Genomic DNA, 57671 nt, shown 5'->3' with positions numbered 1-57671 from the left:
TGTTCCTGATGGCCTCCGGCGCCGGAATGGGCCGGGACGACGACGCCTCCGTGGCGCGGCTGTATGCGCAGGTCTCCGGGGCAAAGCTGCCGGAAGCGTAGGCTCGCGCGCCGTCATCGCGAGCGTCAGCGAAGCGACCCAGGGTAGCGGGCCGCTTTAGACCCTGGCGCTGCCCTGGATTGCTTCGCTCCGCTCGCACTGACGGAGGCGGTTGAAAGAGAAGGTCCCACACCCATGCCCCGCTTCGCCGCCAACCTGACCATGATGTTCAACGAGGTGCCGTTCCTCGACCGGTTCGAGGCCGCCGCGCGGGCGGGCTTCGAGGCGGTGGAGTTCCTGTTCCCCTACGAGCATCCGCCGGAGGCCATCGCCGAGCGCCTGCGTGCGAACGGCCTGACCCAGGCGCTGTTCAACATGCCGCCGGGCGACTTCGCGGGGGGCGAGCGAGGGCTCGCCGCCCTCCCCGACCGGTTCGAGGAGGTGAAGGCGGGCGTCGACACGGCGCTGCGCTACGCCGAGGCGACGGGCGTGAAGCGCCTGCACCTGATGGCCGGGCTCGCCGACCCGACCGATTCCAGGGCGAAGGAGGCCTATCGCCGGGCCGTGACCTACGCCGCCGAAAAGCTGGCCCCGGCCGGGCTCGACCTGGTGCTGGAGCCGATCAACGGCCGCAACATGCCGGGCTATTTCCTCAACGATTTCGGGGCGGCGGCCGAGCTGATCCGGGAGCTGTCGCTCCCGAACCTGAAGCTCCAGTTCGACCTCTACCATTGCCAGATCATGCATGGCGACGTCGCGATGCGGCTGCGCGCGCTGATGCCGATGGTCGGCCATGTCCAGACCGCGAGCGTGCCCGACCGGCACGAGCCCGGCACCGGCGAGATGAACGACGCGTTTCTCTTCGCCGAGCTCGACCGGCTCGGCTACGACGGCTTCGTCGGCTGCGAATACATCCCGGCGGGGAACACCGAGGCGGGCCTCGGCTGGTTCGCCCCCTACAGGAAGGGCTGATCCCGATGACGACCGCCAAGCCGCTCGCACTCGGCTGCGTCGCCGACGACTATACCGGCGCCTCGGATCTCGCCAACACGCTGACCAAGGCCGGCCTGCGCACGATCCAGACCATCGGCGTGCCCGCCTCCGATCTCTCCCTGCCGGAGGTGGACGCGGTGGTTGTGGCCCTGAAGAGCCGCTCGATCCCCGCCGACGAAGCCGTCGCCCGCTCGCGGGAGGCGGACACTTGGCTGCGTGAGCGCGGCGCGTCGCATGTGATGTTCAAGGTCTGTTCGACCTTCGATTCGACGGATGCGGGCAATATCGGCCCCGTCGCCGACGCCCTTCGCGAGGCGGCGGGCGAGGCCATCGCGCTGGTCACCCCCGCTTTCCCGGAAACGGGCCGCAGCGTCTACCAGGGCAACCTGTTCGTCGGCGCCCTGCCCCTGAACGAGAGCCCGCTGAAGGACCATCCCCTCAACCCGATGCGGGACGCCAACCTCGTGCGGGTGCTGGCGCGCCAGAGCCGCCACGGGGTCGGGCTCGTCGACATCGCGACCGTCACGAAGGGACCGGAGGCGGTATCCGCACGGCTCGGTGCGCTGACCGCCGAGGGCAAGGGCGCGGCCATCGCCGACGCGATCTTCGACCACGACCTCGAAACGCTCGGCCGCGCCATCGTCTCGAAGACCTTCTCGGTCGGCGCGTCGGGCCTGGGCCTCGGTCTCGCCCGCGCCCTGGTGGCGGATGGGCGCGGCACCCGGGATGCGGCCGGGGCGGCGATCGGCGATCCCGTCGGTGGCCATGCCGCCTGCCTCGCGGGAAGCTGCTCGCAGGCGACCCTCGGTCAGGTCGCCGCGGCGGAAGCCTTGATGCCGGTGCTCCGGCTCGATGCCGGGCGGCTCCTGTCCGAACCGGATGCGGTGGTGGCCGAGGCGCTGGCCTTCGCCCGCGAACGGATCGGGCAAGGCCCGGTGCTGATCGCCTCCTCCGCCGAGCCCGAGGCCGTGCGCGCGCTCCAGTCCCGGCACGGCTCCGAAGCGGCGGGCCATGCCGTCGAGGCGGCCCTGTCGGCCATTGCAGAGGGACTGGTCGCGGCGGGTGTCCGGCGCCTCGTCATCGCGGGAGGCGAGACGTCCGGTGCCTGCGTCGACCGGCTTTCGCTCCGCGCCTTCCTCGTCGGGCCGGAGATTGCGGCCGGCGTGCCCGTGCTGCGCACCGCCGGGCGGCCCGAGCCGCTCTTACTGGCCCTGAAGTCGGGCAATTTCGGCGGGCCGGACTTCTTCGCCCGCGCCCTCGACATGATGCAGTGAGGTTCCGATGCACGCTTTGATTCTCGGCGCCGCCGGTATGATCGGCCGCCGCCTCGTCGATGTTCTCGTGGCCGAGGGGAAGGTAGGCGGGCAGCCGCTGACCGCGCTGACGCTTCTCGACGTCGTGGCCCCCGCAACGCCGGAAGGCGTGCCCGGACCGGTGCGCGCGGAGGCCGCCGACCTGAGCGTGCCCGGCGCCGCCGAGGCCGCGATCCGCGACCGGCCGGAGGTGATCTTCCATCTCGCGGCGGTGGTTTCCGGCGAGGCGGAGGCGAATTTCGATCTCGGCTACCGGGTGAACCTCGACGCGACGCGCTTCCTGTTCGAGGCGATCCGCGCCGTCGAGGGGTACCGGCCGAAGGTGGTGTTCACCTCGTCGCTCGCCGTGTTCGGGCCGCCCCTGCCGGACGTGATCCCGGACGATTACGCCCTTCGCCCCGCCACCTCCTACGGCACGCAGAAGGCGATGGGCGAGATGCTCCTGGCCGACTATGCCCGCCGGGGCATCTTCGACGGGATCGGCCTGCGCCTGCCGACGATCTGCGTGCGGCCGGGCAAGCCGAACAAGGCAGCCTCCGGCTTCTTCTCCGGCATCATCCGCGAGCCGCTTGCGGGACAAGAAGCCCGCCTGCCGGTGCCGGACACCGTGCGCCACTGGTTCGCGAGCCCGGCGGCGGCGGTCGGCTTCCTCACCCATGCGGCGACGCTCGACCTCGCACGGCTCGGCACCCGCCGCAGCCTGACCATGCCGGGCGTCTCCGCCACGGTGGCCGAAGAGATCGAGGCCCTGCGCCGGGCGGCCGGCGACAAGGCCGTCGCCCTCATCCGGCGCGAGCCGGACGAGGCGGTGTTGCGCATCGTTGAAACGTGGCCCGCCGCCTTCGACACCACCACCGCGACGGAACTCGGCTTTCGGGCCGACGCCTCGTTTGACGCCATCGTGGCCCAGCACATCGCCGAGTTCCACGGGGGGTGAGGCCGCTCAGAGCGCGACAGCGATGTCGGTCTGCGGGAAATCGTCGCCGATGAACAGCAGTTGCGCTCCGTGCGCCTTGGCGCAAGCATAGGCGAAGCAATCGCCAAGGTTCAGTCGGGCCGGATGGCGGCCCTTGCCGAAACGGGCATGGGCCGCGAGGGCCAGATCCGTTTCCCTTTCACCGATTGGCACGGTCCATAAACCGCTGATGCGGATAAACTCGGCGACCTCCGCCTGAGCCTCGGCGACCGTCATGGTCTTCTTGCGCGCCACGGCGGTGACGGTCTCGAAGATGGCAAGACCGGAAGTCAGGGGAAGCCTGGCAGCGGCAATGCGTCCGAGGAGAGCGGATCGCTGCGGCTCACCAGTCAGGATTGCCACGAGGGCCGAGGCATCGACGAACGTCATTCGTCATTCAGGCTGTCATAGAAGGCCTTGTCTGCCTCAAGGCCAGTGCGAGGGATTGCATCGATCCGGTCGAGCAAGGGCCGCAGCCGTTCCGCCAGCGGCACAGCCTTGTCGCAGCGGTCGATCTCGTTCACCAAGGCGACCCGCACCGCCTCGGCCTTGCTCACGCCGGTCCGCGATGCCAGTTTCTCGGCTAGCTGATCGACCTCGTCGCTGGCGATGGTGAGCGGCATGGCGGCCTCCGTGGTGCCTGAAAAACGTAATGCCCGTCGCGCCTTGCCGCAAGCACACCACAAATTGAGAGAACCCCGGATGACCCGCCTCGACGAGGCACGCGCCGCGCTGAAGACCACCTTCGGCTACGAGGATTTCCGGCCCGGCCAGGATGAGGTGATCGGCGCGGTCCTCGATGGAGAGGACGTCTTCGCCGTGATGCCGACGGGCTCCGGGAAGTCGATGACCTATCGGCTGCCGGCGCTCGTCGATGCCGGGCTGACCGTGGTGGTCTCGCCGCTCATCGCGCTCATGCACGATCAGGTGCAGCAGATGCGCAGCGTCGGTATCGTGGCGGCGACCCTGAACTCCACCGTGGCGGAAGCCGAATCGCGCGAGACCTGGCGGGGCATCCGCAACGGGACGATGCGGCTCCTGTTCGTCTCACCCGAGCGGCTGCTGATGGATGGCTGCATGGAAGCCCTTCGCGGGGCCGGGGTCCGGCGGCTCGCCGTGGACGAGGCCCACTGCGTCTCCCAATGGGGGCACGATTTCCGTCCCGAATACCGGGAGATCGCCCGTGCCCGCGAAGCGCTCGGCAACGTCCAGACCGTGGCACTCACCGCCACCGCCGACGCCGCGACCCGTGCCGAGATCGCCGAGCGGCTGTTTCCCGAGGGCCGGCACCCGAGGATCTTCGTCCATTCCTTCGACAGGCCGAACATCCGTCTGGTGTTCCAGCCGAAGGACAACCCGGCCCGGCAGATCGAACGCTTCCTGAAGCACCGCCGCTCGGAGAGCGGGATCATCTACTGCTCGTCGCGCAAGCGCACGGAGCAACTGGCCGAGACCCTGAGCAAGGACGGGTTCAACGCCCTGCCCTACCATGCCGGCCTCGATCAGGGGACGCGCGCCCGCAACCAGGACCGGTTCCTGCAGGAGGACGGGGTGGTGATGACCGCCACCGTCGCCTTCGGCATGGGCATCAACAAGCCGGACGTGCGCTTCGTCATCCACGCCGATATGCCAACCAACGTCGAAGGGTATTACCAGGAGATCGGCCGCGCCGGGCGCGACGGACTGCCCGCCGACACCCTCACCCTCTATGGCCTCGACGACATGGCTTTGCGCCGCCGCCAGATCGACGAGAAGGAGATTTCCGACGAGCGCCGCCGGGTCGAGCGGCGCAAGCTGGAGGCGATGATTTCCCTGTGCGAGGGCGCCTCTTGCCGCCGCCAGTCGCTGCTCGCCTATTTCGGCGAGGCCAGCGGGCGCTGCGGACGCTGCGACCTGTGCCGCGACGGGGTCGAGCTCGTGGACGGCACCGTGCCCGCGCAGAAGCTGCTCTCGGCCATCGTGCGCACCGGCCAGCGCTTCGGCGCGGCCTATGTCTGCGACGTCGTCCACGGCAAGGAGAGCGACCAGATCCGCCGCAACGGCCATGACGGGCTCAAGACCTTCGGGGTCGGCTCCGACAAGCCGGTCGCCGCGTGGCGGGCGATCCTGCGTCGAGCTCTTCGCCGCCGGGGCGGTCGCCGAGAATTCCGACGGCTATGGCGGCCTCGGCCTCACGGAGAAGGGCACGGAGATCCTCTACGGCCGCGAGCCCATCACCCTGCGGCCCGATCCCGAGCCGCGTCCCGAATCGCGTGAGCGGCGGCGGACGGCGCCGAGGGCGGCCGAGGAGATGGGCCTGTCCGAATCGGACGAGGCTCTGTTCCAGCATCTGCGTGGTCTTCGCGCGACGATCGCGCGGGCCGAGGGAATCGCCGCCTTCATGGTCTTCCCGGACCGCACGCTGATCGAGATGGCCCGGCAGAAACCCGTGGATCTCTGGGCGATGCGCAGTGTCCACGGTGTCGGCGAGCGCAAGCGGGAGGCCTATGGTGATCGTTTCGCGGAGGCGATCAAGGAGTTCCTGAGCCACTCGTCGGCTGCCTGATCCCCCGTTCCATTCAGGCGATCCTCACCCCAGATGTTGCATCGCAGGTCAGGAAAGCACTAATCCGTCGCGGCCAACACAGCGCCCGGTCCGGGTCCGCCACCGTAGGCCTGTTCGTCGAGACCGCCGCATGTTCCGCAACGATGTCCCGATCACGCCCGGCTCGTGGCCCAGCACGGCCTCAAACCGGACGAGTACGACCGCTTCCGGGCGCTCATCGGCCGCGACCCGACTCTGACCGAGCTCGGCATCGTCTCGGCGATGTGGAACGAGCACTGCTCGTACAAATCTTCGCGCAAGCACCTGCGCGGCCTGCCGACCTCGGGTCCGCACGTCATCCAGGGTCCTGGCGAGAACGCGGGCGTCATCGATATCGGCGACGGCCTGGCCTGCGTCTTCAAGATGGAGAGCCACAACCACCCGAGCTTCATCGAGCCCTACCAGGGCGCGGCGACCGGCGTCGGCGGCATCCTGCGCGACGTGTTCACCATGGGCGCGCGGCCCATCGCGGCGCTGAACGCGCTCCGCTTCGGCGATCCCGAGCATCCCCGCACCCGCGGCCTCGTCTCCGGCGTGGTGGCGGGCGTGGGCGGCTACGGCAATTCCTTCGGCGTGCCGACCGTGGGCGGGCAGGTCGGCTTCCACCGCCGCTACGACGGCAACATCCTCGTCAACGCCATGGCGGTCGGCCTCGCCAAGCAGGACGGCATCTTCTACGCCGCCGCCGCCGGCGTCGGGAACCCGATCGTCTATCTCGGCTCCAAGACCGGCCGCGACGGCATCCACGGCGCCACGATGGCCTCGGCCGAGTTCGATGAGGGCACCGAGGCCAAGCGCCCGACCGTGCAGGTCGGCGATCCCTTCGCCGAGAAGCTGCTCCTCGAAGCCTGCCTCGAACTGATGGCGTCCGGCGCCGTCATCGCCATCCAGGACATGGGCGCGGCGGGGCTCACCTGCTCGGCCGTCGAGATGGGTGCCAAGGGCGATCTCGGCGTGGAGCTCGACATCGAGAAGGTGCCCGCCCGCGAAGAAGGCATGACCCCCTACGAGATGATGCTCTCCGAGAGCCAGGAGCGGATGCTCATGGTCCTCAAGCCCGGCATGGAAGCCGAGGCCGAAGCGATCTTCGTGAAATGGGGCCTGGACTTCGCGGTGATCGGCAAGACCACCGACACGCTGCGCTTCGTCATCAAGTGGCACGGCGAGACGGTGGCCGACCTGCCGATCAAGGAACTCGGCGACGAGGCGCCGCTCTACGACCGGCCGCACATCGCCAACACGCACCAGCCGGTCATCGCCGCAGCCGACGTGGCCGCGCCCGCGTCCCTCGCCGACGCGCTGAAGCGCCTCGTCGCCTCGCCAGACCTGTCCTCCAAGCGCTGGGTCTACGAGCAGTATGATCACTTCATCCTCGGCAACACCGTGCAGAAGCCCGGTGGCGACGCGGCCATCGTGCGCGTCGAGGATGGGCCGAAGGGCCTCGCGATCACCTGCGACGTCACCCCCGCTATTGCGAGGCGGACCCGGTCGAGGGCGGCAAGCAGGCCGTGGCCGAGGCGTGGCGCAACATCACGGCGGTCGGCGGCAAGCCGCTCGCGATCACGGACAACCTGAACTTCGGCAACCCGGAGAAGCCCGAGGTGATGGGCCAACTCGTCGGCTGCCTTCAGGGCATCGGCGAGGCCTGTCGGGCGCTCGACTTCCCCGTCGTGTCCGGCAACGTGTCGCTCTACAACGAGACCAACGGCGTCGGCATTCTGCCCACCCCGACCATCGGCGGCGTCGGCGTGCTCGATGACGTGACCCGCCACGCCACCATCGCCCTCAAGCGCGAGGGTGACGCCCTGGTGCTGATCGGTACAGGTGAAGGCTGGCTCGGCCAGTCGGCCTATCTCGCGGTCGTCGAGGGCCGCGAGGAGGGCGCTCCGCCGCCGGTCGATCTCGGTCTGGAGCGCCGCAACGGCGACTTCGTGCGGGGGCTGATCACCTCCGGCGCCGTCGATACGGTGCACGACCTGTCCGATGGCGGCCTTGCGGTGGCGCTGGCGGAGATGGCCATGGCGGGTGGCGTCGGCGCGGCCCTGCCCGAGGTGCCGGTGGATCTGCCGGCCCATGCCTACCTGTTCGGCGAGGACCAAGGCCGTTACCTGATCGCCGTCGCCCCCGAGACGGCCTCGGACCTGCTCTATTCCGCCTCAGCCCAGGGCATCGCGGCGGCCGTCGTCGGCATCACCGGTTCCGACCGCCTCACCCTGCCGGGCGGCGAGACCATCGCCATCGCCGACCTGCGCGAGGCCCACGAGGGCTGGATGCCGACCTACATGGCGAGCCAGCCCGCCGCCCCCGCTGCCTGAACGGAGCCGAACCCATGCCGATGGATGCCCGCGAGATCGAGCGCATGATCGTCGAGGCCCTGCCCGACGCGAAGGTCGAGATCCGCGACCTCGCCGGAGACGGCGACCACTACGCCGCCACGGTGCTGAGCCACGCCTTCAAGGGGAAGACCCGGGTTGCCCAGCATCAGATGGTCTACGGCGCCCTTCAGGGCCGCATGGGCGGGGTTCTCCACGCCCTTGCGCTGACGACGGGCGTCCCGCAGGATTGACTGCAGCATTGAAATCCACGCCCGACCGTCACTAGATCACGGGTCAGGAACGAGGACGCGAAACACCATGACCGACGTCAACACGACCATTCAGAACGAGATCGCCTCCCAGGACGTGGTGGTGTTCATGAAGGGCACGCCCCAGATGCCGCAATGCGGTTTCTCCGGTCAGGTGGTGCAGATCCTCAATTACCTCGGCGTGCCGTTCAAGGGCGTCAACGTCCTGGCCGACCAGGGCATCCGCGAGGGGATCAAGTCCTTCTCGAACTGGCCGACCATCCCGCAGATCTACGTGAAGGGCGAGTTCGTCGGCGGCTGCGACATCACCCGCGAGATGTTCCAGTCGGGCGAGTTGCAAACCTTCCTCGCCGAGAAGGGCGTGCCGGTGAAGACCGCCGCCGCGTAAGGCCGCCCGACGTCCTTGCGAGCGAAGCGAAGCCATTCAGGGCGGCGCCACGGCTATCGGCGTCGCGCAACCCTGGGTCGCTTCGTCCCTCGCGATGACGGCGTGAAGAAAAGCGACTATATGAGATCCCTTCAACCGAAGGGATCCGCATCATCATGGCGACGCCGTCGCTCGACAGCGGCCGTGTGGCTGCTCTCTCCGCTATCGAGAAGACCCCCGAGTTCCGGCCCGAGGCCCTGCCCGGCCGGAAGCTCTCCCTCGTCGGCCTGACCCGCGAGGAATTGAAGGCCCAGCTCATCGGAGCCGGTGTGCCCGAGCGCGAGAGCCGGATGCGCTCCGGCCAGATCTGGCACTGGGTCAATCTGCGCGGGGCGCAGGACTTCTCCGAGATGACGAATGTCGGCAAGGCGCTGAAGGCCGACCTCGCCCAGAACTTCACCCTGGAGCGCCCCGAGGTCGTCAGCCGCCAGGTCTCCCGCGACGGGACCCGCAAGTGGCTCCTGCGCATGGCGCCGACCAACCCGCACGAGCATAATCGCGGCGCCGAGATCGAGTGCGTCTACATTCCCGGCCCGGATCGCGGCACGCTCTGCGTGTCGAGCCAAGTCGGCTGCACCCTCACCTGCTCGTTCTGCCACACCGGCACGCAGCGCCTCGTGCGCAACCTCTCCTCCGCCGAGATCGTGCAGCAGCTCGTGGTCGCCCGCGACGAGCCGGGGACTGGACCGGCCAGATGCCCAGCCGCGACGCCAATGGCGGCGAGGTCGGGCGGCTCGTCACCAACATCGTGTTCATGGGGATGGGCGAGCCCCTCTACAATTTCGACGCAGTAGTCGATGCGGTCGGCGTGATGTCCGATCAGGAAGGCCTCGGCCTGTCCCGGCGGCGGATTACCGTCTCGACCTCCGGCGTCGTGCCGCAGATTCCCCGCCTCGGGGCGGAGGCGAACGCGATGCTCGCCATCTCGCTCCATGCCGTGCGCGACGATCTGCGCAACGAGCTGGTGCCGCTGAACCGCAAGTATCCGATCCGCGACCTGCTCGCGGCCTGCCGGGCCTATCCGGGCCTGAACAACGCCCGGCGCATCACCTTCGAGTACGTGATGCTGAAGGGGGTCAACGATTCCGACGCAGATGCGCGGGAACTGGTGCGGCTGCTCAAGGGCATCCCGGCCAAGATCAACCTGATCCCGTTCAACCCCTGGCCGGGCAGCCGCTACGAATGCTCCGATTGGGAACGCATCGAGCAGTTCTCGGAGATCATCTTCAACGCGGGCTATGCCTCGCCGGTGCGCACGCCGCGCGGTCGCGACATCCTCGCCGCCTGCGGCCAGCTCAAGAGCGAGACCGAGAAGCTGCGCGCCCGTGCCCGGATGATGCTGGAGGACGGCATCGCCGAGGGGCTGTATATCGGCGACGAGGATTGAGGCGGCTCACCCCGCCTTCGGGCGGGGCACGATCCCGGCGAGGATGAGGGTCGCGCAGGCCGCGAGCCAGCCCACCGCGCCACTTCCAGCCTTCACGAGGAAGTCGTCCACGCGGCCGTGACGGGTCGCGGAGAGGTTCTGCCCGGCTTCCAACAGCCCCGCCGCCACGACGACGAAGACGAGGATCGCGAAGCGGTGGCGCGGATAGGCGAGCGCCGCCAGCATGCCAAAGGCGGCATAGGCCAACGCCCGCTCGATATTGGCCGGGCCGACTTCCGGCCGCAGCCCGATCGGCGACAGGGTCACGAAGGCCAGAAGGCCGAGCAGGGCCCAAAAGGCGAGCCGGAACAGGGTACGCATCACTTATCCTCAGGCCGGCCCAGATGCCGGAGACCTGCCCCGGCACCCCATTCAAGGGCTCAGCCCTTGGGGATCCCTGTCTCAGTCCAGGCGGACGCGCCAGATCTCGTCCGCGTATTCGCGCATCGACCGGTCCGAGGAGAACCACGCCATCCGGGCGGTGTTGTGGATCGCCTTGGCCCACCACGTCGTGGAGTCGCGCCACGCGGCGTCGATGGCCCGCTGGGTCCGCCAGTAATCGTCGAAATCGGCGGTCAGCAGGTAGGGGTCGCGGTGGCGAAGATCGTCGGTGAGCGGGCGGAAGCGGCCCGGCTCCTCCGGCGAGAATCGGCCGGAGGCGATCATGTCGAGGGCCGCCGCGAGGCGCGGAGATGCCTCGATCGCCGCCCGCGCATAGCCCGGCACCGCCTTGCGGGCGATGACGCCCGCCGCGTCGAGGCCGAAGATGAAGATGTTGTCCGCGCCGACATGATCGCGGATCTCGATATTGGCGCCATCGAGGGTGCCCACCGTCAGCGCGCCGTTCAGTGCGAACTTCATGTTGCCGGTGCCGGAAGCCTCAAGGCCCGCCGTGGAGATCTGCTCCGAGAGGTCGGCAGCCGGAATGATCGCCTCGGCGAGGCTCACCGAGTAGTTCGGCAGGAACACCACCTTGAGGCGGCCCGCCACCTCGGGATCGTCGTTCACGGCCCGGGCCACGTCGGCGGCGAGCTTGATGATCAGCTTGGCCTGGACGTAGCTCGGCGCCGCCTTGCCGCCGAAGATCTTGACCCGAGGGGTCCAGTTGCGGTGCGGCTCGGCCTTGATCGCCTGATACAGCGCCACCGTCTCGATGACGTTGAGCAATTGGCGCTTGTACTCGTGGATGCGCTTCACCTGCACATCGAAGAGTGCGTCCGGATCGAGGTCGATCCCCGTCCGGTCGGCGACGATGGCGGTCAGCGCCTCCTTGCGCTCACGCCGAACGGCCCGGTAGCGCGCCACGAAGCTCGCATCCTGCGCGAACTTATCAAGGCCCGTGAGCAGTTCGGGATTGTCGAGCACGCCCTCGCCCACCGCCTCGACGGCGAGCTTGGTCAGGCCGGGATTGGCCGTATGCAGCCAGCGGCGGAAGGTGATGCCGTTGGTCTTGTTGACGATCTTGTCGGAATCGAGCGCGTGCAGGTCCGAGAACACGGTCGAGCGCATCAGGTCCGTGTGCAGGGCTGAGACGCCGTTCACCCGGCGCGCGCCGTGGAAGGCGAGGTGGCCCATGCGCACCCGGCGCCCATGGGATTCGTCGATCAGCGAAACCGAGGCGAGATGGGCGGCGTCGCCCTTGCCCGACTTGCCCTGCTCTTCGAGGTGCATCCAGTTGATCAGGTAGATGATCTGCATGTGGCGCGGCAGCAGCCGCTCCATCAGCTCCACCGGCCAGGTCTCCAGCGCCTCCGGCAGGAGGGTGTGGTTCGTGTAATGCAGGGTGTTGGTGGTGACGTGCCACGCATCCTCCCAGGAGAGTCCGTGGTCGTCGGTGAGGATGCGCATCAGCTCCGGCACCGCGATCGCCGGGTGCGTGTCGTTGAGCTGGATCGCGGCGTGGTCGGGCAGCGAACGCAGGTCGCCGCGCTCGTTCCGGTGCCGGGCCACGAGGTCCTGCAGCGAGGCCGACGTGAAGAAGTATTCCTGGCGCAGGCGCAGCTCCTGGCCCTCGGCCGAGGCGTCGCTCGGGTAGAGAACGCGCGAGATGGCCTCGGCGCGCATCCGCTCGGACACGGCGCCGACATGGTCGCCACCGTTGAAGCGGGCGAGATCCACCGGGGCCTCGGACTCCGCCTTCCACAAACGCAGGCGGTTCACCTGTTTTCCACGCCAGCCGACCACCGGCACATCATGGGCGACGGCCAGCACCGTCTCGGCGGGTTGCCAGCGCCGGGCGATCCCGTCGCCGGAGGCGGACATGGTCACGCCGCCGCCGAAGCCGATCTTGTAGGTGGCTTCCCGGCGGGCGAATTCCCACGGGTTACCCTCGGCGAGCCACGTCTCCGGTGCCTCCTGCTGCCAGCCATCCTTGAAGGACTGGCGGAACAGGCCGTGATCGTAGCGGATGCCGTAACCGATGGCCGGGATCGACAGGCTCGCCATGCTCTCCATGAAGCAGGCGGCGAGACGGCCCAGGCCGCCATTGCCGAGGGCTGCGTCGGGCTCGGCCTCCTGCACGGCGTCGAGGTCGATGCCGAGTTCGTTGAGCGCCTCACGCACGGTCTCGGTGAGACCGAGATTGTTGAGCGCATCCGACATCAGTCGGCCGATCAGGAACTCAAGGGAGAGGTAATAGACACGCTTGTGCGGGATCTGGGTCGCCTTCGACAGGCCGGTCTCCGCGATCCGGTCACGCAGGGCGAGCGCGGTCGCCACGAACCAGTCGCGCGGACGGGCGGTCTCCGGCGTCACACCGAGCACAATCCCGAGCTTGCCGCGAATCGCCTCGCGCAGGTCGACGACAGGATCGCCGGACACGGTCAGCGACCGTTGTGCCGGTGCCCTCGCCGGGGCGACGGCCGCTTTCGCATGCACCTGTCCGCTATCGGACAGGGAGGCGGATGAAGCGGCACGCGTCTGGACTTCGGTAAGCACAGTCGATCCCCCAATAGAGCCGGATGATTATGATTTGTCTCAGATTGCTGCCGAGTGAACGGCCCTGCAGTCTGGCCCCGAGCACGACGAGTCTGTGGACGCTCTCGGGCAAAGTCGAGGCAACGCCTTGCAGCTACGTTTATTTTGCAGCAGGCAGGCGGACACTGTGTCATGATAAGCACAGCGACTTGGAGTTCAACCCCACCCCTCTGGACGGCCCTGCACAAAACCCTAGCGACCAGGAAATTGCCGCCCAACACAGGTCTTATGGGCATCGATAAAAATATACTCGCCGCGGTGCAGCAGCGGATAATCGAAACTTAAGAAAAAACATGGCCCCATTTGTGCGTCGCAGCGGAACCGTCGCGCACAAGGGAGCGTTAGGCGTGGTTGAGATCGCGGCAGGTTCGTTCGACCCGGTCTTTGCGCATCCGGGGCATCTCTCCCGGCCTGGGACCTCCAAGATGCTTCACGTGCACCGTTCCGGACTGACTGCACGGAAGTCCGAATCGAGTGCCTACAGAGCGCTTTCGGCCTCGGTCCCGATGGGGCGGCGCATTCTCTACGCGACGCCGGAGATGGCGGATTTCGTGAAGACAGGCGGCCTCGGCGAGGTCTCGGCCGCCCTCCCCCGGGCGCTGCGGGCCCATTACGATGTCCGCGTCCTCATCCCCGGCTACCCGCAGGTGCGGGCGGCCTTCCCAGACATGCCGGTCGTGGCGCGGCTCGACGGGCTCGCGGGCATTCCCGCCTGCGATCTCGGCCTTGCCGAGACAGCGGACGGCCTGCGCGTCTACGTCCTGATCGCTCCCGAACTCTACGAGCGGAGCGGCACCCCCTACGGCGATTCGTCGGGAGATTTTGCGGATAACGACGTGCGCTTCGCCCGCCTGAGCCTCGCGGCGGCGGATCTGGCGCTCGGTGTCGATTCGGCCTGGTCGGCGGACCTGCTGCATCTGCACGATTGGCAGGCGGCCCTGGCGCCGGCTTATCTCGCATGGCGGGGTGTACGCCTGCCGAGCGTGCTGACCGTGCACAACCTTGCCTATCAGGGCCTCTTCCCGCGCGACGGCATGCACCGCATCGGCGTGCCCGAATCCGCCTTCCAGGTGGATGGCTGCGAATTCTATGGGCAACTGTCCTTCCTCAAGGCGGGCCTCTACTACGCGTCGCAGGTCACGACGGTGAGCGAGACCTATGCTCGCGAGATCCAGACCCCCGAAATGGGCTGCGGCCTCGACGGGTTGCTGCGCGTGCGCGCGAGCCAGGGGCGACTGGCGGGCATCCTCAACGGCATCGATGAATCCTGGGATCCGAGCAGCGATCCCCATCTCGCCCTGTCCTTCGAGGCGGATGACTGGAAGGGCAAGCGCGCCAACGCCGATTGCGTGCGCAAGGATTTCGGCATGGCGGTCTCGCGCGGGCCGCTCTTCGCCATCGTCTCGCGGCTCGTGCACCAGAAGGGCATCGACCTGAGCCTGGAGGCGGCCCAGACCATCGTCGCCGAGGGCGGGCAGCTCGTGGTGATCGGCCAGGGCGAAGGCCGGTTCGAGGGGCGCTGCGCGGCCTCGCCAAGCGGCACCCGGATTCGGTCGGCGTCCATGTCGGGTTCGACGAGGGGCAGGCACGGCGCATCTTCGCGGGCAGCGACTTCCTGCTGATGCCCTCGCGCTTCGAGCCCTGCGGCCTCGCGCAGATGTACGCCCAGCGTTACGGCTCGCTGCCGATCGTCCGCCAGACCGGCGGCCTCGCCGACACGGTGGAGGATGGGGGGACCGGCTTCTCCTTCGCGGAGCCCTCGCCCACCGGCCTCACGGGCGCGGTTCGCCGGGCGCTGGACGTGTTCGGGCAGAAGAAGCGGCTGAATGCCATGCGCCGTAAGGCCATGGGCACGCGCTTCGGCTGGGATCTTGCGGCCGAGAGCTACGCGGACCTCTATGCCCGCGCGATCGGCAACAACGTCGCCCTGCGCTGGAACGCGGTCTAAGGAAGCCAACCCCTTCCGTCATCGCGAGTACAGCGAAGCGATCCAGGGACGCGGGCCATTTCAGGAGGCGGCGCATCCCTGGATTGCTTCGCCTTGCTCGCAATGACGATCGGGGACGCGAGCAAGGCGGGCGGTAAGCGTCCTTACCCCTCCCGGAGGAGAATCACCGTCGCAAGCGGCGGGATCGTCAGGCTGAGGGAATGCTGCTGGCCGTGGCTCGCTTGAGCCTCGGCATCGCGACCGCCGCCATTGCCGACATTCGAGCCGCCATATTGCGCGGCGTCGGAGTTGAACGCCTCCCGGTAGAAGCCGCCCGCCGGCACGCCGATGCGGTAGCCCTCACGCGGGACCGGCGTGAAGTTCGACACGACGACGGCGATCTCGCCGCCCATGCCCTTGCGTGCCCAGGCGATGACGCTGTTGTCGGAATCATCGGCCACGAGCCACTGGAAGCCCGCCGCCTCGGCGTCGCGGCTGTGGAGGGCGGGTGAGGAGACGTAGAGCCGGTTGAGGTCGCGGACCACATCCTTGACGCCCCGGTGCAGGGGATCGTCGAGCAGATGCCAGTCGAGGCTGGCATCGTGGTTCCACTCGCGCTCCTGGCCGAACTCGCCGCCCATGAACAGCAGCTTCTTGCCGGGATGCCCCCACATGAAGCCGAAATAGGCGCGCAGGTTGGCGAATTTCTGCCAGCGGTCGCCCGGCATCCGTGTCAGCAGCGAGCCCTTCCCATGCACCACCTCGTCGTGGGACAGGGGCAGGATGAAGTTTTCGGAGAAGGCGTAGAGCAGCCCGAAGGTCAGGTTGTGGTGATGGTAGCGGCGATGGATCGGGTCTTCCTGCATGTAATGCAGGGTGTCGTGCATCCAGCCCATGTTCCATTTGAAGCCGAAGCCGAGGCCGCCCGTATAGGTCGGGTGCGAGACGCCGGGCCACGAGGTCGATTCCTCGGCCACCGTGATCGTGCCGGGGGCGTGGCTGTAGGTTGCCTCGTTCGTCTTGCGCAGGAAGTCGATGGCGTCGAGGTTCTCGTTCCCGCCGTAGCGGTTCGGGATCCACTCGCCCGCCCGGCGCGAATAGTCGAGGTAGAGCATCGACGCGACGGCATCCACGCGCAGTCCGTCGAGGTGGTAATGCTCCAGCCAGAACCGGGCGTTGGCGGTGAGGAAGCTCGCGACCTCGGTCCGCCCGAAATTGTAGATGTAGGTGCCCCAATCCTGGTGGAAGCCCTGGCGCGGGTCGGCATGCTCGTAGAGATGCGTGCCGTCGAACTGGCCGAGGCCGTGGGCGTCCAGCGGGAAGTGGCCCGGCACCCAGTCCAGCATCACGCCGATGCCCGCCTCGTGGGCGGTATCGACGAAGGCCGCGAACTCTTCCGGCGTGCCGAAGCGGCTGGTCGGGGCGAACAGCGAGACCGGCTGGTAGCCCCATGACCCATCGAACGGGAACTCGGTGATCGGCAGCATCTCGATATGGGTGAAGCCCATATCCTTGACGTAGGGGATCAACCGCTCGCCCAATTCCTTGTAGGTCAGGTAGCGGTTGCCCTCCTCCGGCACCCGCATCCACGAGCCGAGATGGACCTCGTAGACCGAGATCGCGGCGTGGCGCGGATCCTTGGCGCCGCGGCTGCCCATCCAGCCGTCATCGCGCCAATCGAACGAGCCGAGCCCGTGCAGGATCGAGCCCGTGGCGGGCGGATGCTCGGCAGCGAAGGCGACCGGGTCGGCCTTGAGCGGCACGAGGGAGCCGTCCGGCCCCCTGATCTCGAACTTGTAGCGCCCGCCGGGCTCGAGGCCGGGGACGAAGAGTTCCCAGACCCCTCCATCCTGCCACAGGCGCATCGGGTGGCGGCGGCCGTCCCATTCGTTGAAGTCGCCGACGACGCTGACCTTCTTGGCGTTCGGGGCCCAGACGGCGAAGCGGAACCCGTCGATCCCGTCGAGGCGCCCGGCCTGGGCACCGAGGATGCGGTAGACGAGGTTGGTGCCGACCTCGCGCAGGCCCGCCACGTCGTATTGCTCGATGGACGAGCCGAAGCCGTAGGGGTCGAAGCGGCGGCGGGTCGAGCCGTCCCACGGCTCGGTCTCGATCTCGTAGAGCGGCCGTCCCTCGCCCTCGACGCGGGCGACGAAGAAGCCGTCGGCGTGCCGCTTCTCGAAGGGCACCGTCCGCCCGTCGAGGATCAGGTTCGCGGCCCGGGCCTCCGGCAGCACGGCGCGCACCTCCCAGGTGTTCGCGCCGACCTTGTGCGGCCCCAGCACGGAGAAGGGATCGCCGTGGCTCGCGCCCATGATCGCGGCGATCGCATCCTGATGGACCGTGGGAATCGTCGGGGACGCGGCGCGCTGGGTCTCCGCGACGGAGCCTGCGGCTCCCTCCTCGGCCCGGGGCGCGAAGGTCTCGTCGATTACCGTCATTCGGAACGCTCTCCGTCCTCATCCAGAATGGACAGAACCCCACGTGCGGGAATTTCGATCCAGTCGGGGCGGTTGTTGGCCTCGTAGTCCACCTCGTAGAGCGCCTTGGTCAGCAGACAGAGCTTCAGCAGGCGCTCGCGGGTCTCGGTGTCGGTCACGGCGGCCCGGGAGCCGTCGACGGCGCCCTGGTAGCCGGCGAGGAACGCCGCATCGATCATGCCACGCCACGCCGAGGCCGCCGCCCGTGCCCGGTCCTGCGAATCCGCGAAGCGGCTCGCGATCTCGCGGATCACCGTTTCGGCGCCATAGGCGAAGGAGCGCATCATCCCGGCGACGTCGCGCAGCGGCATCGACTTGGCGCGGCGCTCGTCCGCCGGCCGGGAGGGCTCGCCCTCGAAGTCGACGATGATCAGGTCGCTCTCGGCGACCAGCACCTGCCCGAGATGGTAGTCGCCATGGATGCGGATCTTGTGCGCGCCCTTCGGCGTCCCCCCGGCCAGACGCTCGATCAGCGCCTCGACCTCGGCCCGGCGGCCCAGCAGATCGGCGCAAGCGTCCTTGCCCGCGTCGAGGCCGCGCTCGGCGAGACCCTTCAGGCCCCGGAAGGCGCGCTCGGCCTGATGGCGGGCATCCTTCGCGAGCACCGCGAGGTCGCCCTCCTCGAAGGCTTCGGCCGCGAAGGCCGGGTCGTCGGTCTCCATGGCGAAGGCGACATGCATCTGCGCCGTGCGCTGGCCGAGCAGGTCGGCCCAGCGCATGTGGTCGCGGAACGCCTCCTCGGGGCTCAGGGCCTCGCTCTCGGGGGCGAGCACCACGGTCTCGAAGTCGCGGCGCAGGCCCTCCAGCATCAGGGTCCAGGCATCGCCCTGATTGAGGACGAACTTCTGCAGGACCGCCAGCGCCGTGCGGGTGCCGTCCTCCGCGACATGCTCCAGCGTGCCGAGCAGCGCGGGGGTATGCGGGAAGCCCGCCGTCTCGGTGAGGAAGCGCCCGACCTCGATCTCCGGGTGGGTGCCCGGCTGGAGGCGGCGCAGGAGCTTCAGCATCAGCTTCGAGCCCACCGCGATCGAGGTGTTGCTCTGCTCGGCCTTCAGGCGGCGGATATCGGCCACGTCCACCGTGACGCTCGGGTCGAAGGCCGAGGTGGTGGCGAAGACGAGCTTGCCGCCCTCGGTCGGGATCTCCCGGTGCTGGCGCATGTCCTCGATGAGGCAGGCGGCGAAGTCGTTAGAGCCCGCCGCCCCGAAGAGCAGGCCGGTGCGCGGGCCCCGGCGCACCCGCGCCACGGCGAATTCCATCAGGTCCGCGTCCTCGCGGCCCTCATCGACGCCGACCGGCACGAAGTACTGGTGGGTCTCGCCGTTGGCGAGGGTCACCGCGAGACGCGGCAGCAGGAAGCGCGGCTCGCCGCCCTCGCGGGGGCCGAAAGCGGCGCAATCCACCACCTTCACACCCTTGATCCGCGAGCCCTTGGCGCCGAACCAGCGGCGGCTCATCAGGAAGGGCGGCACCACGGTGCGCTCGAAGGCGACGCGCTCGCGCCCCGCCATCAGGCTCTCGATGCCCCCGGTGAGGACCATCGTGAACAGTTCCGGCGGCTCCTGCTGCGGGCCGACCACGCCCGACTGGGCGGCCGACAGGGAGAACCAGTAGAAGCCGTAGGCCGGCAGCGTCAGCAGATAGGGCAGATCGCCGATCGGCGGGAACTCGGTGCCGCCGGTCAATTCGATCGGCACCGCCGTGCGGAACTCAGACAGGTCGAGCTGCACCGCCTGCGGCGCTCGCGACAGGTTCGCCACGCACAGGATGCGCTCGCTCTCGTGCTCGCGGATCCAGGCCAGGACCTTGCGGTTCGACGGGTACAGGAACTGGATCGAGCCCCGCCCCAGGGCGACGCTGTTGTTGCGGATGGCGATCATCCGCCGGGTCCAGTTCAGCAGGCTGGTCTGGGCCTGCGTCTGCGCCTCGACGTTGATCGCGTCGAAGCCGTAGATCGGGTCCTGGATCGCGGGCAGGAACAGTTTCTGCGGGTTGGCGCGGGAGAAGCCGCCGTTTCGGTCCGGGCTCCACTGCATCGGCGTGCGCACGCCGTCGCGGTCGCCGAGATAGATGTTGTCGCCCATCCCGATCTCGTCGCCATAGTAGAGCACCGGCGTGCCGGGCATCGACAGGACGAGGGACTTCATCAATTCGATCTTGCGCCGGTCGTTCTCCAGAAGCGGCGCGAGGCGGCGGCGGATGCCGAGATTGATCCGGGCGCGGCGCTCGGCGGCGTAGAACGACCAGAGGTAATCACGCTCCTCGGCCGTCACCATTTCAAGCGTCAGCTCGTCGTGGTTGCGCAGGAAGATGGCCCATTGGCAGCCCTCCGGGATCTCCGGGGTCTGGCGCATGATGTCGGTGATCGGGTGCCGGTCCTCGCGGGCGATCGCCATGTACATGCGCGGCATCAGCGGGAAGTGGAACGCCATGTGGCATTCGTCGCCGTCGCCGAAATACTGCGCGGTCTCCTCCGGCCACTGGTTGGCCTCGGCCAGCAGCATCCGGTCGGGATAGCTCTCATCGAGGGCCGCCCGGATTTTTTTGATGACGTCATGCGTTTCGGACAGGTTCTCGCAATTCGTCCCGTCGCGCTCGATCAGGTACGGGATTGCGTCGAGGCGCAGGCCGTCGACGCCCATGTCGAGCCAGTAGCGCATGGTCGCGATGACCGCTTCCAGCACCTTCGGGTTGTCGAAGTTCAGGTCAGGCTGGTGGCTGTAGAAGCGGTGCCAGAAATACTGCTTGGCGACCGGATCCCAGGTCCAGTTCGAGGCCTCGGTGTCGAGGAAGATGATGCGCGTGTCCTTGTACGGCTCGTCGGTGTCCGACCAGACGTAGAACTCGCGCTCGGGCGAGCCGGGGGGCGCCTCGCGGGCGGCCTGGAACCAGGGATGCTGGTCCGAGGTGTGGTTGATGACGAGCTCGGTGATGACGCGCAAGCCGCGCTCGTGCGCCGCCTCCACGAAGGCGCGGAACTGCTCCATCGTCCCGTAGGAGGGGTTGATGCCCTCGTAATCGGCGATGTCGTAGCCGTCGTCCCGGAGCGGCGAGGGGTAAAACGGCATCAGCCAGATCGCCGTGACCCCGAGGTCGCGGACGTAATCCAGCCGCTGGGTCAGCCCCTCGAAATCGCCGATCCCGTCATTGTTCGAGTCGAAGAACGACTTGACGTGGATCTGGTAGATGATGGCGTCCCGGTACCATTGCGGATCGCTGCGATCGATCATCGCGTCGCTGCCTCATCGAGAAAGTCGAAGGAGCCGGTCGAGAACGCGACCGGCGGCCGGGCGGCCGTCATTGGACAGCCGCAGGTGCCACGGGCAGCCTCAGCCCGCAACCCGGCGTGGTGGAGTGAGACGCCAGATGACGCAGGAGCGTTCCGCCGGATCGAGCGCGATCCGGTGTCCCTTGCCCCGGAGCGAGAACGTGTAACCCTGCAACAGGTCCTCGACCTCGACCGCGCCGTCATCGGGCAGGCCGAACAGCCAGAGGGGCACCTCGTAGCTGCATTCCTGACGATTCTTGGGATCGAGGTTGACCATCACGAACACGCAATTGTCCCCCTCCGGCGACGTCTTGGCGTAGGCGATGATGTTCTCGTTCCAAGCCGGCGTGAAGGTGACGTTGCGGAAGTCCCAAAGGGCCGGGTTGTTCCGCCGGATATGGTTGAGCTTGACGATGTGCTCGCGGATGTTGCCCGGCCGGTCGTAGTCCCAGGCCTTCGAGCCCATACTTTTCGGAGTTGAGGTATTCCTCCTTGCCGGGATACGGCGCGGCCTCGCACAGTTCGAAACCGTTATAGATCCCATAGACCGAGGAGAGGGTGGCAGCGAGCGTCGCCCGCACCACGAACCCGGCCCGCCCGCTGGTCTGCAGGTAGTACGGATTAATATCGGGCGTATTCGCGAAAAAGTTCGGGCGGTAATACTCGCCCATCTCGCCGGCCAGTTCGGTGCTGTACTCGATCAGCTCCGCCTTGGTGTTGCGCCACGTGAAGTACGTGTAGCTCTGCTGATAGCCCGCCTTGGCGAGTTTCTTCATCATCTTCGGCCGGGTGAAGGCCTCCGCGAGGAAGATCGCGTCCGGGAACTGGCCGTTCACTTCGCCGATCACCCATTCCCAGAACGGGATCGGCTTGGTGTGCGGGTTGTCGACGCGGAAGATGCGCACGCCCCGCTGGCACCAGCCCAGCAGGATGTCGCGCAGCTCGATCCAGAGGGAGGGCAGGGCCCCGCCGTAGAAATGGACGTTCGAGATGTCCTCGTACTTCTTCGGCGGATTCTCGGCGAATTTCAGCGTCCCGTCCGGGCGCCACTCGAACCATTCCGGGTGGTTCTTGATCCAAGGATGGTCCGGCGAGCACTGGATCGCGAAATCGAGCGCGATCTCCATGCCGTAGGCGTGGCTGGCCGCCACCAGCCGCTCGAAATCCTCGAGCGTGCCGAGGTCCGGGTGGACGGCCTCGTGGCCGCCCTCCTCCGCGCCGACCGCGTAGACCGAGCCGACATCGCCGGGCAGAGCTTTCAGCGTGTTGTTCTTGCCCTTGCGGTTGGTGCGTCCGACCGGGTGGATCGGCGTGAAGTAGAGCACGTCGAAGCCGAGTTCGCGGATCTCCGGCAGGCGCGCGATCACGTCGTTGAACGTGCCGTGGCGGTTCACGTCCATGGATTGCGAGCGCGGGAAGATCTCGTACCAAGCCGAGTACCGGGCCGCGAGGCGGTCGGCGATGACGGGAAGCATCACCGGATAGCGCGAGCGGTTCACACGTTCGGCATGGGGCCTCACCAGGGCGACGGTATCCGGTTGCAGGATCTTTTCGAGCTGTGCGGCCGACCCACTCTGTTCGGCGGCGAGCGCCGCGACCAGGGCCGCCAAGCGGTCCTTGTCCCGGCCGGTGGCCAGCGACGCGGCGGTGCCCACGAGGGTGACACCTTCGATGGTCTCCAGGCGCACGTCGACGCCCGCATCGCGCTTCTTGATCGTGTCGCGCATCCACGAGGCGAAGGGATCGCGCCACGCCTCGATGGTGAACTCGTAGCGGGCATTGCGCTCCAGGGGGAAGCGGCCCGCCCAGCGGTCGTTGTCCACGAAGACCATCGGGTCCTCGCGCCATTCCGTCGTTCCGACGACGCGCGAGAGGATCGCGGCGGCGATGATCTCGTGTCCGTCCGAGAAGATGTCGGCCTCGACCCGCACGTCCTCGCCGACGATGCGCTTCACGGCCGAGCGGCCCCCGTCGAGTTCCGGGCTCACCGCCTCGATGACGACCCGACCTTCGCCCTTCGGCTCACCCCGGGTGGGCTGGCGGGCGACATTCGCCCGGCTCGCGGCAAGGATGCGCAACTCACCCGGCACCAGGGTGACGTGGCTTCCGGCGTGGAAGGCGATGGGCTCCACCTCGGGCGTGCGGTCCACGAAGGGACCGAGCATTCCGCCCGTGCGGGCGATCAGCGGCCCGGCCTCGACCGCGACCGGCGCCCCGCTCGGGTTGTAAAGCACCAGCACTGCGTGCCCGGCGGAGGCATGGTGACCGGTGTCGTAGCGGACGAGGGCGATGAAGCCCGCATCCGGCGCGGACAGGCGCTGCTGCGCGCCCTCGACATTGGCGGCGGGCAACTCGGCCTTGAGGGCGTTGATCGCGCGGATCGAGGCCGAGATGTCGATACCGGTGTCGCTCTCGCGGTCGCCCGGATGGGTCTCGACCACATGGAGCGCCCGGCGGTAGCCCCATTCATAGCCGATGGGCATCAGCACGCCCGCCGAGAAGAAGGACGCGAGCGCGTAGCGGGTGCGCAGATGCGCGGCGACCGCCTCCTGTCCCCCGCCGATCTCGGCGGCGAGGCGCTTCATATCGTGGTTCTCGGGGAAGGCGATGGAGGGGGCGAGCACCCGCAGGCGCTCGTACTGATCGAGCGCCCAGGGGGCCTTGAGGTCCCACCACGCGAAGGAGTTGAACAGGTAGTCGAAGCCGGCGCCTGCCGTGGCGCGGGCCTCCTCGAAGGTGCAGCCGAGGGTCTCGGCGGCGAAGAGACAGGCCGGGTCCTTCTCCTTGGCGGCGGCGATCAGCACGCGCCACACCTCGGGCGGCACCTTGTAGGCGGCATCGCAGCGGAAGCCGCCGACGCCGAGATCCTGCATCCGCGCGACATAGGCGGTGAAGATTTCCGTCAGCGCCTGCCGGGCGGCGGGGCTGTGATAGTCGAGTTCGGCGAGGTCGCCCCAGACCGTGCGGATCGACGGGTCGTCCGGGTCTACGGCGGCGGGGTGCATGATCGAGCCGTCGGGCTCGCGCATGAACAGGTCGGGGCGCTCCTGCACGAGGCGGGCATTGTCGGCGGTGTGGTTGATGACCAGGTCGGTCATCACCGCGATGCCCGCGGCGCGGGCGGCGGCGCAGAAGCGGCGGATCTGCTCGTCGTCGGGGGTGCCGTCCTCGTCGCGCAGGCGTTCGTCCAGGCGGTCGGTGTCGGCCACCGCATAGAGGCTGCGCGAGCCGCCGGTCTGGTGGAACGGGTTCAGGTAGATCCAGTCGAAGCCGAGATCGGCGATGCGCGGCAATTCCCGCGTCCAGTCGGACACGCGCCCCACGAGGAGGGGGAACAGGTTGTAGATCCGCGGCCCCTCGGCCCGGGGCGCGAGGGTGGCCGGCAGCGCGCCAGGGGTTCCGGTCGCCTGCGTCGGCGATGCGGCCTTGGTCGGTGCGTTCATACGGATCGTGTCTCCTGCCTGCTCGCTAACGCCTCAACTCGGCTGCCGTGCCGCGTTCGACGCGTACCCTGCTCTATCCCGCGACCCGTGACGGTGGTGGGTCAGTCTCTGCGCCTACCGCGGTTGCCCCCTCTCCCCGCAAGCGGGGAGAGGGCCGAGCCCCCTTGCCGGGGGCGAGGCGAGCCCGAAGGGCGATGGTGAGGGGGTAAGCCGGACATGGCTCCATCGTGGAGCCCCCTCACCTTCGGCTGCCGCCTCGTTTTGCCGACGACAAGGTCGGCAAAACCCTCTCCCCGCAAGCGGGGCGAGGGGGATGCTCACCCCGCCCGCCGCAACACCGCGTAGGGCAGGTCGCGGAACAATGTACCGCCATCGGCGCCCTCCCCGTCGATCTCCCTCCCGGTCACGATGTCCCGCCAGCGTGTTCCCGCCCCGAGGGCGAGGGTCGTGCCGGCGAAGGCCTTGCCGGACCACGTCCCCTCCCCGGTCAGCCCAGAGAACAGGCGCGGCACGGCGACGATGAGATCGCCTGCCCCGGCCGGATCGAGATCGGTGCGGCGGAAGGCGAGGATGTGCTCCGCCCGCTCGCCCGCGGCCTCCACCGCCTCGTAGCCGGCGCGGGCGAAGAATTCCGGCCGGGCGGCTCGTTCGGAGAGCATCCGGTGGAGCGTCGCCTGCTTCACCCGGCCGTCCATCCAATGGGCGAGGAGCGGCGCGACCTCTCCCTCCCCGTCGATCATCCGCGTCAAGGCGCCGTAATCGACCGGTCTCCGATTGTCAGGGTCGACAAAGGAGAAGTCCCAGATTTCCGTGCCCTGGTAGGTGTCGGGCAGGCCCGGCAGGGTCGATTTCAGCACCGTGCGGCCGAGGCCGGACAGCATGCCGAGATGGGCGAGGCGCTGCGCGAAGGGGCGCAGCTCCTGCAGGAAGGCCGAGCCCGGCGCGATGATCGCCTCGAACAGCTTGCGGACGGTGCCCTCGTAGGTCTCGTCCACGTTGACCCGCTCGACCGGCGCTTGCCCTCGCGCATCGCCTTCTCGGCATAGGCGTTGAGGCGCTCGCGGAAGGCGGTGACGGCCCCCGCTTCCTCGCCGTCGAGGAGTTCCAGGGGCCACGCCCCGAGGATGGCCTGGAAGAACATCCATTGGTCGTTGGCGTCGGGCGCGGGCTCGCCGTCGATGCGGGAGAGATGGGGGCTAGCGGTCTTCTGCCAGAGGTCCCAGGCCCCGGCCCAGCTCTCGGGCATCTCGGAAAGGGCCAGAAGCCGCGAGCGGGCATCCTCGCCGCGCTTGGTATCGTGGGTCGCGGTGGCGATCATGGCGTTCGGCCAGTCGCGGGCACGGGCGGCCTGCAGATCGTGGAAATGCTCCACGTCGATGCCGTACTCGCCCGGATCGCCGCCGACCTCGTTGAGGCCGAGCAGCGCCGCGTAGCGGTAGAACAGCGTGTCCTCCAAGCTCTTGGCCATGACCGGGCCGGTCAATTGCTGGAACCGGCGGCGGAAGCGCAGCACCACATGCGGATCGGGCCGTCCGGGGCCGGAGGTCTCGACCCGGCCGAGCAGCACGTCGCGGGCGAAATCGTGGACCGAGCGGTCGGGCAGGCTCGACCAGCGCTTGGCCTTGGCCACCGCGCCCTCGATGAGCCGCACGTCCTCCGGCTCGATCTCGCCCTCCTCCAGGTCGGCGGGCAGATAGCTGCGGTAGGTGGGAAAGCGGGCGATCACCTCGATCAGCGCCCGGCGCAGGGCATTGACGGTGAAGTCGCGGGTGCGCCGGTCGGCGTCGGCGACTTCCTTCAGATCGCTCGTCAGCACTTCGAGTTCGCTGGCGAAGCTGATCTCGAGGATCTCGGCCTTGGCGGCGCGCAGTTGTGCGCCGTAGCGCTCGTCCATGCCGCTGGCCCATTCGTAGAGGCGGCGGACCTTGGCCTGCTTGCCCTTGTCGACCAGTACGCCGTCGAGCTGGTTCAGCACGTCGTAGCCGGTGGTGCCCGCGACCGGCCAGGGCCGTAGCCGCTCGCCGGGTTCGAGGATCTTTTCGACCACCACGTAGAAGCCAGGTCCCACCGCCGCCTGCAAGGCACGGGCATAGCCCGCCGGGTCGGCCAGGCCGTCGATATGGTCGATGCGCAGCCCGTCGATCCGGCCCTCGCGGATGTGGCGGAACACGGTCTCGTGCGAGCGGTGGAAGATGTCGGACTTCTCGACCCGCAGGCCCGCCAGCGAGTTCACATCGAAGAACCGGCGGTAGTTGATGTCGCTCGACGCCACACGCCAATGGGCGAGGCGGTAGGCCTGCGCCTCGAGCAGCCGGTGCAGGGTACCGAAGCTGTCCGGTCGGCCCTTGAAGCCGTTGAGCAGCGCCAGGGTCCGCTCGGTCGCCTGCTGGATCGAGGGCGACATGGCGTAGACGGCCGCAAGGCGCCGCTTCAGATCCTCCGCCTCCTCGGGGAAGCCCCGGCGGCGGGTCTCGTCGGTGTCCAGCGACATGGCCCGCAGGCGCTCGGAGATGGCGAGCAGTTCCGCGGTTGTGTCGTCGTCCACGGCGCCGATGGCGGCGAGAACCCGGCTCAGGATCGTCGGGTAGCTGAAGGGCCGCACCGGAAACTGGTGCTCGTAATGCCAGACGCTGAAGGCGCCTTTCTCGGGGTCGAATTTCAGTTCGAGGTGGCCGTTCTCCAGCGCCTCGCCATAGCGCTCACCCAGGAACGGAATGACGAGGTTGCGGCCCGCACCGAGGCGCTGCCAATCGATGTCGAAGGCGTGGGCGAAGGGCGAGAGAGCCCCCCATTCCAGCACCGAGAGCCACCACGGATTGTCCGACCCGCCGACGCCCATGTGGTTGGGCACGATATCGAGGAGGAGCTTCAGCCCATGGCTGTGCAGGGTGTCGGCGAGGCGGATGAAATCCTCTTCCCCGCCGAGTTCCGGGTTGATCTGCCCGTGGTCCACGATGTCGTAGCCATGGGTCGAGCCGGGCCGCGCCTTCTGCAGGGGTGAGGCGTAGACGTGGCTGATGCCGAGTTTGGCGAGATACGGGATGATCCGCTCAGCGTCGGCGAAGGTGAAGTCCTTGTGGAATTGCAGCCGGTAGGTCGCCCGCGGCGGCGGCGCGGCAAGGCGGGAGGCGCTGCGCGCGCCCCGGTCCTCGGCGGAGAGGGCGGCGGCGAGCTTGGCGAGCGGCCCGCCGGGGGCGGCGATCTCGGACAGGTCGCGGTCGAGTTTCCGCCGCCAGTTCGGATAGCCCTCCGTCGAGCCCGGCACGTTGGCCTGCGCCAACTCGGACACCACGTCCTCGTATTGCACGGCCGTCAGGATCGACGGCGCGCGGGCAAGGTAGCGCGCGGCGCCCTCGAAAGGCGCGGCCTCCGGCGGCTCGGATTCGGGCAGCAACTGCTCCCCGGCCAGGGCTTCCGCGAGGCGGCGGCGCTCCACGACGCGCTCGCCGCGCTCGGCCTCGGCCCGTTCCTGATCGTAGAGGCCGAGCGACTGGCGGGTGTCGGTATCGACGCCGCGCCACCAGCCGACGAAAGTCGGCAGGTCGTGCGTGGTGATGGCGGTGAGCGCGTCGCGCGGGTAGGCGCCCGGCGCCTTGAACCGGCCGTCGCCCTCGCGCTCGAAGGCGAGGATGCGGTAGCTCAGCACCCCGGCCTTCATCAGCGCGTCGGAGAAGCCCTCCGGCGCGGTGCCGAGGTCTTCGGCAATGACGAGGCACTTGTTGCGGTGGCTTTCCAGCCGCAGCACCGCGAGCATGGGCTCGAAGGGCATGGCGACATAGGCGCCCGCATGCGCCCCCTCCCCCAGCGGGATCAGGAACAGCCGGGCGAGCTGGAAGGCATGGTCGATGCGGATCGCGCCCGCATGGCGCATGTTCGCCTGGACGAGAGCGCGGAAGGCGGCGAGGCCATCACGCTCCATTTCAAGCGGGTCGAAGGCGGGCAGACCCCAGTTCTGCCCCTTGGGGGCGAGCAGGTCCGGCGGCGCGCCGATGGACACCCGGTCGGCGAACCGCTCGGGATGGGACCAGATCTCGGACCCGCCCCGGTCGGCGCCGACCGCGAGGTCGCGATACAGGCCGAGCCGCATGCCCGCATCCTGCGCGCCCTGCGAGGCGGCCGCGAGTTGCGTATCCGCGAGATATTGCAGCCACGCGAAATAGCCGACCTCCTCCGCGTGGTCGGCCGCGAAGGCACGCACGGCCTCGGTCCCGGCGCGGCGGTACTCCTCCGGCCAGTCTCCCAGCCAATGGGCACCCTGGGCCTTGAAGTGGGCGGACAGAGCCTCGAAGATCGCGTGCGAGGCCAAGTCCTCACCGCCCTCGATACGGAAGCGGTCGAAGGCCTCGTCGGTGCCGGACTTGGCCGGGGATTCCGCCCAGAGCGCCCGCAGAACCGGGTCGAGCACGGCAGCGACGCCGGCATGATCGACGAGCGCCGCCTCCCGCAAGGACGCGATGGCAGGAGCCGCCTCCGCGAGCAGGGTTTCGGCGCGGGAGCCCTTGAGGCCCGGCAGGTCGCGCGGCGCGATGAACAGGGTTTCGAGGAAGAGCCGCGAGGACGGCGAGTAGGGCGAGATCTTGGTCCGGTCGGAGCCGAACAGGGCGTGGACCGGGCTCAGGCCCAGGAAGGCCGCCCCGCGCAGGGCCGCCTCTCGGGCCGCCTCGCCCGCATCCGCATAGGTGCCGATGCCGATATTGCCGGAGGAGCGCAGGCCGTAGAGCTGCGCGGCGAGTCCCCAATCGGAGGCCCCCTCCTCCCCATAGGCACGGGGACGCCAGCAGCGTTGCGGCGCGGAGATGACGAAGGATTCGGCGCGCGTGTCGCCGACCGCCACCGTCAGGCGGTGATAGCCCGGCGTCAGCGGCGGCAGGTCGAAGGCCGGATCGGAGGCGGAGATCGCGGCGCGCCCTTCGCGGGCGGCCCCGCGCTCATCGACGAGCCGCCAGACCAGCGTGCTCGCGCCGCCGGGAAGGCGCAGGGGGATGCGGGTGGCGCGGCGCGCCTCGATCGGCAGGAGCGGCGGAACGAGGTTGCGGCGGAGCGCCTGCACCGTCGCGAGGCTCTCGGCCAGTTCCGTGTCGTCGCCCACGGGAAAACCCAGAGCGGCCAGAAGGCCGACGCGGGCATCGAGGGAGGTCTCGACGGGCTTGCCGAAGGCGTCCGTGTAGCCCGCCGCGACGCCGACGAGGTCGGCGAGGTCTTCCCTCAGGCTCACGAGCGGGACTCCGTCAGAAACAGGCCGGTCCAGGCCGGCAGGGTATGGCCCGTGCCATCGGGCGCGTTGGTCCACACGAGACGCCCAGTGCCGGGCTCGACCGTCTGCTCGCCCTCCCCGACATTGGCGACGAAGCGAAGGTCGCCCGCCTCGAAGCTCCACGTGCAATCGACCACGCCGGGGCTCGGCAGATGCGCCCGCGCCCCGCGATAGCCGGACTTCGCCAGCGGTACGACCACGTCCCGGCGAAGGGCGAGGAGGTGCGTCGTGTCGGCCAGCACCTCCTTGTGAGGCGAGCGGTCCCGCTCCGACCAGTCGAGCTTCGAGCGAAGGAAGGTCTCCTCCTCCGTCGGGTCGGGGATCTTGGACGTGTCGTCCGCGAAGGCGGCGAAGCTCTTGAACTCCCTGCGGCGGCCCTCGCGGACAGCCTTGTTCAGCTCCTCGTCCGGCGCAAAGTCGACGAAGAACAGGAACGGGGCCGAGGCCGACCATTCCTCGCCCATCCAGAGCATCGGGATCTGCGGCGCCAGGAGGAAGCCCGCGCGGGCAAGCGCCAGCTTGTCCGGGTCGGCGAGGTGGTTCAGCCGCTCGCCGAGCGCCCGGTTGCCGACCTGATCGTGGTTCTGCAGGAAGGTGACGAAGGCGCTGGGGGGCAGGTGGCTGGAGGGCTCGCCGCGCGGGTGGTTGTCCAGCGTCTTGAAGGGCTCGCCCTGATAGGCAAACCCCTCCGAGAGGCAGCGGGCCAGACGCTCGACCGGTTTGTCGGCGAAGCTTTCATAATAGCCGGCTTCCTCGCCCGTCAGCAGGACGTGCCAGCAATGGTGGAGATCGTCCGCCCATTGGGCATCGTGCATCCGGGCACGCCCGCCCGCGTCGCGTTCGAGCCAGCGGGCTTGGTTCTTCTCGTTCTCCAGCATCAGGTGGATCTGGCGCTGGGGGAGGAGCTTGCGGACGGTCTCGCCGAGCTCGGCCAGGAAGTGCCGCGGGGAATCGTCGAGGATGGCATGGACCGCGTCGAAGCGCAGGCCGTCGAACCGGAATTCCTCCAGCCAGTACAGAGTGTTCTGCAGGAAGAACTGGCGCACGGTGGCGCCGCTGTCCTTGCCGTCGAAATTGATTCCTGCGCCCCAGGGGGTCTGGTGGCGGTCGGTGAAGAAGGATTCCGCGTAGGCGTGGAGGTAATTCCCGGCCGGTCCGAAGTGGTTGTAGACCACGTCGAGATAGACCATCAGCCCGAGCCCGTGGGCCTTGTCTATCAAGCGCTTGAGATCGTCGGGACGGCCATAGGCCCCGTCCGGCGCGTAGGGCAGCACGCCGTCATAGCCCCAGTTCCGGGTGCCTTTGAAGTCGGCGATAGGCAGGAGTTCGATGGCGGTGACGCCGAGCGCCTTCAGGTCGGGCAGGCGCTTTTCCAGCCCCGCATAGGTGCCTTCCGGCGTCGCCGCGCCGACATGGCACTCGTAGATCACCGCCTCCTCGAAGGGGCGGCCGGTCCAGCCCTCGTCGGACCATTCGAAGGCGCGGGCGTCGATCACCTCCGACAGGCCGGACACGTCCTCGGGCTGAAAGCGCGAGGCGGGGTCGGGCACCACGAGATCGCCGCCGATGCGGAAGCCGTAGCGAGCACCGGGCTTGATGCCCGGCAGGGCGGTGCGCCGCCAACCGCCGCCGGATTCGGGGAGGGGATGCTCGGCCCCGTCGACCACGACGGTGACGGTTTCGGCGCTCGGTGCCCAGAGGGCAAAGCGCACGCCGCCCTCGACGAGTTCGGCCCCGAAATCCATGCTGTGGGCATGCCGCATGTCAGGCCGCCATCCTTTTTTCGTGCGCGCGTCCGGTTCCGCCGACAAGCGGAGCCGCTGCGTGTCATCGGAGAAGGCCCCGGAGTTGATCCGGTTCCCGACCGATGCACGTAGAGCGCCACGGAGCGAAGGGGATGCCGGTGGGTGCATGGCTGCGGCGAGCGTGACACCGCCGTCGCAAGCGGGCGACGTCGGCTAAGCCGCCGCGTCCGGCACCACGAACGCCCCCGAGGCGGTCAGCACCAAGAGCGAGCGCCCGGACAGCGCAACGGTGCCGCCCGCCGGGATGGGCTCGCTCGCGCGCGGTGCGCCCGTGGGCTCCGTCGTGTCGAGGGCGGGCGTCCAAGGACCACCGACGATGGGCGCGAGGTGGAAGGACACCTCCCTCTCCCCGCCATTGAACAGGATCAGCAGCCGGTCGGCCTCGACCCGGTCGTTGCCGATCTGCATGCCGAAGACGCGCAATCCGTCGTCGCCCCAGTGGCGTCCCTCCATCTCCCCACCCTCGGGAGAGAGCCAATGCACGTCGCGCAGGGGCTCCTCGGGATCGATCAGTTCGCCCGTGAAGAAGGCCCGGCGGCGCAGCGCCGGTTGCGCGCGCCGGAAGGCGAGGCAATGGGCGACGAAGGCGGTCAGGTCCGGGTCGGGATCGGACGTCCAGTCCATCCAGCTCGTCGGGTTGTCCTGGGCGTAGGCGTTGTTGTTGCCCCCCTGCGAGCGGGATCGCTCGTCGCCCATCAGCAGCATCGGCACGCCCTGCGCGAGCATGATCGTGGCGAGCATGTTGCGCTTCTGGCGGGCGCGGACCTCCAAGGTCGCCGGTTCATCCGTATCGCCCTCGACGCCGTAATTGCGGCTGACGTTGTGGCCGTGACCGTCGCGGTTCTCCTCGCCGTTGGCGTGGTTGTGCTTCTCCTCGTAGGAGACGACGTCGGCGAGGGTGAAGCCGTCATGGCTCGCGATGAAGTTGATGCTCGCGAGCGGCGAGCGTCCCGAGGCGGCGAAGGTCTCGCGCGAGCCGGTCAGCCCCTGGGTCAACTTGGCGAGTGTGCCCGAATCCCCGCGCCAGAACCCACGGGTGGCGTCACGGAACCGGTCGTTCCACTCGCTCCAGCCGCGCGGGTAGCCGCCGAGCTGGTAGCCGCCCATGCCGATATCCCAGGGCTCGGCCACCATCTTCACGCGCGCCAGCACCGGATCCTGCGCCACGGCCTGGAAGAAGGCGGCGCGAGGGGTGAAGTCCACGGGGGAGCGCCCGAGGCTGGAGGCGAGGTCGAAGCGGAAGCCCGCGATGCCGTAGGCGGTGACCCAATGCCGGAGGGAATCCAGCACCATCTGCATCACGCGCGGATGGCTGACGTCGAGGGTGTTGCCGCAGCCGGTGCAGTCGAGGTCGCGGGACGGGTCGCCCGGCTCGGCCTTGTAGTAGCTGGCATTGTCGATGCCGCGGAAGCTCAAGGTCGGCCCGGTCAGCCCGCCCTCGGCGGTGTGGTTGTAGACCACGTCGAGCCAGGTCTCGATGCCGGCCGCGTTCAATTCGCGGATCGCCGCCTTCAGGCTGCTGACGCCGCTTTCCCCGAGGTAGCGCGGATCGGGCGCGAAGTAGTTGTAGGGTTGGTAGCCCCAGAAATTGACGAGACCCTTGTCCACGAGGAACCGGTCGTCGGCGAAGACCTGGATCGGCAGCAGTTCCAGCGCCGTGACGCCGAGCTTCACGAGGTGCTCGATGATCGCCGGATGGGCCATCGCCGCATAGGTGCCGCGCTCCTGTTCCGGGATGTCGGGATGGGTCCGGGTCAGCGCCTTCACATGCGCCTCGTAGATCACCGTCTCCGAGAGCGGACGCCGCACGGGGGTGAGGGCGAGGTCGGGCACGTCCGGCGCCGTGACGACGCCGCGCGGCATGTAGACGGCGCTGTCGCGGCGATCGATCCGGTCGGCCCGGGTCCCGCTGCGGCGGTGGCTGTAGAGGGCGTCGTGCCAGCGGATGCGGCCCCGGATCTCCCGCGCATAGGGGTCGAGGACGAGCTTCGAGGCGTTGAAGCGGTGGCCCTGGGCGGGGTCCCACGGTCCATGAACCCGGTAGCCATAGAGCCGGCCCGGCAGCAGCCCGCGCAGGTAGCCGTGCCAGACGTCGTCCGTGCGGCAGGGCAGGCGGACGGTACGCGTCTCGTGCCGCTCGCCCGGCTCGAACAGGCAGAGATCGACCGCCGTCGCGTGTTCGGAGAACAGGGCGAAGTTCACCCCGCGGCCGTCGAAATGCGCGCCGAGCGGTGCCGGCACCCCGTCATCGACGGCGATCATGGGCGTGGTCCGGGCAGGATGGGAGCTATTCCGCCGCGGCAGCGGTGGTCGGAGGCTCGCGTTCCGTCGTGCGGAAGGCTTCGAGCTCGGCCAGGAAGTTGCGCGCCCACCAATCCACGTCCTCGCGCGCCATGCGCTCCGCCATCGGGCGCCAGCGCGCCACGCGCTCCGCCTTCGGCATGTACAGCGCCATCCGGATCGCCTCCGCGACCTCGAACCGGTCGTAGGGGTTCACCAGCAGCGCCTCAGGCAATTGCCGCGCCGCGCCTGCGAATTTCGACAGCACCAGCACGCCGGGATCCTCGTCGCTCTGCGCGACGACATATTCCTTGGCGACGAGGTTCATGCCGTCGCGCATCGGCGTGACGAGTCCCACCCGCGCCGCCCGGTAGAGGCCGGCGAGCACGGGCCTCGGATAGGCCTTGGTGATGTACTGGATCGGCGTCCAGGCAGGGTCGCCGAGCGAGCCGTTGATCTCGCCGACCTTCTCGTTCACCTCGCGGGCGAGCCTGCTCGTATTCCGGCACCTCGCTGCGGGATTTCGGGGTGATCTGGATGTAGGTGACGTTGCCACGCTGGTCGGGGTTCGAGGCAAAGAAGCTCTCCACCGCCTCCATCCGCTCAGGCACGCCCTTGGAATAATCCAGCCGGTCGACGCCGATCAGCAGCTTGCGGGTGCGCAAGCCTGCCATGGTCTCGCGGACCACCTTGTTGGACGACGCCTTATCTGCGGCTTCCTGGAAGCCCGCCACGTCGATCCCGATGGGGAAGCTTTTGATCCGGGTGCGGCGCCCGTCGACCATCAGCGAGCCGCCGCCCAGCGGGATCGCCCGCAGCGTGTCGATGAGGTTGCGCTGCAGGTTCTGTACGTCGGGGTCGGTCTGCAGGCCGATCAGGTCGTAATCGACGATGGCGCGAAGCGCTTCGCCGCTGGCAGGCAGGGAATTGAACACGTCCGCCGCAGGCCACGGGATGTGGTGGAAATAGCCGATCGGGTTGTCGAGGCCGAGGCCGCGCAGTTCGGCCGCCAGCGGCAGCAGGTGGTAATCGTGGACCCAGATGATGTCGTCGGGCTCGACAAGCTTGGCGAGGGCCCGCGCGAAGGTGCGATTCACCCGGCTGTAGCCGGAATAATCCGAGCGCGAGAAGGCGCCGAGCCCCAGCCGGTAATGCATGATCGGCCAGAGGGCGCGGTTGGCGAACCCGGCATAATATTCGGCGTGGTCGCGGGGGAGAGATCCACCACCGCGTATTGGACCCGGCCCCGGTCGATGAGCGTCGGCTCCTCGGAGGGCTCGTCGGTGATCCGCCCGCTCCAGCCGAACCACAGGCCCTCATAGGCGCTGAACGCTTCCTTGACCGCAACCGCGAGACCGCCAGCCGCGACGGCCTTGCCGCCCTCCTCCGGGACGGCCACGCGGTTCGATACGATCACAAGGCGTGCCACTCGGGTGGGCTCCCGTTTGAGGCGCGAATAGCCCGCGCCGACGCACAGATACCGTGTGTAGAACGCATCTCGTTGAGAGGCGATCCTTAACGTCGGCAACCCAAGCGCGAAGCCGGGTGCAGGTCAAGCACGGCCGGGGTCCCGAGGGTGACGCCGGGGTCATGGCATCCTCCGGCTGAACGCAAGCTGAGCCGTGCGGGTTTCGGCTCGAATCGAGGAACTGTCACAGGTTCAGCCGGTTACACAGCCGTCGCGGGACACCGCGACAAAAGGAGTCTGAGCGCGATGGCCGAACCCGAATTCCCGCACGACGTGCCGCATGGCGCCGCTCAGGGCGCGACCTCCGGACCGGATGGGACCGAAGGGGCTCGGGCGAAGGCCGAGTGGCGTGGGCTGCAGGGCGACGTGGAGAACCTCGCCGGCGTCGCCGCCGAGCAGGGCCGCGGCCTCATCGATGCGGCGCGCCTCCAGGCCCAGGATTACGTCGAGCGCCGCAAGGGCGAGGCGGCGCAATCGGTGCAGGATCTCGCGCGCTCCCTGCGCGGCTCCGGCAAGGACATGGCCGACAAGCCGCATGTGCGTGCCTTCTTCGACAGTGCGGCGGACGGGCTGGAGCAGCTCGGCACCTCCATCGAGCGCCGCAGTCTCAGCGAGTTCTACGGCGAGGCCGAGGCGATCGCCCGGCGCGCGCCGGTCGCGGTGGCGGTGGGCACCTTCATGGTCGGCCTGCTGGCCGCACGCTTCATCAAGTCCTCGAACGTTCCGCCGGACGAGGACGTCCGCGACAGCTACCGGGCCTGATCATGAGCCAAGGTTCCGACCCCCGCCAAGGTGCGAGTTCGATTCAGGGCCTGATCGGCGACGCCCTGCGCGAGACCAACGAGCTCGCCCGCAAGGAAATTGCTCTGTTCCGGGCCGAGATGGCGGGCAACGTCCGCCAGCTCATCGTGGGCCTCGCCTGCATGATCGGCGCGGCGGTCTTCGCCGTCGTCGCCCTGCTGGTGCTGATCGACGCCTTCGTGAAGTGGCTCGCCACCATCGTCGGCTCGGAATGGCTCGCGGCGCTGATTGTCGGCGGCACGCTGTTCGTGCTCGCCATCGGGATGGCCCTGTGGGCACGGAGCGTGCTGTCGCTCTCGACCCTCGCGCCGACCCGCACCACCCGCCAGGTTCGGCAGGACGCCCAGGCCCTGTCGGAACGCGTCTCAGGATGAGAAGGACGCCATGAGTTCGATGAACGACCTCGAGCGCGAGATCGAGGAAAGCCGCGCCCGCCTCGATGACACGATCGACCAGATCCAGGGCCGCCTCTCGGTGCCCAATCTCGTCGACGAGATGCTGGGCAATGCCCGGCGCGTCCCCTAGCTCGCGAACGTCTACGACGGCGCGCTGGACGCCGTGCGCCGCAATCCCGTTCCCGTGCTGCTGATCGCGGCGGGGGTGGGGATGTTGTTCAGCCGCATGGCCAAGGAGACCGAGCGCCGCCGCACGCAGGTCTCGGCCGCGCGGGTGGACACCATCGCGACGGACGCGGTGCGGGACTACGACCCGGACGGACCCGCCGCCCGCCCGGTCCAGGATCCCCTGGAAAAGACCGAGATCTAACCATCCCGAAGGACGGACCTTTCCCATACGCGTGACCGCCGAGGATACGAGCATGACCGACAAGCCGGGCTTCCCAGCGGGCGAGCCGTTCAACCCCGCCGCCGCCCCGGGCGCGGCCGGAGACCACACCCTGCGTCCCGACCCGACCGGCCGCCACGATCCCCTCCCCGGCGCGGCCTCGGCCAGCGTCGACCGCGCGGCGGATGCCGCGAACGATCTCGGGGATCGCGCCTCAGATCTCGCCGACCGGGCACGGGACAAGATCACCGGCCTCGCCGACGACATCCACGACCGGCTCGGCGGCTCGGCCGACCGGGTGCGGGACCGGGCCGAGGCGGCCTATGACGAGGCGCGCGGCCGGGCGGGCGATCTCCACCGCCGCAACATGCGCCGTCTGGACGACTTGACCGTGCAGGGTCTCGACGGCCTGCGTCGCAGCCGCACCCAGGTCGAACGGTTCGTGGAGGACAACCCGCTGCTGGTCGGCGTGGTCGGCGTCGCCGCCGGTCTTCTGTTAGGCGCGCTGCTACCGCGCACCCGCCAGGAGGATCGCAGCCTCGGGCCGTATGCCGACGAGGTTCGCGGCGAGGGCCTGCGCTACGCCCGCGAGATGACCCATCGCGGCCGGGAATTCGTCCAGTCCGCCCTCGATCCGGACAATCTGAACGAGGTCGTCCGCAAGGCGACCGGCGCCGAGGACGAGACGCCGCCCGCCGGGGAGCGGACGCAGCACAACCTGTAAGGTCGGCTGTACGGGGGAGCCTTCCCCTCTCCCCGCCTGCGGGGAGAGGCCCGTTTGCACCTCGTCGTGCAAACGGGAAGCGGAGGCGAAGCCGGAGCGGCGGTGAGGGGGCTCGCAGGACGAGACTCCTCCGGTCCTCCCCCTCACCCTCGGCTGCCGCCTCGCTTCGCCCCCGGCAAGGGGGGCTCAGCCCTCTCCCCGCAAGACGGGGAGAAGGGAAACGCGCAGCTTCTCGGCCGGACACCCACGACGAAGGCGAGAGTGGGATCGGTGTCGCTGCTCAGCCCCCGAACAGCCCCTTATACTGCTCCCGCAGCACGTTCTTCTGCACCTTGCCCATGGTGTTGCGCGGCAGTTCGTCCACGAACAGCACGCGCTTGGGGCATTTGAACTTGGCCAGCCGACCTTCCAGATCGGCCACGATGGCGGCCTCGGCCGGGGCGTTCTGGCCGCCCACCACCACTGCCGTCACTGCCTCCCCGAAATCGGCATGGGGCAGGCCGATCACCGCCGATTCCACCACGCCCGGAAGGGCGTCGATCTCGGTCTCGACCTCCTTCGGGTAGACGTTGAACCCGCCTGAGATGATCAGATCCTTGCCGCGCCCGACGATGTGGACGTAGCCGCGCGGATCGACCTTGCCGAGATCGCCGGTGATGAAGAACCCGTTCGCCTTGAACTCGGCGGCAGTCTTCTCCGGCATGCGCCAGTAGCCCTTGAATACGTTGGGGCCCCTCACCTCGATCATGCCGACCTCGTCGGGCCCGAGCGCCGCGCCCGTTTCGGGATCGACCACCCGCAGGTCTACGCCCGGCAGGGGGAAGCCGACCGTGCCCGCCACGCGGTCCCCCTCATAGGGGTTCGAGGTGCTCATGTTCGTCTCGGTCATGCCGTAGCGTTCGAGGATGGCGTGGCCGGTGCGGGCCTGCCACTCCCGGTGCGTCTCCGCGAGCAATGGCGCCGAGCCCGAGACGAACAGGCGGATCGAGGACGACGCCTCGCGGGTGAGGCCCGGCTCTTTGAGGAGCCGGGTGTAGAAGGTCGGCACGCCCATCATCGCGGTGGCGCGGGGCATCAGGTCGAGGATCTTCTTCGGGTCGAGCCGGGGCAGGAACAGCATCGAGCCGCCGCTCGCCAGCACCGTGTTCGTCGCCACGAATAGGCCGTGGGTGTGGAAGACCGGCAGGGCGTGGATCAGCACGTCCTTCGCCGTGAAGCGCCAATGCTGCACGAGCACGCGGGCATTGGAAGCGAGGTTGTCGTGGCTCAGCATGGCGCCCTTGGAGCGCCCGGTCGTGCCGGATGTGTAGAGGATCGCCGCGAGATCCTCCGGCCCACGGGCCACGTCTGCGAAGGCGGCCCCGTCCTGCGCGTCCGCGGCCTCGGCGGCGCTGCCCTGACCGGCCGCGTCGAGGGTCCAGATTTGCCGCACCCCGGCGGCGGACTCGGACAGCGCCTCGCGCTTGCCCGGATCGCAGACGAACAGGGCGGGCTCGGCATCGCCCAGGAAGTAGCCGATCTCGGCCGAAGTGTAGGCGGTGTTGAGCGGCAGGAACACCGCGCCGGCCCGCACCACGCCGAGATAGAGGAAGATGACCTCCGCGCTTTTCTCGACCTGCACCGCCACCCGGTCCCCCGGCGCGACACCCGCCGCCTTCAGGGCGGCGGCATAGGCGCCGGAGCGGGCGATCAGGTCGCCGTAGGAATAGAGCGTGCCCTCATGCGTCTCGATGACGGTCTTGGCGAGGTCGGGGGCACCGTCCCGCACGAGGGAAAAGAGGTGGTTCGTCATCGAGAGAGCCGGGTTGTGACTGGCGTATTGTCCGCCTCTCTAGCCGCCCCGTCCGTCTCCCGCGAGCCCTTTCAGGCAGCAAGCCGCTGCCGGGACGACAGAAAGGCCCCCTCCGGCGCCTTCTCCGGCGCGAACAGGCCGAGCCCGGTGGGCGCGGGCATGCCGACATAGATCGCCTCCATGCCGCCCCGCGCATAGGCCTCGTGCCAGAAGCCGGAGCCCTTGGCATCGCGCGAGAAGTCCCGCCACCACGTCCGGTGTGGCTCCGAGCGGGTGAACCGCTCCAGGCTGTCCAGGTCGCGCCAATACTGACGCATGCCGACATGGGTCAGCCCGAAAAACAGGTTCTCGTGAGCCAGGAGCCCGTCCGGCTGCGAACGCACCGAGGCGGCGATGCCCCGTCCCAGGCCCATCAGCGCCATGAGGCCGCGCCAGCGCGTGACGCGGAAGCCCAGATAGACCACGACGAGGTCGGGATAGGCGGACAAATCCACCGAACGGCGGGAGGGGACTTGCATCACGCGGTCTCATACCCTCTGCTTACATCGTAAACGTACGGCGGCCTGCTTACAGTGTCAACATCGCATCGAGACGACCTGCCCATCCCGCGTGGCGATCTGCGGGCATCCCTTCTCACCGCGGCCCTGGCCCAGCTGGAGGAGAGCGGCGCGGCGAACCTGTCGTTACGGGCGGTGGCCAGAGCCTGCGGCGTCTCCGCGATGGCCCCCTACCGGCATTTCAAGGACAAGAACGCCCTGCTCGACGCGGTGGCGGCTCACGGATTCGAGGCGCTGGCGCAGGCTCTCGAGGCGGCCGATGCGGGTGCTTCAGGCTCCGAGGCCCTGGCCGCACAGGGCGCGGCCTACGTCGCCTTCGCCTGTCGGCATCCGGCCCTGTTCCGGCTGATGTTCACAGCCCCGTGCCAACCCTCCGAGACATTGAGGGAAGGGTCGCGAGCCTACGCGATTCTGCAAAGGCGGGCGGCGGCGCTCGCGGGTCCTGCCATGTCCGCGGAGGACCTGACGCTGGCCGCGTGGTCCCTGGTCCACGGGCTCGCAGCCCTGATCCTCGACCGGCGGATTCCCCTGGCGTCCGGCGAGAGCGATGCCCTCGCCCGCCGGATCACCCTCGGCTTCGCCCGGCTGACGAGGCTTTAGGCGTCGGCGAGCGCCACGGCGCGGGGTGGTGGCAGCTTGCTCGCGCGCAACTCGCGGCTGACGGAGGACGAGGCCGCCACCGTGCCGAGATTGGCGTAGGTCTCGTGGTTCTTCTCGATGGCGCCGAGGTCGTAGAGGTAATTGACCATGAGCCCGTGCGACTGGCCGATCCCCTTGTCGGAGACGTCGCCCAGGAAGTTGATCCGTTCCAGCCTCGCGCCGTTGCCGAGGTGGAACCGCGCGACGGGATCGAGGGGTCGCCCGCGCTCGTTCTTGGCGCGGAGGAAATAGGCCGCCGCCGCCGGGATCATCGCCTTGCGGATGGTCTCGGACAGGGTCTTGTCCTCGTGCCAGCCGGGAATATCGAGGCCGCGCAGGGCCTCCACATCCTCGGGCAGGAGGCTCTGCGGGCTGTCGGCCCGGCGCTCGCGGGTGAGCCAGGTGGCGAAGCCCGGCACCGGCGAGAGGGTGACGAAGGTCTTCAGGCTCGGAATCTCGCGGGCCAGATCCTCCACCACCTGCTTGATCAGGAAGTTGCCGAAGGTGACGCCCGCAAGGCCCTTCTGGCAGTTCGAGATCGAATAGAAGATCGCCGTGGTGGCCGAGCGCGGCGGCAGGGGCTTCCGCTCCCGGGACAGGATCGGCGCGATGGCGGGGGCGATCGTGTCGGTGAGCGCCACCTCCACGAAGATCAGCGGCTCGTCGGCGAGCGCCGGATGGAAGAAGGCGAAGCAGCGCCGGTCCGGCGGCTCGATCCGGGCGCGCAGATCGTCCCAATCCGCGATGGCGTGGACCGCCTCGTAGCGGATGATCTTTTCGAGGATATGCGCCGGGGTCGTCCAGTCGATGTGGCGCAGCACCAGGAAGCCCCGGTTGAACCAGGAGGCGAACAGGTGCTCGAAATCCGAATCGAGGCTGTCAGCGGCGTCGAGCAGGGCCGCATCCGCCTTGTCTCCGCCGCCCTTGGCCCCCCTGCTTTCCTTGCGCAGGTCGCGACGCAGATCGAACAGATCCTCGCGCATGCGCACGAGGCTCAGCGTGCCGCCGCGCGCGAGGTTGAGGCGGCGGATCAGCTCCTGGCTGCGCGGCTCGGCCGCCTCGTGCAGGGTGCCGAGACGGGCGCGGCTCGGGTTGGCGAGATAGGCGGTGATCGCCGCATCGACCGCGCGGTGATCCGCCCCGAAATCCAGGGCGATGGCCCGCAGGAATTCGTGCCGCTCGGCGGCCGACAGGTGGGCGTAACGGTCGAGGATGGCGCGGGCCAGGGCCACGCCCGAAGCCTCGCCGCGCCGGGAGATGAGGTCGTCGCAGAGACGGGCGAGGTCGGCGGCGCCGGCGCGGGCGGCGATGTCGCCCCGCCCGAGGCCGACGAGGTCGCGGCCCCGATCGCTGATCGTCTGCAGCAGGTCGCCGAAGAAGGAGATCGCCGCCATCGCCCCCGTGACCTCATCCCTGGCGCCGGCCCGGTTCGGGGCCGCCCGCGCGTTCAGCCTAGTTTAGGGCGGCCACCGTGGTTCGGCCAAGGAGAAAGCGACACGGGATCGCTCAGACCCGCGAGGCGAGCATGGCGAGGTCCGCCCGCTCGCGCCAATCCCCGACGCCGTGCTGGCGGGCGAAGCGCAGTTCTGCGGCCCGCCGGGCGCGCTCGGGATCGCGCGCCCGGCTGATCTCCACGGATCCCACCGTAAACGGCACCCCGAAGATCTCCTTGGCGAAATCGACCCGGTAGTTCAGCATCCCGTACTCCTTGCTGGGGACCCTCCTCCGGCTTTCGCCGGGAACGGATCGGCTCCCCGATCGTAGAATGACGGCTGGTCGGAACCTGCGGCGGCGTGAGCCGTGCAGGGCCCGGTCAGTCGCGGGCTGGCTGCCCGCATCTTGTGCATATGGGGTGTCTCCGGCCGGATTGCAGGGGCGTCCGGCGGGGCGCGGCCATGCGGCGCGCCGGGTTGCCGGGGCGGAGAGCCAACGCCTATCCGCTCGGAACCCGTTCACCCCCGACCTCGCGAGGGCGCCCTGTCCGCCTCATCCCCCGTGCACGCCCCCTCGACGGTAAGGCCCGGTTCGGCCTGACGCTCATCGCAGGCGGAGCCGTAGCCAACATCTACTACAACCAGCCACTGCTCGGGCTGATCGTCGCCGAGTTCGGCGAGCGCGCCGCCCTCTGGGTGCCGACGACGGCGCTCGTCGGCTACGGCCTCGGCATCGTCGGGCTCGTGCCGCTGGGTGACGCCCTGCCCCGGCGACGGCTGATCGTGCTGCAATGCCTCGCCATGGCCTTCGCGCTGCTCGGCGTCGGGCTGTCCGGCAACCTGCTCTCCCTCGCCATCGCCCACCTGCTCGTGGGCATGCTCGCCTCGGCGGCGCAGCAGGCGGTGCCCTTCGCCGCCGAACTCGCCCCGGATGCGAGCCGGGGACGCGTGGTCGGGCAGGTGATGACGGGGCTCCTCTCCGGCATCCTGCTCGCGCGGACGGCCAGCGGCTTCATCGGCGCCCATCTCGGCTGGCGGCCGGTCTTCCTCATCGCCTCGGCCGTCGCGTTGGCCATGGCGGGTATCGCCGCCGCGACCCTGCCGCACACACCCCAGACCCAGCGCCTGCGCTACCGCGCGCTGATGATCTCGATCGTCGGCCTCGCCAAGACGCAGCCGGTCCTGCGCACCGCCGCCCTGTCGCAGGGGCTGCTCTTCGCCGGGTTCAACGCCTTCTGGGCAACGCTCGCCCTTCTGGTCGAAGCGCCGCCCTTCGGGCTCACCGCCGCCGGTGCGGGACTGTTCGGGGTGATCGGTGTCTGCGGCGCCTTCGTGGCGCCCCTTTCGGGCCGCTTCGCCGATCGCAGCGGCGCCAAGCCGGTGGTGCTCGGCGGGAGCCTGATGGTCGCCCTGTCCTTTGTGATCCTCTGGGCGGCGGGCGCATGGTCCCTCGTCGCGATCACGATCGGCGTGCTGCTCATCGATATCGGCATGAACGGCGCGCTCATCGCCAATCAGACCCGCGCCTATGCCCTGGTGCCGGGGGCGCGGGGCCGGATCAACACCGTCCTGTTCACGACGATATTCGTGTTCGCGGCGCTCGGCGCCTATGCGGGCTCGCAGGCTTTCCTGCTGGTCGGCTGGCCCGGCGTCTGCGCGGTCGGCCTGACCTGCTCCGCCCTGGCCGTCCTGGTCGCGCTACGCGACCGCTGAAACCGGGATCTCAGAAGGCCCTCGGTGGGGTCCGGGGGAAGGCCCCTGGGCTCTCGCTTACTTCATCACCCGCGACAACCGGCACCACGCGTCCTTGTCTGGCGGCAGGCCGAAGCGCAGGCGCTCCGGGCGTTCGGCGAAGCGGCGTACGGCAATGCCCGCTTCCGCGAGACGCCGGTAGAGGCCGGACCCGTCGGGAAAGTCGGCCGTGCGGAACAGGCGCGTTCCGCCGACGAGGCACCCGCCGCCGCGCAGGATCATCCGGTCGAGGCGCTCGGCATCCGCCCCCCGCGCCCGTGAGGCCGCCTCGCGCCACGTGGCATCCGACAGGGCGGCGGTTCCGATTGCCAGCGCCGGGCCCGACACCGCCCAGGGGCCGAGCGCCGCGGCGATCCGCGCCGCCGTCTCAGGATCGGCCACGGCGAAGCCGAGCCGCAATCCGGCAAGCCCGTAGGTCTTGCCGAAGGAGCGCAGCACCACGAGTCCCGGTCCGGCATGGGGGCACAGGCTCTCCACGGGCTCCAGGTCGGCGAAGGCCTCGTCGGCCACGAGCAGCCCGCCCCGGGCGCGCATCGCTCCGGCGAGGTCGCGCCGCGCGGCGAGCGGCAGGGTACGGCCGTCCGGGTTGTTGGGATCGACGATCACCGCGACCCGCGCCGCGCCGATTCCGTCCGGGCTCAAGACCTCCTGCACCGCGTGCCCGGCCCGTCGCCACGCGGCGGCATGCTCGGCATAGGTCGGGCCGAGGATCGCCACCTCGGTCGGCGCCACGAGGCGGGGTAGGGTCTCGATCAGGATCTGCGTGCCCGGCGCGGGCACGACATGCCCGGCATCCGGCGCGCCGTAGGCCCCGGCCGCCGCCTCACGCAAGGCCGCGACGTCGGACGCCTCGGGCAGGCGCAGCCAGGCGCTGGCCTCGATCACCGGCACGGGATAGGGGACCGGGTTGATCCCCGTCGACAGGTCGAGCCACGGCCGCGGCGCATCGGGGAAGGCCTGTCGCAGTCCGCCGAGTTCGCCGCCATGGGCGATCGCGGCGACGTCACGCGCGGAAACGCTCCACACCGAATGGTCCATCCGCCCGACACGCTCGCCCTTCTCGCCATCGCCCTCGGGATCGAGGCGGCTCTGGGCTATCCGGACGCGCTCTACAGGGCCATCGGCCACCCTGTCACCTGGATCGGGCGGCTGATCGCCGCCCTGGAGCGGGGGCTCAACCGGGGCTCGGACAGGCGCCGACGCCTCGCGGGGGTACTCACGCTGATCCTGCTGCTGGCGGTGGTGGGCGGGGTCGCGGGCCTCCTCACCGGGGCGGCGGCCTTCGCCGGGCCCCTCCCCGCCCTCCTGATCCTCGGCCTGCTCTGCGCCAGCCTGCCCGCGCAGCGCAGCCTGCACCAGCATGTGACGGCAGTGGAGACGGCGCTGCGCACGGGCGGCCTCGAGGCCGGGCGCCGGGCCGTCTCGATGATCGTCGGACGCGATCCCGACCGCCTCGACGAGGCGGCGATCTGCCGGGCGGCGATCGAGAGCCTGTCCGAGAACTTTTCCGACGGGATCGTGGCGCCCGCCTTCTGGATCGGCGCATTCGGCCTGCCCGGCGGAGCGCTCTACAAGGCCGCCAACACCGCCGACAGCATGATCGGCCACCGCACCCCGCGCTACGCCGCCTTCGGCTGGGCGGCGGCCCGGTTCGACGATCTCGTGAACCTTCCCGCCTCCCGCCTCGCCGGTCTGCTGATCGCGGGGGCGGCGTTCCTGCGCGGCGCCGATGGGCGCGGCGCGCTCCGGGCCATGGCGCGGGACGCGCGCCGCCACCGCTCGCCCAATGCCGGCTGGCCCGAATCCGCCATGGCGGGCGCGTTGGGGCTGAAGCTCGCGGGCCCCCGCATCTACGACGGCGCCCTTGTCCCCGACGCGCATATGGGCGACGGCCGGGCCGAGGCGACGCCCGGCGATATCGGCCGGGCGCTCGCGCTCTACCGCACCGCCTGCCTGATCCAGGGGGGCTGGTGGTGGGGCTGCTGGCGCTCGTCCTGGCAGCGAGACTGTAGGCTGAGCGTGTTACGCCAGCCCCACGAGGAGAGCCCGATGCGCGCGGTATTCGTGGATGCCAACGAGACCCTGGCGGCGGTGGCGCAGCGATTGCGCCGTCCAGGGGATCCGCCGCTCGCGATCCACGCCGATCCGGACACCATGCCCGAGGATCTGCCTCGCCTTCTCGCGGGAGCGGAGATCGCGCTCATCGACCACACCGCCCTGCCCCTTGCCGTGGCCCGCGCCTGCGCGGGGCTGAAGCACGTCGTGTTCCTCGGCACGGGAGCGCGGAGCTACATGGACCCGGAGGCGCTCAGCGCCGAACTCAGCATCGATGTCCATCTGATCCGCAGTTACGGCGACACGGCGGTGGCCGAGGGCGCCTTCGCCCTGATGTGGTCGGTCGCCAAGGGCCTTGCCCGGATGGATGTCGGCATGCGCGCCGGGCAATGGCTGCGCACGGACGGCATCCAGCTCACGGGCAAGACGGTGGGACTCGTCGGTTTCGGCGGGATCGGGGCCGAGATGGCCCGGCTCTGCGGCGGCATCGGGATGCGGGTCCTCGCCTGGAACCGGACACCCCGGCCCCAGGCGGGCGTGGAGTTCGTGGACCTCGACCGGCTGCTCGCCGAGAGCGATGTCGTGTCCGTGCACCTGCTCCTGACGGACGAGACGCGAGGCTTCCTGTCAGCCGCGCGGATCGCCGCGATGAGGCCGGGCGCCATCCTCGTCAATACGGCGCGTGGCGCCCTGGTGGACGAGGAGGCGCTGGTCGAGGCCCTGCGCGCGGGCCGTCTCGCCGGAGCGGGGCTCGACGTGTTCGGCGTGGAGCCGCTGCCCGTGGGCCACCCGTTCACGTCATTGCCGAACGTGACCCTGTCGGCCCACTCGGCCTTCCGTACGCCGGAGGCGGCGGACAACCTGATCGGCGCCGCCCTGGAGCATTGCCGCCGGGTCGCGGCCGGGGTGTGAGCTAGAGCGTTGTCTGTCATCCTTGGATCACAGAAAGCGCTCTAGACCATTGTTATTGAGGCATTTTCTTGCGCCGAACCGGCGTCCACTCCGGCGGAAAATGCTCTAGTGCTCCGTGCCGGGCATGTTCGGCCGCGGTGGGCCGCCATGGTCGCGAATGATGTTGGAGCGGCCCGGATGGCCCTTCAGGTCCGCGACCTGCTTGCGCGCCGCCGCGCCCAGGAACCACAGGGCCCCGATCGTGCCGAAAGCCAGAAACAGCAGGGGGTAACCGTTGCTCATCGCCCGCGTCCTCCCGGTGCCTCCCGCCGGTGGTGAGAGCACCCTCGCTCACGATGCGGCATTGCGGACGCGTTCCGTCCGGGCCGTCGTGCAGTGACGGAGGAGGCGAGCCCCGCAAGGCCGCCGGAGCCGTCGCGCCGGTTCGAGATCAACGCGCCATCGCCCATTCCGTTCAGCCCGCCGTGGCCGCATCTCCCGGCGCACTTCGCCGCGCCGCGTCCCGGCGCAGCGCCGAGAGAACGAGGACCATCAGCCCCGCCCCCGCCGCGAGGCAAGCGGAGAGGAACAGCATCGGCACGAGGTCGCTGCTCGTGGCATCGCGAATCATCGGCACCGCGTTCTGAGCCACGAACCCGCCGAGATTGCCTACCGAGTTGATCGCCGCGATCCCCGCCGCCGCCGAGGCGCCGCGCAGGAAGGTGCCGGGCATGGTCCAGAAGACCGGCTGCGCCGAGAACGTGCCTGCCGCCGCGACGCACAGGCAGGCGAACTTCACCGCGTTGCCCGGCAGCACGACGCTGAGTGCCAGCGCGGCGGCGGCCACGAGCGCCGGGCCGACGACGTGCCACGTCAGCGCCTGCCCCGTCGCGCCCGTCCGGGCCGCGTGGCGGGGCACCCACCACAGGGCGAACGCGGTCACCAACCAGGGGATGACGTTGATGAAGCCGTTGGCGAGGCTCGACACCCCGAACCCCTTCACCACCGTCGGCAGCCAGTAGCTCAGGCCGTAGGCCGCCAGGGGAAAGGCGATGTAGACGCAGGCCAGCATCTGGACCCGCCGGTCGAGGAGTGCGGCGAAGGGGTTGCCGTGCTCGGTGAGGCCGCCTTCCTGCCGCTCGGCTTCGATGGTGCGCACGAGCCAGTCCCGCTGCGCCGGGGCGAGCCAGCGCGCCACGCCGGGCCCGTCCGGCAGCGCGACGAGAACCACGACGGCCAGCAACAGGGCGGGCAGACCGGTAGCTAGGAACACCCATTGCCAGCCCGCGAAGCCGAGCACGCCGTCGAGGTTGAGGAGCGCCCCGCCCACCACCGCGCCGATGGCGTTGGCGAAGGCCGAGGCGATCATGAACCAGCCGATCATCCGCCCGCGGTGCGCCTGCGGGAACCAGAGGGTGAGCACGAACAAGACGCCGGGGAAGAACCCTGCCTCCGCCACCCCGAGCAGGAAGCGCAGCACGTAGAACATGGCCGTGCCGTGGGTGAACCCGAGCAGCACCGTCACCAGCCCCCAGGTGAACATGATCCGCGCGAACCAGATCCGCGCTCCGACCCGCTCCAGGAAGACGTTGGCGGGCACCTCGAACAGGAAATAGCCGAGGAAGAACAGGGAGGCGCCGAGGCCGTAGGCGGTCTCGCTGAGGCCGAGCGCCCCGACCATCTCCAGCTTGGCGTAGGAGATGTTCTGCCGGTCGATATAGGCCACGAGGTACATGAGCCCGAGCAGCGGCATCAGCCGCAGGGTCACGGTACGGATCGTGTCCCTGCCGAGGTCCGATTCCGGATCCTGGATCTCGCTCGCCATGGCCGCATCCTCCGAGCGAGCCCGTCGCCGGACAGGTGCGAGCTCATTACTCTGAGTTATAGACCGGGCTCGGTCTCCCGTGCGAGGGCGAGCAGCCGGTCGCAATCGACATGCGCCTCGATGTGACGGGCGAGCCGGTCGAGGGCGGCCTCGACGCCGGCCTCGTAGGAGGCGTCCGCGCTCCGCGTGCCCAGGCGGGCGAGCCACGCGCCGCGCTGTGCATCGTCGGCGAAGACCCCGTGGACATAGGTGCCGTGGACCCGGCCATCGGGCGAGACCGCCCCGTCCGGCCGCCCATCCGCGAAGCGCAGGAGGGGCCGGGCGGCGTCCGGCCCCCGCGTCTGCCCGACATGCATCTCGTACCCGGCGAAGGGCAGGCCGTCGGCCACGCTGGTGCCGGTGACCGAGACGAGGCTCTTATCGTCCGTCAGCACCGTCTCGACATCGAGCAGGCCGAGGCCCGGCACGTCGCGCGGCGGGCCCTCGATCCCGTGCGGATCGGCGATGCGGCGCCCGAGCATCTGGTAGCCGCCGCACAGGCCGAGCACATGCCCACCCCGGCGCCAATGGGCGCGGATGTCGATGTCCCAGCCCTCGCCCCGGAGAAAGTCGAGATCATCGATGGTGGTCTTCGATCCGGGCAGCAGCACCAGGGCGGCCTCCGGCGGAATCGTCTGTCCCGGCCGCACCAGCACCACACGCACCCCCGGCTCCGCGCGCAGGGGATCGAGATCGTCGAAATTGCTGATGCGCGGCATGACCGGCACCGCCACGGTGACGGCGCCCGCCCCCCGTGCTTCGGAACCCACGAGGCCGAGTACATCCTCCGCCGGCAGGCGGGCCGCCTCGGGCAGGTGCGGAACGAGGCCGAGCGCCTCCCAGCCGGTGCGCTCGGCGATGAGGCGCATCCCGTCCGCGAACAGGGTCGGATCGCCCCGGAAGCGGTTGACGAGGAAGCCCCGGATCATCGCCGCATCCTCGGGATCGACCACCACCCTGGTGCCGACGAGGCTGGCGATGACCCCGCCCCGATCGATATCGCCGACGAGGATGACGGGCGTGCCGGTGGCGCGGGCGAAGCCCATATTGGCGATGTCGCCGGGGCGCAGGTTCACCTCCGAGGCGGAGCCCGCCCCCTCCACGAGGACGAGATCGGCCTGTGCCTTCAGATGGGCGAAGCTGTCGAGGACGGAGGCCAGGAGGCGCGGCTTCCAGGCCTGGTAGTCGCGGGCCTTCACCGTGGCGACCATGCGGCCCTGGACGACCACCTGCGAGCCCACCTCGCTCTGCGGTTTCAGGAGCACGGGGTTCATGTGGACGGAGAGCGGCACCCGCGCCGCCCGCGCCTGAAGCGCCTGGGCGCGGCCGATCTCGCCCCCGTCGGCGGTGACGGCGGCATTGTTCGACATGTTCTGCGGCTTGAACGGCCGGACGCGCAGGCCCCGGTCCGCGAAGACGCGGGCGAGACCGGCGACGATCAGCGACTTGCCGACATCCGAGCCGGTGCCCTGGATCATCAGGGCGCGGGGGGAGCGGGGCGGCGTGCTCAGAACTCGATCCCCTCCTGCGCCTTCACACCCGCCGCAAAATGGTGCTTCACGCTGCCCATCTCTGTGACGAGGTCGGCGGCCTCGATCAGTGGTGCCTTGGCGTTGCGGCCGGTGACGACCACGTGCAGGTCCGGCCGCCGCGCCTGCAACGCCGCCACGACCTCGGCGAGGTCGAGATACTCGTAGCGGAGCGCGATGTTCAGCTCATCGAGGACGAGAAGGCGGATCGCCGGATTGGCCATCAGCCCGGTTGCGACGTCCCAGGCATGGCGACAGGCGGCGATGTCGCGGGCCTTGTCCTGCGTCTCCCAGGTGAAGCCCTCGCCGAGGGTGTGCCACGTGACCCGATCGCCGAAGGCCGCGAAGGCGTGCCGCTCGCCCGTGTCCCAGCCGCCCTTGATGAACTGGACCATGCCGACCGTCCAGCCGCGCCCCAGCGCCCGGACCATCAGGCCAAGGGCCGCCGTGGTCTTGCCCTTGCCGGGGCCGGTATGGACGATGAGCAGGCCCTTCTCGATGGTCTTGGCGGCGACTTCGGCATCCTGAACGGCCTTGCGCTTCTCCATCTTCTCGCGATGGCGGTCGGCCTCGTCGGTCATGCGGGGGCTCCTGGCTTCACGGTGAGGGGCAGGCCGGCGACGGTGAGCACGACCCGGTCGGCGAGCGCCGCCATGCGCTGGTGCAGGCGCCCCGCCTCGTCGCGGAACCGCCGGGCGAGGGCATTGTCGGGCACGATGCCGAGGCCGACCTCGTTCGAGACCAGCACGACGGGCCCCGGCGCGGCAGCGCAGGCGGCTTCGAGGGCCGTGGTGGCGGCGGCGATGTCGGCCTCCGCGAGGATGAGGTTCGTGAGCCACAGGGTCAGGCAATCGACGAGCACCGGCCCCGGCGCGGCGGCGACGGCCTCCGGCAGGGCGAGGGGCGCGTCGCGGGTGATCCACCCCTCCCCCCGCCGCGCCCGGTGCTGGCCGACGCGCTCGGCCATCTCGTCGTCCCAGATCTCGGCGGTAGCGAGATAGAGCCACGGCGCGGGGCAGGACGTGACCAGCGCCTCGGCATAAGCGCTCTTGCCGGAACGGGCGCCCCCCAGGACGAGGGTGAGACGGGGAGGAGGCGACGACATGGCTCCTCTTCGCCCGAACTGCACCGTGGGTCAAAACCGGCGGTTGCCGTCTGCGATTCATCCGACTATAGGAAGCCCAGCCCGCGCGAGCGCCCTTCGTCTAGCGGTCCAGGACGTCGCCCTTTCACGGCGAAAACACGGGTTCGATTCCCGTAGGGCGCGCCACTCAACGCTTAAGCGTTGTGCTCTCAGAAAATGTTATTCTTCAAAGGCTTGGCCTCAGCCGCGCGCTACATTCGCGGGCTCCGGGACCAAGACATGGGTCGCATGAGGTTCGTCCAGCGCCGCGCCGGTCACTCGGCCGCCATGAACGCTCTGCCGCTCGATCGCCCCGAATTCGCGAGCGACGCCCCTGCCCTTCCCCTGCGATGTGGCCCCCTGCTTCCTCCCCGGCCATCGCGATCGAGCATGCATAGAGGTCGTGTTTGGCAAAAGGCCCCAGGGCTCGGCCGTTCGGCAGCAGGCGGTCGTGCGCGAGCTTGACGGCGAGCGTACACTGCTCGTCATCGACGAGCGGGCGCGTACGAAGGCGGCTTCGTCATCAGCTGCCTCGAACCAGGCGGCGCGCGGCTTGCCATCGATGTCCTGTCCGAACAGCACGAGGTTGGGCAGTAGCCGCGAGAGTGGGGTCTCGGCGACGCGGGTCTACGGATTAAGTTGGCTCGTCATGCGCAGGCTCCAGAAACGACAGAGGCCCCCGAAAATTGCATCGGCATTCAGGCACGCGGCTCTAACCGACATCAGCCTATTGTTCGAAGATCCCATCGAGATCTCGGAAGCCCTTGATTTCAATAGGATTGCCGCTCGGATCGAAGAAGAACATGGTCCGCTGCTCACCGGGCTCGCCCGGGAAACGGACCACCGGCGGGATGTCGAAGGCGATGCCCTCGGCTTCGATGCGAGCGGCGAGCGCTTCCCAGGCGTCGAGAGGCAGCACCACCCCGAGATGCGGCATCATCACCATGTGGTTGCCGACTTTTCCGGTCCGGGTCGTGGTGAACGGTTCGCCCAGATGCAGCGAGATCTGGTGGCCGAAGAAATCGAAATCGACCCAGGTTTCCGTGCTGCGTCCCTCCCGGCATCCGAGCACTCCGCCATAGAAGCGGCGCGCCGCGTCGAGGTCGGTGACGTGGTAGGCAAGGTGAAACGGAGTGAGCATCGTCGGGTCTCTTCGTTGTGCGTGATGGTTGCGGCCTGCGCTCAGGCGGTCGCTGCGGCGGAGCTCGCTGAGACGACGCCGCCGATGAGATTGCAGGACAGCAGAAATCCGCTGTCGAGATCGCCGCCGCCGGCCGGTACGAGGGCCGCTCGCTGTGACGCGAGGGTGCGTTTCGCTTCGCGGGCAACTGACTGGGCCACCTCGACGGTGACGGCCTCGAACCGGATCGTCTCCCCCGGTCGCACCTGCGCGAGGCGGCCGAGATCGGCTGCGATGACCGTCGCAATCTTCGGATAGCCGCCCGTGGTATGGCGATCGGCGAGCAGGATGAGCGGTCGCCCATAGCCGGGCACCTGGATCGAGCCGTTCACGATCCCGTCTGAGACGATGTTGAAGCCGTCCGCGTGGGCGATCGGCGGCCCGTCGAGGTGGCAGCCCATCCGGTCGGCTCGCGCCGTCAGCGTGTAGGGCGCGGACAGAAAGGTGCGCAGCCCCTCCTCTGTGAAGCTGTCAGCCTGGGGCCCGAGCACCACCCGGATCCGACCATCGAAACGGGGCCGGTGGGCGGTCGGCAGAGTGAGCGGTCGCCCGGAAGGCTGCGGAGCGTGAAGCGGCAAGAGATCGCCCGCCGCGAGAGGATTACCGTCGAGGCCGCCGAGGCGGGTGCGGGTGTGGGTCGAGACACTGCCGAGCATCGGCGCCACGGCGAAGCCCCCCGCTACGGCAAGCCAAGCGCGCAGCCCCTGGCGTGGGGCTCCGAGGATCAGCCGGTCGCCGCGACGAAGGTCGTAGGACGTGTAGGGATCGAGGGCCCGACCATTCAGCGATATCGCGAACGACGCGCCGGCCAGGGCAACGCGGCATAGCTCCGCCTCGCAGACCAGGGTCGGGCCAAGCATCGCCATCTCGATCGCTGCCGCGTCAGAAGGGTTGCCGACCAGGGTGTTGGCGAGGGCCAGGAGGTCTAGGTCCATCGCCCCCGAGCCCGAGATGCCGAAGCGTAGGTATCCCTGCCTCCCGGCATCCTGAAGGGTGGTGGCCACGCCGGGCGCAACGATCCGCAAGCCGTCAGCCATCGACTCGCTCCATTGTCGCAACGAGTTCTCCGGCCTGAGCGGCCGCGCTCGCATCATCGAAGGCGGCACGGTCGATCGGTTCGAACCGGATCAAATCCCCCGCCGCGAACAGGAATGGCTCGGCCCGCGCCGGGTCGTAGGAGCGTGCGGGGGTGCGGCCGATGAGCTGCCAGCCGCTCGGCAGTTCGAGGGGCGGCGAGACGCCGGTCTGGTTGCCGCCGATGGACACGCTGCCCGCCGGGATCAGGGGGCGTGGATCCGTGCGCCGGCTCGCGTGGAGGCGGGGATCGAGGCCGCCGAGATACGCGAAGCCGGGGGCGAAGCCGATCATGTGGACGCGGTAGTCGCGGCCCGCATGCAGGGCGATCACTTCCTCCTGGCTGAGTCCGGCACCCGCCGCGAGGCCGGCGAGGTCGGCGCCGTGCTCGCCGCCATAAAGCACCGGCACCCGCCAACGGCGGATCGCTCCGGTCGCGGCGACCGGGGGCGGCCAGTGGCCGGCGATCAGGGCTGCGAGATCGGCCCTGGGCAGCAGGTCGGGGTCGTAGAGGACGAGGAGCGAGCGATAGGTCGGCACCGTCTCCAGGAGGCCGGGCCGTCCGGCGCCGCGGATCGCTTCGTCGAGGGCGACAACCAGCGCATTGACGACGGGGTCGACGGCGCGGCCGAGTTCCACCGTCAGCGCCCGGTCGCCGCAATCGAGCAGACGGTAGCCCGGCTCAGACACCAAGCACCTCGGCCATCGGGCGCAGGGAGATACCTTTTGCGGCGACATCGTCCCGCAGGCGCCGGGCCATGGTGACGGCGCCGGGCGTGTCGCCGTGGACGCAGATCGTGTCGATCCGCGTCGCGATGCGCCGCCCGGACAGGGAGGTGATCGCCCCGTCCTCGAGCATCCGCGCCACGCGCTCGGCGACGGCCTCGGGATCGTGCAGGACGGCGCCGGGGAGCTTGCGCGAGACGAGGGTGCCGTCATCCGCGTAGGCCCGGTCGGCATAGACCTCGCGGGCGATGGGCAGGCCGAGGCGCTCGCCGGCCCGCTCCGTCTCCAGGCCTGGCATCACGACGAAGATCAGGTTTCGGTCCAGCGTCCGGATTGCCCGGGCAACAGCGAGGGCGAGGTCGGCATCCTCGTTGGCCATGTTGCCCATCGCCCCGTGGGTCTTCACGTGGCGTACCGGACAGCCGGCATCCTGGGCCAGCGCCAGGAGGGCGCCGACCTGATAGAGGACTGCCTTCTCGATGTCGGCCGGGCGCTCGCCGTGGATCGGCCGCCGGCCGAACCCCCACAGGTCGAGGAAGCTCGGATGGGCGCCCGCCTGGACGCCGTTCGCGGCGGCGAGGCGCAGGGTCTCGTGCATCACCAGCGGGTCGCCGGCATGGAAGCCGCAGGCGATGTTGGCCGAGGTGGCCACGGTCAGCATCTCCGCGTCGTCGCCGAGACGGTAGACGCCGAAGCCCTCGCCCATGTCGCAGTTCAGATCGACGATCATCGGCACATCCTTTCGCGCGGGGTCATTCGGAGGCGACGAGGTGGGCGACCAGGGTCGCGGCGGCGCAGAGATCCGCGATCCGCATCGCCTCGTGCGGGTTGTGACTGCCGTTCTGGTTGCGGATGAAGATCATCGTGCTCGGTACGCCCTGCCCGGCGAGGGTCGCAGTGTCGTGTCCCGCCCCGCTCGCCATGGTCCGGAACGGAATCCCGAGCCGGCGGGCATGGCTGGACAGGGCCTCGACCAGGGCGGGCTCATCCGGGCCGGAGTGCTGCCCGTCCGTTCGCCGAGGGCGAAGCGCACGCCGCGGGCGACCTCGATGCCGGCGATGAGGTCGGCCATGGCCGCCTCGATGCGCTTGATGACTGCCGGTTCGGTGCTGCGCACGTCGAGACAGAAGCGGACCTCTCCCGGGATCTTGGCGAAGGCGTGCTGGACCGGATCGGTGGCGACCTCGCCCACAGTGACCGTCGCGGGAAGCCCCTCCCGCTCCAGCCCGCCCCACAGTGCGTCGAGGCCGGCGATCAAGTCGGCGAGGGCGAAGACGGCGTCGCTGCGCTCGGATCGTGCGACGGCGCCGGAATGGCCGTAGCGCCCGAAGCAGGTGGCCTTCCGGTGGCGGAAGCTGCCGCTGATCGCCGTGACGAAGGCGACGGGGATCTCGGCGGCCTCCAGAGTCGGCCCCTGCTCGATATGCATCTCCACGAATCCGTGGATCCGCTTCGGATCGAGCAGCGCCTCCCCCTGTGCCACCGCATCGGGCCGCAGGCCAAGTGCGGCCATGTGCTCGCGCAGGCTCAGACCGGAATCGGCGCGGGGCAGATCGAGGGTCTCGGGCGGCAGCAGGCCGAAGGCGGCCCGGCTCCCGACATAGGAGGCGGGGAACCATACGCTTTCCTCGGCCCGGAACACCGCCACCGTCACGGGGCGCGCCGGCACAAGGCCCGACCGGCGCAAGGCCGCGACGGCAGCGAGACCGCCGATCACCCCGGCTGCCCCGTCGAAATTTCCACCATGGGGCACGGTGTCGACATGGGAGCCGACCATCCAGGCCGGCAGCGCCGGATCGCGCCCGGGCAGGTTCAAGAAGAGGTTGCCGGCGGCATCGGTCTCCGGGCTGAGGCCCAGCGAAAGTCCGGTCGCGCGCATGAGGGCATGGGCCCGCTCCTCCCCCTCGCCGTAGGCGGCCCGGGTGACTCCGGGCTCGTCGCGGCTGAAGGACAGAAGTTGCGCGAACAGCTCGGCGCAGAAATCGGGATCGATGGCGATGGCGTCCGCGGCGGTGGCCGCCCCCATCCCGCTCATGCCGAGAACTCCGCTTTGTGCCCACCCTGCCGCCGGCGATCCCAGACCTCCGGATTGACGAGGTTCGGCGGACGATGCCCGGCGAGCACGTCGATCACCTGCCGCGCGACCCGCTCGGCAGCCCGGATCAGGGCGGCCTCGGTCGAGGCGGCGACGTGGGGGGTGAGGATCACCCGCCGCTCCTGGTGCAAGGGATGGTCGTGTGCGAGCACGTCCCCCGACACCACGTCGAGCCCCGCGCCAGCGATGGTGCCCGCGGCGAGCGCCTCAGCCAGGGCGTCCTCGTCCACAAGGGCGCCCCGGGCGGTATTGATCAGGAACGCGCCACGCTTCATCCGGCCCAGCTCATCCCGGCCGATCAGATTCCGGGTTTCCGCCGTGAGCGGCAAGTGCAGGGAGACCGCGTCGGCCCGGGCGAGGAGATCCGGCAGGGAGGCCGCACGCTCGGCTCCCAGGGCCTCGAAGTCTGAATCCGGCCGCGTCGGGCCGTAGGCGAGCACCCTCATGCCCAGCCCCGCCGCGAGCCGGCAGGTCGCCTGCCCGATGGCCCCGAACCCCACGAGACCCAGCGTCAGGCCGGCGAGTTCCACGAGGCGCGCGCCGTAGCGGAAATCGTGGTCACCCTCCCGCATGGCCCGGTCGGCCTGCGGGATCGCTTTGGCGAGGGCGAAGATCAGGCCGATCGCATGCTCCGCGACAGAGAGGGCATTGGCCCCCGGCGTGTTGACGACCGCGATCCCCGCCCGGGTCGCTTCCGGCACGGCCACCGGATCGGTCCCAGTGCCGTGGACCCCGATCACTCTCAGCCGAGGCGCGGCCAGCACCGCCTCGGCGGGAAAGCCGCCGTTGCGGGTGACGACCGCGACGCAATCGGCCGCTTCGCGGGCGAGAATCGCTGGGGTGAGGCCGGTGGCGGCCCGTATCTCGAGCCCCGCCGCCCGAAGTTGCGTCAGCCCCGCCGCATGGATCGGCTGAACAATGAGGCAGATACCCGGCGCTCCTGCGAAGGGGCGGCCCGGATCGGAAGGCTCGGTGGACACGTTCGAGGCAGCCCTGCTCAAAAATACCGCTTGAATGCCGGTGGTATACCGCAGAAGCTAACCCAATGCCGCAATGCTGGCAACGTCAAAAACCGCAAATTCATTTGAAATATAAGCATCTCGCCGGGACATGCGCCCGGTAAACGATGTAATTCGCCTTCCAGATAGGCAAATTACGGGCAGATCTTCGAGATAAACGCTGGAATATTTAGGTCGAACGATGACTCAGATCGAGGCCGCTCCACCGCCGCTCCTGAAGATCAGGAAGCTGCATAAGAGCTACGGCGCCAACGAGGTCCTGAAGGGCATCTCCCTCGACATCCACGAGGGCGAGGTCGTGTCGATCATCGGGGCGAGCGGTTCGGGCAAGAGCACGTTCCTACGCTGCCTCAACCTCATGGAGACGCCGACCTCCGGCTTCATGGATTTCGAGCGGTTCGCCTTCGACTAT

General features: G+C 69.3%; 36 protein-coding genes, 1 tRNA gene and 11 pseudogenes (2 of these 48 cut by a window edge). 20 read left to right on the top strand and 28 right to left on the bottom strand.

Features of this window, described 5'->3' with window-relative positions:
* The 4 genes and pseudogenes from ltnD to denD all read left to right on the top strand — a co-directional run.
* Window positions 1-101 (top strand): annotated as a pseudogene (gene ltnD / locus ACFQE0_RS21430) (L-threonate dehydrogenase); it begins 810 nt to the left of the window's first position.
* Between the two features lie 133 nt (window positions 102-234).
* Window positions 235-1011 (top strand): 2-oxo-tetronate isomerase, encoded by a 777-nt coding sequence (gene otnI, locus ACFQE0_RS21425; RefSeq protein ID WP_378973225.1) that lies wholly within the window; start codon window positions 235-237, stop codon window positions 1009-1011.
* Window positions 1012-1016: 5 nt separating this feature from the next.
* Complete coding sequence (gene otnK / locus ACFQE0_RS21420; protein ID WP_378973223.1) at window positions 1017-2306, top strand: 3-oxo-tetronate kinase; 1290 nt, start codon at window positions 1017-1019, stop codon at window positions 2304-2306.
* Between the two features lie 7 nt (window positions 2307-2313).
* Window positions 2314-3282 (top strand): D-erythronate dehydrogenase, encoded by a 969-nt coding sequence (denD, locus tag ACFQE0_RS21415; RefSeq protein WP_378973220.1) that lies wholly within the window; start codon window positions 2314-2316, stop codon window positions 3280-3282.
* A 6-nt stretch (window positions 3283-3288) separates the two neighbouring features.
* On the opposite strand, the gene ACFQE0_RS21410 is transcribed toward denD, so the two are convergent.
* Both ACFQE0_RS21410 and ACFQE0_RS21405 read right to left on the bottom strand, forming a co-directional pair.
* Window positions 3289-3690 carry a type II toxin-antitoxin system VapC family toxin gene (locus ACFQE0_RS21410; protein ID WP_378973218.1) on the bottom strand — a complete coding sequence of 134 codons (402 nt, stop codon included), beginning with the start codon at window positions 3688-3690 and terminating at the stop codon, window positions 3289-3291.
* A complete protein-coding gene (locus ACFQE0_RS21405; RefSeq protein ID WP_378973216.1) occupies window positions 3687-3923 on the bottom strand; it encodes a type II toxin-antitoxin system VapB family antitoxin in 237 nt (78 codons plus the stop codon). The genes ACFQE0_RS21410 and ACFQE0_RS21405 overlap by 4 nt, the downstream gene beginning before the upstream one ends.
* 79 nt (window positions 3924-4002) lie before the next feature.
* Between ACFQE0_RS21405 and recQ the strand changes: the two are divergent.
* The 5 genes and pseudogenes from recQ (at window position 4003) to rlmN (ending at window position 10282) form a co-directional block, all read left to right on the top strand.
* Window positions 4003-5845, top strand: a pseudogene (recQ, locus tag ACFQE0_RS21400) (DNA helicase RecQ).
* Window positions 5846-5975: 130 nt separating this feature from the next.
* Window positions 5976-8199: pseudogene (gene purL, locus ACFQE0_RS21395) on the top strand (phosphoribosylformylglycinamidine synthase subunit PurL).
* A 14-nt stretch (window positions 8200-8213) separates the two neighbouring features.
* A complete protein-coding gene (locus ACFQE0_RS21390; protein ID WP_238206256.1) occupies window positions 8214-8450 on the top strand; it encodes a BolA/IbaG family iron-sulfur metabolism protein in 237 nt (78 codons plus the stop codon).
* Window positions 8451-8517: 67 nt separating this feature from the next.
* Window positions 8518-8856 carry a Grx4 family monothiol glutaredoxin gene (gene grxD / locus ACFQE0_RS21385; protein WP_378973214.1) on the top strand — a complete coding sequence of 113 codons (339 nt, stop codon included), beginning with the start codon at window positions 8518-8520 and terminating at the stop codon, window positions 8854-8856.
* 155 nt (window positions 8857-9011) lie between these two features.
* A pseudogene (rlmN, locus tag ACFQE0_RS21380) lies at window positions 9012-10282 on the top strand (dual-specificity RNA methyltransferase RlmN).
* Window positions 10283-10288: 6 nt separating this feature from the next.
* On the opposite strand, the gene ACFQE0_RS21375 reads toward rlmN, so the two are convergent.
* Together ACFQE0_RS21375 and ACFQE0_RS21370 are read right to left on the bottom strand one after the other, a co-directional pair.
* A complete protein-coding gene (locus ACFQE0_RS21375) occupies window positions 10289-10642 on the bottom strand; it encodes a hypothetical protein (protein ID WP_378973211.1) in 354 nt (117 codons plus the stop codon).
* Between the two features lie 81 nt (window positions 10643-10723).
* A complete protein-coding gene (locus ACFQE0_RS21370; RefSeq protein WP_378975615.1) occupies window positions 10724-13198 on the bottom strand; it encodes a glycogen/starch/alpha-glucan phosphorylase in 2475 nt (824 codons plus the stop codon).
* A 524-nt stretch (window positions 13199-13722) separates the two neighbouring features.
* Here ACFQE0_RS21370 and glgA point away from each other — a divergent pair.
* Window positions 13723-15245: pseudogene (gene glgA, locus ACFQE0_RS21365) on the top strand (glycogen synthase GlgA).
* 143 nt (window positions 15246-15388) lie between these two features.
* Here glgA and glgB read toward each other — a convergent pair.
* The 7 genes and pseudogenes from glgB to ACFQE0_RS21330 all read right to left on the bottom strand — a co-directional run bounded on the left by glgB (window position 15389) and on the right by ACFQE0_RS21330 (window position 35183).
* The gene (gene glgB / locus ACFQE0_RS21360; protein WP_378973209.1) at window positions 15389-17665 is read right to left on the bottom strand and encodes a 1,4-alpha-glucan branching protein GlgB; all 2277 of its coding nucleotides are present in this window, start codon (window positions 17663-17665) and stop codon (window positions 15389-15391) included.
* On the bottom strand, window positions 17662-20934 hold the full coding sequence (gene treS, locus ACFQE0_RS21355) for a maltose alpha-D-glucosyltransferase (protein ID WP_378973207.1): 3273 nt from the start codon (window positions 20932-20934) through the stop codon (window positions 17662-17664). The genes glgB and treS overlap by 4 nt, the downstream gene beginning before the upstream one ends.
* Before the next feature lie 99 nt (window positions 20935-21033).
* Window positions 21034-24415: pseudogene (locus ACFQE0_RS21350) on the bottom strand (maltotransferase domain-containing protein).
* A gap of 317 nt (window positions 24416-24732) precedes the next feature.
* Window positions 24733-29630, bottom strand: a pseudogene (locus ACFQE0_RS21345) (malto-oligosyltrehalose synthase).
* Window positions 29627-31432: a malto-oligosyltrehalose trehalohydrolase gene (treZ, locus tag ACFQE0_RS21340; RefSeq protein ID WP_378973205.1), complete on the bottom strand. Its 1806-nt coding sequence runs from the start codon at window positions 31430-31432 to the stop codon at window positions 29627-29629. Before treZ ends, ACFQE0_RS21345 begins: the two are co-directional and overlap by 4 nt.
* A 195-nt stretch (window positions 31433-31627) precedes the next feature.
* The gene (gene glgX, locus ACFQE0_RS21335; RefSeq protein WP_378973203.1) at window positions 31628-33736 is read right to left on the bottom strand and encodes a glycogen debranching protein GlgX; all 2109 of its coding nucleotides are present in this window, start codon (window positions 33734-33736) and stop codon (window positions 31628-31630) included.
* Between the two features lie 25 nt (window positions 33737-33761).
* Window positions 33762-35183, bottom strand: a pseudogene (locus ACFQE0_RS21330) (alpha,alpha-trehalose-phosphate synthase (UDP-forming)).
* A 285-nt stretch (window positions 35184-35468) separates the two neighbouring features.
* Here ACFQE0_RS21330 and ACFQE0_RS21325 point away from each other — a divergent pair.
* From ACFQE0_RS21325 to ACFQE0_RS21310, 4 genes and pseudogenes are all read left to right on the top strand, one after another.
* The gene (locus tag ACFQE0_RS21325; RefSeq protein ID WP_378973201.1) at window positions 35469-35984 is read left to right on the top strand and encodes a hypothetical protein; all 516 of its coding nucleotides are present in this window, start codon (window positions 35469-35471) and stop codon (window positions 35982-35984) included.
* A gap of 2 nt (window positions 35985-35986) precedes the next feature.
* Window positions 35987-36397, top strand: a complete 411-nt coding sequence (locus ACFQE0_RS21320; RefSeq protein WP_378973198.1) for a phage holin family protein — start codon at window positions 35987-35989, stop codon at window positions 36395-36397.
* A gap of 19 nt (window positions 36398-36416) precedes the next feature.
* Window positions 36417-36788: pseudogene (locus tag ACFQE0_RS21315) on the top strand (DUF3618 domain-containing protein).
* A gap of 52 nt (window positions 36789-36840) precedes the next feature.
* A complete protein-coding gene (locus tag ACFQE0_RS21310) occupies window positions 36841-37530 on the top strand; it encodes a hypothetical protein (protein WP_378973195.1) in 690 nt (229 codons plus the stop codon).
* 280 nt (window positions 37531-37810) lie between these two features.
* On the opposite strand, the gene ACFQE0_RS21305 is transcribed toward ACFQE0_RS21310, so the two are convergent.
* On the bottom strand, window positions 37811-39322 hold the full coding sequence (locus tag ACFQE0_RS21305) for a malonate--CoA ligase (RefSeq protein ID WP_378973193.1): 1512 nt from the start codon (window positions 39320-39322) through the stop codon (window positions 37811-37813).
* 71 nt (window positions 39323-39393) lie between these two features.
* Complete coding sequence (locus ACFQE0_RS21300) at window positions 39394-39840, bottom strand: monooxygenase family protein (RefSeq protein WP_378973191.1); 447 nt, start codon at window positions 39838-39840, stop codon at window positions 39394-39396.
* Window positions 39841-39894: 54 nt separating this feature from the next.
* Here ACFQE0_RS21300 and ACFQE0_RS21295 point away from each other — a divergent pair, with 54 nt between their 5' ends.
* Entirely contained in the window at window positions 39895-40479 is a 585-nt protein-coding gene (locus tag ACFQE0_RS21295; protein WP_378973188.1) for a TetR/AcrR family transcriptional regulator, read from the top strand.
* Here the strand turns inward: ACFQE0_RS21295 and ACFQE0_RS21290 are convergent.
* Window positions 40476-41912 carry a malonyl-CoA decarboxylase gene (locus ACFQE0_RS21290; protein WP_378973186.1) on the bottom strand — a complete coding sequence of 479 codons (1437 nt, stop codon included), beginning with the start codon at window positions 41910-41912 and terminating at the stop codon, window positions 40476-40478. The genes ACFQE0_RS21295 and ACFQE0_RS21290 overlap by 4 nt on opposite strands.
* A 112-nt stretch (window positions 41913-42024) precedes the next feature.
* Entirely contained in the window at window positions 42025-42216 is a 192-nt protein-coding gene (locus ACFQE0_RS21285) for a hypothetical protein (RefSeq protein ID WP_378973184.1), read from the bottom strand.
* Between the two features lie 197 nt (window positions 42217-42413).
* Here ACFQE0_RS21285 and ACFQE0_RS21280 point away from each other — a divergent pair, with 197 nt between their 5' ends.
* Window positions 42414-43664 (top strand): MFS transporter, encoded by a 1251-nt coding sequence (locus ACFQE0_RS21280; protein WP_378973181.1) that lies wholly within the window; start codon window positions 42414-42416, stop codon window positions 43662-43664.
* Between the two features lie 57 nt (window positions 43665-43721).
* Here the strand turns inward: ACFQE0_RS21280 and cobD are convergent, their stop codons facing one another.
* Window positions 43722-44741 carry a threonine-phosphate decarboxylase CobD gene (gene cobD, locus ACFQE0_RS21275; protein WP_378973179.1) on the bottom strand — a complete coding sequence of 340 codons (1020 nt, stop codon included), beginning with the start codon at window positions 44739-44741 and terminating at the stop codon, window positions 43722-43724.
* On the opposite strand from cobD, the pseudogene cbiB reads away from it, so the two are divergent.
* Together cbiB and ACFQE0_RS21265 are read left to right on the top strand one after the other, a co-directional pair.
* Window positions 44733-45715, top strand: a pseudogene (gene cbiB / locus ACFQE0_RS21270) (adenosylcobinamide-phosphate synthase CbiB). The gene cobD and the pseudogene cbiB sit on opposite strands and share 9 nt — an antisense overlap.
* Window positions 45716-45752: 37 nt before the next feature.
* Window positions 45753-46670 carry an NAD(P)-dependent oxidoreductase gene (locus ACFQE0_RS21265; RefSeq protein ID WP_378973176.1) on the top strand — a complete coding sequence of 306 codons (918 nt, stop codon included), beginning with the start codon at window positions 45753-45755 and terminating at the stop codon, window positions 46668-46670.
* Window positions 46671-46775: 105 nt separating this feature from the next.
* On the opposite strand, the gene ACFQE0_RS21260 is transcribed toward ACFQE0_RS21265, so the two are convergent.
* The 5 genes from ACFQE0_RS21260 to cobU all read right to left on the bottom strand — a co-directional run bounded on the left by ACFQE0_RS21260 (window position 46776) and on the right by cobU (window position 51147).
* Entirely contained in the window at window positions 46776-46952 is a 177-nt protein-coding gene (locus tag ACFQE0_RS21260) for a hypothetical protein (RefSeq protein WP_378973174.1), read from the bottom strand.
* Window positions 46953-47124: 172 nt separating this feature from the next.
* Window positions 47125-48474: an MFS transporter gene (locus ACFQE0_RS21255; protein ID WP_378973172.1), complete on the bottom strand. Its 1350-nt coding sequence runs from the start codon at window positions 48472-48474 to the stop codon at window positions 47125-47127.
* Window positions 48475-48530: 56 nt separating this feature from the next.
* Window positions 48531-49991: a cobyric acid synthase gene (locus tag ACFQE0_RS21250; protein ID WP_378973169.1), complete on the bottom strand. Its 1461-nt coding sequence runs from the start codon at window positions 49989-49991 to the stop codon at window positions 48531-48533.
* A gap of 29 nt (window positions 49992-50020) precedes the next feature.
* Window positions 50021-50623: a cob(I)yrinic acid a,c-diamide adenosyltransferase gene (cobO, locus tag ACFQE0_RS21245; protein ID WP_378973167.1), complete on the bottom strand. Its 603-nt coding sequence runs from the start codon at window positions 50621-50623 to the stop codon at window positions 50021-50023.
* Complete coding sequence (cobU, locus tag ACFQE0_RS21240) at window positions 50620-51147, bottom strand: bifunctional adenosylcobinamide kinase/adenosylcobinamide-phosphate guanylyltransferase (RefSeq protein ID WP_378973164.1); 528 nt, start codon at window positions 51145-51147, stop codon at window positions 50620-50622. Before cobU ends, cobO begins: the two co-directional genes overlap by 4 nt.
* An 89-nt stretch (window positions 51148-51236) precedes the next feature.
* Here cobU and ACFQE0_RS21235 point away from each other — a divergent pair.
* Window positions 51237-51312, top strand: a tRNA-Glu gene (locus tag ACFQE0_RS21235).
* A 580-nt stretch (window positions 51313-51892) separates the two neighbouring features.
* Here ACFQE0_RS21235 and ACFQE0_RS21230 read toward each other — a convergent pair.
* The 7 genes and pseudogenes from ACFQE0_RS21230 to ACFQE0_RS21200 form a co-directional block, all read right to left on the bottom strand.
* A complete protein-coding gene (locus tag ACFQE0_RS21230) occupies window positions 51893-52306 on the bottom strand; it encodes a VOC family protein (RefSeq protein WP_378973162.1) in 414 nt (137 codons plus the stop codon).
* Window positions 52307-52347: 41 nt separating this feature from the next.
* Window positions 52348-53382, bottom strand: a complete 1035-nt coding sequence (locus ACFQE0_RS21225) for a 5-oxoprolinase subunit C family protein (protein WP_378973160.1) — start codon at window positions 53380-53382, stop codon at window positions 52348-52350.
* Window positions 53375-54109, bottom strand: coding sequence for a 5-oxoprolinase subunit PxpB (gene pxpB / locus ACFQE0_RS21220; protein ID WP_378973158.1), 735 nt, complete (start codon window positions 54107-54109; stop codon window positions 53375-53377). Before pxpB ends, ACFQE0_RS21225 begins: the two co-directional genes overlap by 8 nt.
* The gene (locus ACFQE0_RS21215) at window positions 54102-54875 is read right to left on the bottom strand and encodes a LamB/YcsF family protein (protein WP_378973155.1); all 774 of its coding nucleotides are present in this window, start codon (window positions 54873-54875) and stop codon (window positions 54102-54104) included. Before ACFQE0_RS21215 ends, pxpB begins: the two co-directional genes overlap by 8 nt.
* 22 nt (window positions 54876-54897) lie before the next feature.
* Window positions 54898-55110 (bottom strand): M20/M25/M40 family metallo-hydrolase, encoded by a 213-nt coding sequence (locus ACFQE0_RS21210; RefSeq protein WP_378975613.1) that lies wholly within the window; start codon window positions 55108-55110, stop codon window positions 54898-54900.
* An 80-nt stretch (window positions 55111-55190) separates the two neighbouring features.
* Window positions 55191-56024, bottom strand: a pseudogene (locus ACFQE0_RS21205) (M20/M25/M40 family metallo-hydrolase); the annotation flags it as partial.
* 152 nt (window positions 56025-56176) lie between these two features.
* Window positions 56177-57220 (bottom strand): hydroxyacid dehydrogenase, encoded by a 1044-nt coding sequence (locus tag ACFQE0_RS21200; protein WP_378973152.1) that lies wholly within the window; start codon window positions 57218-57220, stop codon window positions 56177-56179.
* 220 nt (window positions 57221-57440) lie between these two features.
* On the opposite strand from ACFQE0_RS21200, the gene ACFQE0_RS21195 reads away from it, so the two are divergent.
* A protein-coding gene (locus tag ACFQE0_RS21195) for an amino acid ABC transporter ATP-binding protein (protein WP_378973150.1) crosses the window boundary here: on the top strand, window positions 57441-57671 show its start. The gene runs 576 nt beyond the window's last position; 231 of the gene's 807 nt are visible here — the first part of the coding sequence; the start codon lies at window positions 57441-57443; its stop codon lies off the right edge, out of view.

Origin of the sequence: Methylobacterium komagatae (assembly GCF_042661665.1) — a bacterium.
Taxonomy (GTDB): Bacteria; Pseudomonadota; Alphaproteobacteria; order Rhizobiales; family Beijerinckiaceae; genus Methylobacterium; species Methylobacterium komagatae.
Note: the sequence above shows the minus strand (reverse complement) of the source record. Positions and strands in the feature narration are given on the sequence as shown.

Bases quoted from the DNA above. Each gene is read 5' to 3' on its own strand.
- ACFQE0_RS21375 (WP_378973211.1), bottom strand. From the start codon at position 10,642: ATGCGTACCCTGTTCCGGCTCGCCTTTTGGGCCCTGCTCGGCCTTCTG.
- ACFQE0_RS21320 (WP_378973198.1), top strand. From the start codon at position 35,987: ATGAGCCAAGGTTCCGACCCCCGCCAAGGTGCGAGTTCGATTCAGGGC.
- ACFQE0_RS21300 (WP_378973191.1), bottom strand. From the start codon at position 39,840: ATGCAAGTCCCCTCCCGCCGTTCGGTGGATTTGTCCGCCTATCCCGAC.
- cobO (WP_378973167.1), bottom strand. From the start codon at position 50,623: ATGACCGACGAGGCCGACCGCCATCGCGAGAAGATGGAGAAGCGCAAG.
- cobD (WP_378973179.1), bottom strand. From the start codon at position 44,741: ATGGACCATTCGGTGTGGAGCGTTTCCGCGCGTGACGTCGCCGCGATC.
- ACFQE0_RS21305 (WP_378973193.1), bottom strand. From the start codon at position 39,322: ATGACGAACCACCTCTTTTCCCTCGTGCGGGACGGTGCCCCCGACCTC.
- denD (WP_378973220.1), top strand. From the start codon at position 2,314: ATGCACGCTTTGATTCTCGGCGCCGCCGGTATGATCGGCCGCCGCCTC.
- otnK (WP_378973223.1), top strand. From the start codon at position 1,017: ATGACGACCGCCAAGCCGCTCGCACTCGGCTGCGTCGCCGACGACTAT.
- ACFQE0_RS21290 (WP_378973186.1), bottom strand. From the start codon at position 41,912: ATGGCGGCGATCTCCTTCTTCGGCGACCTGCTGCAGACGATCAGCGAT.
- ACFQE0_RS21215 (WP_378973155.1), bottom strand. From the start codon at position 54,875: ATGATCGTCGATCTGAACTGCGACATGGGCGAGGGCTTCGGCGTCTAC.
- ACFQE0_RS21260 (WP_378973174.1), bottom strand. From the start codon at position 46,952: ATGAGCAACGGTTACCCCCTGCTGTTTCTGGCTTTCGGCACGATCGGG.
- glgB (WP_378973209.1), bottom strand. From the start codon at position 17,665: ATGACGGTAATCGACGAGACCTTCGCGCCCCGGGCCGAGGAGGGAGCC.
- ACFQE0_RS21410 (WP_378973218.1), bottom strand. From the start codon at position 3,690: ATGACGTTCGTCGATGCCTCGGCCCTCGTGGCAATCCTGACTGGTGAG.
- ACFQE0_RS21325 (WP_378973201.1), top strand. From the start codon at position 35,469: ATGGCCGAACCCGAATTCCCGCACGACGTGCCGCATGGCGCCGCTCAG.
- treZ (WP_378973205.1), bottom strand. From the start codon at position 31,432: ATGCGGCATGCCCACAGCATGGATTTCGGGGCCGAACTCGTCGAGGGC.
- ACFQE0_RS21255 (WP_378973172.1), bottom strand. From the start codon at position 48,474: ATGGCGAGCGAGATCCAGGATCCGGAATCGGACCTCGGCAGGGACACG.
- treS (WP_378973207.1), bottom strand. From the start codon at position 20,934: ATGATCGATCGCAGCGATCCGCAATGGTACCGGGACGCCATCATCTAC.
- grxD (WP_378973214.1), top strand. From the start codon at position 8,518: ATGACCGACGTCAACACGACCATTCAGAACGAGATCGCCTCCCAGGAC.
- cobU (WP_378973164.1), bottom strand. From the start codon at position 51,147: ATGTCGTCGCCTCCTCCCCGTCTCACCCTCGTCCTGGGGGGCGCCCGT.
- ACFQE0_RS21285 (WP_378973184.1), bottom strand. From the start codon at position 42,216: ATGCTGAACTACCGGGTCGATTTCGCCAAGGAGATCTTCGGGGTGCCG.
- ACFQE0_RS21280 (WP_378973181.1), top strand. From the start codon at position 42,414: ATGCGGCGCGCCGGGTTGCCGGGGCGGAGAGCCAACGCCTATCCGCTC.
- ACFQE0_RS21225 (WP_378973160.1), bottom strand. From the start codon at position 53,382: ATGGCTGACGGCTTGCGGATCGTTGCGCCCGGCGTGGCCACCACCCTT.
- ACFQE0_RS21265 (WP_378973176.1), top strand. From the start codon at position 45,753: ATGCGCGCGGTATTCGTGGATGCCAACGAGACCCTGGCGGCGGTGGCG.
- ACFQE0_RS21250 (WP_378973169.1), bottom strand. From the start codon at position 49,991: ATGATCCAGGGCACCGGCTCGGATGTCGGCAAGTCGCTGATCGTCGCC.
- glgX (WP_378973203.1), bottom strand. From the start codon at position 33,736: ATGATCGCCGTCGATGACGGGGTGCCGGCACCGCTCGGCGCGCATTTC.
- ACFQE0_RS21405 (WP_378973216.1), bottom strand. From the start codon at position 3,923: ATGCCGCTCACCATCGCCAGCGACGAGGTCGATCAGCTAGCCGAGAAA.
- ACFQE0_RS21390 (WP_238206256.1), top strand. From the start codon at position 8,214: ATGCCGATGGATGCCCGCGAGATCGAGCGCATGATCGTCGAGGCCCTG.
- otnI (WP_378973225.1), top strand. From the start codon at position 235: ATGCCCCGCTTCGCCGCCAACCTGACCATGATGTTCAACGAGGTGCCG.
- ACFQE0_RS21310 (WP_378973195.1), top strand. From the start codon at position 36,841: ATGACCGACAAGCCGGGCTTCCCAGCGGGCGAGCCGTTCAACCCCGCC.
- ACFQE0_RS21230 (WP_378973162.1), bottom strand. From the start codon at position 52,306: ATGCTCACTCCGTTTCACCTTGCCTACCACGTCACCGACCTCGACGCG.